Raw genomic sequence first — 57450 nt, 5'->3', positions numbered from 1 at the left:
AAGAAGGGCTTTCCACTGCCCCAGGCGCGAAAGGTTCTACTCAAGCGCTACGGTTTCCTGGCGGTGCTCGGAGCCCTCCACAGCACCTTCATCTTTGTCGGGGACATCATGTTCTACTACGGGATGTGCGGGATGCTTTTTGCCGCCTTGCTTACCGTCTCCAACAAAGTTCTGAAAAGATTTGCCTACGCCATCCTAACCATCTCGGTGGTGGGGTCAATCCTCTTGGCAGCCCTATCCGGCGGGTCTCTCGAAGAAATCCCACAATCCGGCTTGCTTGACCTAATTGAGCCTCACCCCGACACCTACGGTGGACTTGTGTTGGAGAATTTTTTGGCCACGCTTCTGGCGATTTTCGTCCTGCCACTAATGGCCTGGGATATTGTGCCGGTCATGCTCATTGGGTTCGTATGGGCACGCCAGGGCACCCTCACCAACCCCACCGAACACCGCCGGGAGCTCTACACCTGGCTAGTACTTGGCGCGATTATCGCGTTTGGGGTGGGAATCCCGTGGGGCCTTGGTGCCATCGGAGTACTTCCGGAAAACATCTATTTAGCGTTTGAAATCTTGAACCTCTACGCCGGAGTCCTGACCGGCCCCGCCATTTTGGCCTTCCTGACCCTGATATTGCATAAGACTCAGGAGCGGGTGAACGCGGGTGCGCGGGTGCCGCTAGCCCTGCGTATCCCGGCAGCTTTGGGCAAACGCTCCATGAGCGGTTACATCTTCCAATCGCTGGCCTTTGCCGTGGTGGCCTACCCGTTCATGCTGGGGCTGGACCTAGACGCCTTTGGAATGGCCGTGGTGGCCACCACAATTTGGGTCATCTCCCTGGCGCTGGCATGGGGATGGGAAATGGCCGGATGGCGCGGCCCCTTTGAAATCCTGCACCGCCGCTTGTCCTACGGCCCAGCGGGGACCCCACAGCTTACGAGCAACCCCCATGCCCCGGCCACGCAGAACAATGCCTCCCAGGCAATCCCGCCACAGCCAATGTAACGGCCAAAATCTCGCGAAACCTGCCACTTTCTAGATGCGGAAAGACCCGCTGCGTTATCCCGCGCCGGCCCTAAGCAACTAGCGGTGCGCGCTTGTACCGCGCTTCTACGCCCCAGTGGAAGACTTCTCCAACAGCCCCACACGGACCAACCCCGGAACGTCTTTCCTGTCGCTAGATGTAAACCCTAACGTGTCGCTCAAGATCCAAATGTAGAAAGTCTGCTGATCGCGTTCAAACCCGTCTTCAGGACATCAAATTACGATAGGGACGCCCCCTGTAATGCTACTGGTATCTTCGGGGCATGAGACTTTTAGTTCCTGACGTAGCCCGCGGCCTGGCGCTGCTGGGGATTGCCATGGCCAATGCCCCCACCGCCTGGTTTACCGATGATGTGGATGAGCGCGCAGACTTCTTTGGCGGAGCGCACAGCGGCCTTGATGACGCGACGGTACTAGCAACCGCCGTGACCACCCACGTGCGCGGCCTGCCTATGTTCTCCACGCTGCTGGGATTTGGCATCGGGCTCATAATGATGAGCCTGTGGAAGCGCCAGTACCCAGCGCAGCGCGCCCGCACAGTTGTAATGAAACGCTATGCATTCCTGGCGCTGTTTGGCGCTATACACTGCATATTCATCTTCCACGGTGACATCATGTTCCTCTACGGGATATGTGGCGTGGCCTTCGGGTTGTTATTTATGTTGAAAAACTCCACCTTGCTGGCGATTGCGTACACCGGGCTAGCAATCGGTTCAACAGGCGGGATCATTTTGTCCAGCTTTTCAAGCCTTGTCGAAGACTCCAGCCAACTTGTCTCCGCTGAAGGTCTGGGAGTGGACTCGCAAAATTACGGAATACTTGTCTTATACAACGGGGGATTTTTCCTACTCCAGCTACTAGCTCTGCCCCTGTTTGTATTCCAGCTCATGCCTTTGATGATCATCGGCTTTGTGTGGGCCAGGCGCGGCGTGCTGGCCAACCCGGATGAGCACCGGCGCGAGCTGGGTATCTGGGCCACCATCGCCGCGGTAGTTGCCGTGGGCGTGGGCGTCCCATGGGGGCTGGCAGCACTAGATGTCCTGCCGCCTACCGTGGAAGCCGTGACTCTCACGCTTAACCAATCACTTGGTTTGCTCACCGGCCCCGGAATCCTGGCCGGCCTGGCGTTGCTTTTAAACCGCCGTCAAAAGGCCGTGTGGGCCGGCGCGGCGGTGCCCATCTGGTTGGCCGTACCGGCAGCGCTGGGCAAGCGCTCCATGAGCGGCTACCTGTTCCAATCCTTCGCGTTCGCAGTGCTGGCCTACGGGTTCTTCCTGGGCCTGGACCTAGACGCCTTTGGAATGGCAGCCTACGCCTTTGGCGTGTGGCTGGCCTCCCTGGGACTGGCGTGGGCGCTAGAGGTGGCCGGCAAGCCGGGACCGTTCGAGTGGGTGCACAGGCGCCTGGCGTATGGCCGCACCGGCACACCGCAGCCTTAAGGCCACCGCGCACTTTGCAGGTGACCTGAAGTGCAAGAAAAAGGAGCGCGGGTTCGCGCTCCTTTTCCTTTTGGCTACTTGGCGGTGGCCTTCTTCGTCGCCTTCTTAGTCGCCTTCTTGGTCGCTTTCTTGGTCGCCTTCTTGGTCGCTTTCTTGGTCGCTTTCTTGGTCGCCTTCTTGGTGGCCTTCTTGGTCGCCTTCTTGGTCGCTTTCTTGGTGGCCTTCTTCGTCGCGCGCTTCTTCGGGGCGCTACCGCCGGCGGCCTCCTTGGCGCGGCGCTCGGAGAGCAACTCGTTAGCGCGGGCATCGGTAAGAGCAGCCGGATCATCACCACGGCGAAGCGAGGCGTTCGTGGTGCCGTCAGTGACATACGGGCCAAAACGGCCGTCCTTGACGGTCATCGGCTTGCCGGAGACGTCGTTATCACCCAGCTGCTTGAGCGGCGGCTGCGCAGCGGCACGGCCACGGCGCTTGGGCTCAGCGTAGATACGGCGGGCCTCATCAAGCGAGATGGTGAAAATCTGATCCTCATTAGCCAAAGAGCGGGAATCCGTACCCTTCTTCAAGTACGGGCCGTAACGACCATTTTGAGCGGTGATTACCGCGCCGTCGTCATCAGTGCCCACCTCACGCGGCAGGCTCAGTAACTTCAGCGCTTCCTCAAGAGTCACCGTGCCCGGTTCCATGGAGCTAAACAAAGACGCCGTCTTTGGGCGCAGCGATTCATCGATATACTCCGCCACCCGCTTTTCCTTCTGCTTAGCGGCGGTCTTAGTCTCCCAATTCTTAGCCCGCTTGCCCTCAGCGGCGCGCTGAGCGTCTTCCGCGGCGCGCTCTTTGGCCACCACTTCCTCCGCCTCAGACTCCGCACGGGCGCGCTCATCTTCGCGCACAACCTCCGTGACATAAGGGCCAAAGCGGCCATCCTTGGCCACCACCATACGGCCATTAGCCGGGTTCTCCCCCAGCTCACGACCGCCCTGCGGGGTAGCAAAGAGCTTCTCCGCCAAGGGTTTACCCAGCTCATCCGGGGTAATTGTCTCAGACAGGTTAGCGCGCTGGTACTCCGGGGAACCATCAGCGGTGGCACCCACCTGGCGCTCAATGTACGGGCCAAAGCGGCCCACGCGGACAAACACATCCCGGTCCTGGTCATCCGTGTAAAGCCTGATGGAGTTGACCTGGCGGGCATCAATAGCCTCCAAGTTGACGTCAATGAGGGATTTCAAGCCGCCGTGGCGGGCAATCGAGTTTGCCTTGTCCCCACGCGCGGATTCATCACCGAAGTAGAAAGCGTTGAGCCACTGCGTGCGGTCCTCATTGCCGGTGGCAATGGCGTCTAGCTCATCTTCCATCGAGGAAGTGAAGTCGTAATCCACCAGCTCGGTAAAGTTGTTTTCCAACAAGCCCACCACCGCAAAAGCCACCCAACTGGGTACCAACGCGTTGCCACGGGAGAGCACATAACCACGGTCCTGGATGGTCTTAATAATGGACGCGTACGTCGAAGGGCGGCCGATGCCCAGCTCCTCCATCTTCTTCACCAAGGAGGCCTCCGTATAGCGGGCAGGCGGGTTAGTAGCGTGGCCGTCTGCTGTGACCTCCGTGGCCTTTAGGCCATCGCCCTCCTGGACGTTAGGAAGGTGGTTTTCATCCTTTGGCGTGCCATCATTTTCCATGGCCTTTAAAAAGCCCGGGAAGGTAATCGTGCGGCCGGTGGCGGCAAACTCCACCTCCGGAGTGCCATTAGCGGTCACGGCCGTACCCGCCACCGTGACCTTAACGGAATTGCCCTTCGCGTCAGCCATCTGGGAGGCCACCGTACGCTTCCAGATCAACTCATAGAGCTTGAATTCCTCCGCGTCCAGACTGCCGGAAAGCTGGCCAGGGGTGGCAAAAGATTCACCCGCCGGACGGATGGCCTCGTGCGCTTCCTGGGAGTTTTTGACCTTGCGTTCGTAGACACGGGGGGAGCTGGCTACGTACTCAGATCCGAAGTTATTAGTCGCTGCACTACGGGCGGCATCGAGCCCCTGCTTGGACAGCGCCGTGGAGTCCGTACGCATATAGGTAATGTGGCCGTTTTCGTACAAACGCTGCGCAATACGCATGGTGCGCTCAGAGGTAAAGTGCAAACGCCGCCCGGCCTCTTGCTGCAAGGTGGAAGTCATAAAAGGTGGCTGCGGCTTGCGGGTATAAGGCTTGTGCTCCACATTTGCCACATACATCTGGGAGTCCTGCAGGCCCTCAGCCAAAGCCTTGGCCTCAGCTTCCCCCACCACCGTGACGTTTTTGCCCTTAAGCTCACCGGCGTCGTTGAAGTCCCGGCCGGCGGCCACGCGCTTGCCATCAACGGTGGCCAGGCGGGCATCAAAAGAACGGGGTGTATAAGAAGAACCGGCGTCCACAGTGGCCTGCAAATCCCAGTACTCAGCGGAAACAAAAGCCATACGCTCCCGCTCACGCTCCACAATCACGCGGGTAGCCACAGACTGCACGCGGCCAGCGGACAAGCGGGGCATAACCTTCTTCCACAGCACCGGGGAGACCTCATAGCCATAAAGGCGGTCCAAAATACGGCGGGTTTCCTGGGCGTCAATCAGGTTAACATCCAGCTCACGGGTATTTTCAGCGGCTTCCAAAATGGCGGCCTTGGTAATCTCATTGAACACCATGCGGCGGACCGGAACCTTGGGCTTGAGCACCTCCAGCAGGTGCCAGGCAATAGCCTCACCCTCACGGTCCGGGTCAGTTGCCAGGAAAAGCTGGTCACACTGCTTCAGCTTGGCTTTAAGATCAGCTACCTTCTTCTTCTTGTCCGGGCTCACCACATAAAGCGGCGTGAAGTCATCCTCCGGGTTCACACCCAAGCGCGCCCAAGACTCCTTCTTGAACTTAGCCGGGACATCAGCCGCACCACGAGGAAGGTCACGAATGTGACCCACTGACGCTTCAACAATGTAGTCGCTGCCCAAATACGGCTGAATTTTCTTAGCCTTGGTTGCGGACTCCACGATCACCAGGGTTTTGCCCTGTTTAGCTTCAGATGCCACTTTTGCCACTTCATTCCTTTACCGCAAGACGCGAATTTACTGCACATGGAACGCAGAAATTTTGCCACTTCCGCGCACTGTCTATTCCTTATAGAGTACTTTCAGACTACACAGTATCTAATAGGTCTACTGAACTCCCCCTAAAAGCAGCGGGAAAGAAACTGCTAAACCGGTGTAATGTACATTGATGGGCTACTTTAACACGCGTAACACCTAGCAGTTATTTCAGGAAGGAGTGACAGTGGTCGATAGCGTTGTGAGCGTTATTGAAACGGTCATGGGCACCACGTGGATCTATCCACTCATGGGCGCGTTAATTTTTTTCGACTGTTTCTTCCCCGTACTGCCCTCGGAGGTCCCCCTCAACTTGGTGGGCACGTGGTACGGGGTGCAGGGCTTCCCGGACCTGCGCACCATGTTCATCATCGCAGTAGTAGCCGCCGTCACCGGGGATAACCTCTGCTACCTGCTGTCCACCCGGCTCATCCACTTTGTCAACCGTGCGCAGCCGGGAACCTCCACCTTCCGCGCCCTCGGCTGGGTGCGCCGGAACATGAAACGCAACGCGGGGGCCGCCATAGTGATAGCCCGGTTTATCCCCTCCGCCCGGCTCATCATGACGGTGCTGCTGGGGGCCATGCGCTACCCGTGGCCGCTGTTTTTCTTCTTCGACACCGTAGGCGTTACCATCTGGGCCTTCCAGTCCCTGGCCATCGGCTGGCTAGGCGGCACGCTCTTTGGCGGAAACCCCGCCGTGGCCATAGCCGTGAGTATTCTGGCTGCCGTTGCTTTGGGGTACGGCCTTCAGCGCGGGATCAACGCCTTCCTCAACTGGCGCGATGTCCGGCGCGGGTTTGCCGCCACCCCTTAACCCCCTTAACAGCACCCTGGGCCGCACGCTTGCCCCGCGGCCTGCCGGGTTAGGGTTAAGGGGTTAAGGGGTTAAGGGAGCCCCACAGGGCCCAAAACGCAAAAATCGCGGCCACTGGATTTAACCAATGAGCCGCGAAAGATGAGAACTAGGCTAGGGTAACGCCCTGTGCCTGGGGGCCCTTAGAGCCTTCGCCGATTTCGAATTCGACCTTCTGATCCTCTTCCAAGGTGCGGAAGCCCTTGTCCTGGATTTCAGAGTAGTGAACGAAGACGTCCTCAGAGCCGTCGTCCGGAGTGATGAAGCCGTAGCCCTTTTCAGCGTTGAACCATTTAACGGTACCAAATGCCATTGTTATTTCCTTTGATTGAATCTTTGAATCAGCTGATGCCACAAGCACCCAATTGTTGGAAGCTTGCCGTGAAAAATCTTGTTGCGAGCGCTTGTGGCACGTACATGAGAACTTCAATCAGCTGGTACCCAGTGTGACAGGTTTTCCCGCCAAGCGATAGTCTAGGGGGTAATTCACCAAAGAAAACGGGGGTAGAGATGAGTGAGCCAACCGCGGCCAGGGGGCTGGGACAAGAGCTATCCGACCACCTTGTCACGCGTTTCCCGGAGTCCACCCTCACCCACCTGGAAACCTTGCCAGCCAAGGCCTCTGAGCACGCCCAATGGCCCGACTGGGTGCTGAAACCGGTGCGTGAAAAGCTGGAAAAAAGGGGCATCGGCAAGCTTTATTCGCACCAAACTGCGGTCGCTGAAGCGGCGTGGAACGGCCGCGATGTGGTGATCGCCACAGGGACCTCCTCCGGGAAGTCCTTGGGCTACCAACTACCCATTCTCACGCGCCTAGCGGCCCGCCCAGCGGCCTGCGCGCTATACCTCACGCCCACCAAAGCCCTGGGCTCAGACCAACTCCACGCCGTCATGGAACTCATCCGCGGGATCACGGAACTGCGCGATGTAGCCCCCGCCCCCTATGACGGAGACACCCCCACCGAATCCCGCGCCGGAATCCGGGAATCCTCCCGCTTTGTCTTCACCAACCCGGACATGCTGCACGTTTCCCTGCTTGGACAGCACCAACGCTGGACCCGAATGTTACGCAACCTGGAGTTCATAGTCATCGATGAATGCCACTCCTACCGGGGCGTTTTTGGCACCAACGTTGCACTGGTACTGCGCCGGCTGCTGCGCCTGTGCCAGCACTACGGCGCCAATCCCACGGTGATTTTAGCCTCAGCCACCATGACCGACCCCGCCATCCACGCCCACCGGCTAACCGGGCGCCAAGTCCTGGAAGTAACCCACGACGGCGCGCCCACCGGAGCGCGCACGGTAGCGCTGTGGGAACCCGGCTTCATGGAAGGCGTGGAAGGAATAAACGGCGCCCCGGTCCGCCGGCCCGCCACTACCGAAGCCGCAGACATCATGGCCACCCTGGTGGACCAAGGCGCACGCACCCTGACCTTTGTCCGGTCCCGGCGCGCCGCCGAAACCGTGGCCCTGCGCACCCAAAGAGTGCTCTCCGGGGCGCTGGCCCGGCCTGATTTTGCCAACCGGATTGCCAGCTACCGCGCCGGCTACTTGGCCGAGGACCGCCGCGAGCTAGAACGCCGCCTAGACAACGGGGATCTCCTGGGCGTTGCCACCACCTCCGCACTGGAACTAGGGATTGACGTGGGCGGGCTAGACGCCGTGGTCACCGCCGGATTCCCCGGAACCGTGGCCAGCTTCTGGCAGCAAGCCGGGCGCGCTGGCCGGCGCGGGCAAGGCTCGCTCGTGGTACTGGTGGCCCGGGATGAGCCCATGGACGCCTACCTGGTCCACCACCCGGAGGCCCTGCTGGGCAAACCCGTAGAGGCCAGCGTATTTAACCCCACCAACCCGTATATTTTGCGCGACCACATTCTCTGCGCGGCCCTGGAAAAACCCCTGACGCACGCAGAAGTCACCCAACTAGGCGCGGAAAAAGTAGTGGCGGCCCTGGCCGCAGAAGGCCTGCTCAAACACCGCGCGCGCGGCTGGTTCCCAGCGCCCACTACCCTGCCCCCGCACCGGCAGATGTCCCTGCGCAGCGGCAGCGGCCAGGAAGTCATGATTGTGGACGCCACGGACGGGCGCATGCTGGGCACGGTGGACTCCGCCCGCGCCGCCGCCCAGGTCCACCCCGGCGCGGTGTACCTGCACCAGGGGGAGTCCTTTATCATCGACTCCTTGGACTTCCAGGAGTTCCTGGCCCTGGCGCACCCCGAGGTGCCGGAGTATTCCACCGTTGCCCAATCCGTGACAGACATCCGTATCATCGAAGACCCAGACGGGCTAGAAAACTACTCCCCCGGCCTGTGGGTGGCCAACGTGGCCGTGGAGGTCACCGACCAAGTAGTGGGCTACCAAATCAAACTTGCCGATGGCACCCTAGCCGCCGATGTCCCCCTAGACATGCCGGCACAAACCCTGCACACCCGAGCGGTGGCCTACACCTTGGACCCCGCATTACTGAGCGAGATTGGCATACCGCCCGGCGATGTCCCGGGAACCCTCCACGCCGCTGAGCACGCCGCGATTGGGCTCCTACCGCTGCTGGCCACCTGCGATAGGTGGGACATTGGCGGGGTATCCACCGCACTGCACGCCGACACCCTGCTGCCTACTGTGTTTGTCTACGACGGCCACCCCGGCGGCGCCGGCTTTGCCGACGAAGGCTACCGGCGCTTTCCCGAGTGGATTGAGGCCACCTACCAGGCGGTGCGCTCCTGCCCGTGTGCGGACGGCTGCCCGTCATGCGTGCAGTCACCTAAGTGCGGCAACGGCAACAACCCGCTGAGCAAGGCCGGGGCCATCGCGCTGCTAGGCGCGCTGGTGACCATGACGGCCTAAGCCCCGGCGCACGCCACGCCACGCCAGCCAGCGCATTTTCCGCCGCCGAAGCCCCGCCCGCGCACCTACAGCGCACTGACCGCCCGCCAAAAGCCCCGCCAGCGCATTTTCCGCCCGCGCACCTACAGCGGCCCGGCACGCGCGGTCGCCGCGCGAGACTTGACCTGCACCGTGACCGTGACATCCATGCCCTCAAGCTGGCAGTCTGCCAGCTCCGCGCGGTTGAGCCGGGCGACCTCGGCGGCAACCTCGCAGGGCTTGGCCTCCCGGTAGAGGGCAAAAGCCCCGGCGGTAGCGGCCAGGTCAGCGGCATTGCGCGCCTGGTGGGAGGCCACCACCAGCGCTCCTGTGCCCAAAAGCCCCAGGACCACGCTGCTAAGCGCCGCGATGACCCCAGCCGTGACCACGGTGGCATGGCCCGCGTCATTCGCGACTGCGCCGCGAATCCTGCCAAGCCCGGGCAACCCGCGCCGCCGGCCGCGCTGACTAACTAGCCACTGGCCGCGCTGGCTTACTAACCGCCGGCCGCACTGACTAACTAGCCGCTGGCCGCGCTGGCTGCCGCGCCGCTGACCGCGTTGGCCACTGCGGCAACTGGAGTCAGTTGCCGGGCAGCTCATGACTCTTCCGGGAAGATAGCTTGCGCGGAGATCTCCCCCAGCGGCGCAGGAATGTGCGCGGTAACGGTGACTAGACCTCCCGCAGCCGTCTGGGAAACGCGGCCGCGCGGCGGGGAGTAATCCAGCCCAATGGCCGCAGCCCGCGCCGCAGCACCGGCCGTGTCCACCGCGGAGATATACGCCCCCAGCGTCACCAGCGCCGCCACCATGGCCATGAGCACCAGCACCAACGTAGACAAAGCCAACGCGGCTTCCACGCTGACGCTGCCGGAATCATCCCGGGCGAGCCCGCGCAGCCGGGCGCACACCGCCTTCCTAGCTAGGGACATTGTTCAAGGCGTCGGTGAGGATGGTTTCAAAGGCGGCCTCGACCCCGCCGCTGGACACCACCAAGTACAGCACTCCGGCAAGCGCAGCCGCTGCCACCGAACCCATGGCGTATTCAATGGTGGACATCCCTTCCTCGTTGCTAAGTCCGGCACGCAGCGCGCCCCAGGCGCGGTAGGCGTTGCGGTAGGTGTTGATGTGCAGCACGGTTATTTTCTGGTTGAGGTTGAACTTTTTCATGATGATTTCTCCTTGTTTTGGATTTGTTTGATTTGAATTGTTTTGGTTTGAAGATGGGTTGTAGGAATCTGATCAGAAGGTAAAGATGTCTGCCCCCAGGCTGACCACAATGGGAACCAGCCCCACGATGATGAAGGCCGGGAGGAAACACAGCGTGAGCGGCAGGGCAATAAAAACTCCGGCGCGCTCAGCGCGGGCAATGGCGGCACTTGCGGCTTTACCCCTTAAGGCTTTCGCCTGCCGGTGTGCACCTTGCGCAAGGGCCGCGCCCGATTGCTCGGACAAGACAATGAGGGTGGCAAACTCTGCTAGCTCGGGGATCTCACGCACCGGCTGCCAGGCCTGGGCAGCCGGGATACCCAGCTCCAGGAGGGACCCGGCGCGCGCCCAAGCAGGTTGCGTGCTCACCCGCCCCACGGCACTAGCCGCAGTCGCGGGACCTAAGCCGCAGGCCACGCACTGCGCAAAGAGATCCACCTCGAAGGCCAGCGCCGTAAGATCCGGGCTGGCCGGCCGGCGCCTGGCAAGCAGCCAGGGCAACCACCGGGCCACGCTGGCATACCTGTCAGCGCGGGAGCCGGAGGGCAGGCCGGAGCGGGGGCCACCAGTAAGCCCAGCACGCGGGCCGTCGCGGGGGTTAATACTGGTAGGCAGCGTGGTCACCACCAGCGCCGCTGCCAGCAAGACCGCCGTGGACACCGCCCCTGTCATGAGCTAGCCCCCGCCGCCCGCGCGATGATTGCCTGGGACCACACAAAGCCGCCCCCAGCCAGCGCGGTTCCGGCAACCAGCAGCCACCCGCCCACGCCACCGCCGGTGAGAAACGCCACCGGGTGAGCACCCATGGCAGAGCCCATGGCCAAGCCAAGCAGCGGCAGACAGCTCAACACCAGCGCAGTGGCGCGGGGGCCCTGGAGGCTGGCGGCGGTGGTGCGACTGTGGGCATCGGCGGTATCAAGGCGGGTCTGGACCTGCCCAACCAAAGGTGCCAAACTTATCCCGTGGTGGCGGGCAAGCCGCACCGTTGCAGCTAGCGAAGGCAAGCCGGCGCGACCAAAGGCCAGGTCAACTTCACCATCCGCGGCCGCCAAATGCGCCGCCGCGCGCAGATGCAGCCTTAACTCCTCAGACGCGTGCGTGGGAAGGCTGTCAGCCGCGTGGGCCAGTGCGGTGGGGAAAGTGGCCCCAGCGCGCAGCTCCGCAGTCAAAATCCCCAGGTAACCAGCCAAGATATTGTTCCTTTTCTGGGCCGCCCGGTGCGCCCTTTCCCGCTGCCAAACCTTGGCCGCACACAACCCCGCGATAGCGGCCGCCACCAAGACCGAAACCCGGCCAATCCGCAAAAACGCCAACGTGACCACAAAAACCACCGCGCACAGCGCCAGGAACAGGAAAGGGGAACTGGGCGTGCGGCGACGCAAGTGCCCGGTATCGCGGACTAGCAAAGCTGCCGCTGCCAACAGGAGGCTCAGGGTGTTAGTCATCAGGGTGTTAGTCATCAGCGTGTTAGTCATGCGACCAACTCCTGCAGCGCAGGCCACGCGGGGCCGGGGCCGCGGGCGGAATCCCACGCTACTTCCGCGGACACCGGGTTGCCGCTAAGAACCCCAATTTGGAAAAGCTCCCGCTGGCCATCCGCGCGGCGGCGGACCACCAACACCACCCGCACGGCCGCAGCTAACTGCGAGTGCACGCCCGCCCGGTCCAGCCCGCCAAGCCCAGCCAGTGCCTCCATCCGGGCGGGGACCTCCGCCAAAGAATTTGCGTGGAGGGTACCGGCCCCGCCCTCATGCCCGGTGTTCAGGGCAGCCAGTAGGTCCACCACCTCCGCGCCGCGGATCTCCCCCACCACTATCCGGTCCGGGCGCATACGCAACGCTTGGCGCAACAGGCACGCCATGGAAATCTCCCCGCTTCCCTCCGTATTCGCGCGCCGGGCGGTAAGCGCCACCGCATGCGGGTGATCCGGATTAAGCTCCGCAGTGTCTTCGATGATGATCATCCTTTCGCGCTGGTCCACCTGCGCTAAAAGCGCACTCAGCAGCGTGGTCTTGCCACTACCAGTGCCACCCACGATGAGGAAAGAAACCCGCTTGCCCACCAAGCGGCCCAGGATCCCGGCTATCTCCGCGGTCAACGTGCCGCCCCGGGTCAGTGCCTCCAAGCTGGTGTGCGCCTGGCGCAGGACGCGGATGCTCAGCAAGGTGGTGCGCGCGGCCGGTGGGGACAACACCGCGTGGATCCGCAGCCCGGTGTCGTCGGGGCGCTGCAGGCGGCCATCGGCAAAAGGCACGGCGTCATCCAAGCGGGTACCCGCCGCGATGGCCAGGCGCGTGGCCAGCCGGCGCACGGCCGCATCGGAGTCAAAAGTCAACGGGGACTTCTCCAACCCCTGCCCCCGGTCGAAGAAAACCTCCCGGGGCCCGTTGACCACCACGTCTGTCAGCCCCGGGGTGAGCAGTAGCGGCTCCAGGACCCCAAGGCCCGTGGTGTCCTGATGCAACACCCGCATGGCGGCCAATAAGTCCACATCGCTAATCACGCCGGCTTCCTTCCTAATCCGCTGCGCCAACGCCGCTGGTTGGCAAGCTAACTCCGGCTGCGCGGCTACCATCTGGTGCAGCTTGGCTGCCAACTCCGTGCGGTCCATTTACGCCCACCCCGCGTTGGCCAGGACCAGGTCACACGCCTGCTGCAGCCGGCGCGGCAGAGGCGGGTTAAGCCCAGCTTCTTCCACCAGGCGCGGAAGGCGCCTGAGAGTGGGGATTTCCGCCACCACGTCCGTGGAGACCACATCTTCAACCTCCGCTGTGCTCAGTGAGGACCAGCCGCGGTGGCGCAACACCAAGCTGTGGTTAATGCCCCGCGCGCGCAGCGTGGCCACCACCCCGGCGGCCGCAGCGGCCGCCCGCACCTCCGCGGCGGTGAGCACCACCACGTGGTCCGGGGAGAAGGGGGCCACGTCCATCCCGTCCACCACCACCGGATGGTGATAAGAAAGCGCCGTGGTGCACGCCGCCAGGGCGCTGGTGGGCAGTTCAAAGGGGTCATCGACGGTAGAGCGCGCGTGGCTTAGCACCGCTACCCCGCCGGCCGAAACCGGGAGCACCGCGTGGATATCCGCGCCGTCTACCTTGCCCGCACCAATGTTTAAGTCCGGCCAGCGCAGGCCCGGGGTCTGTTCCAGGCCCACCAACAGGTCTATACCGCCAGCGCCCGCCCGGGCATCCACCAGCGCGGCCGGCGCCAACGCGCATGATAACGATACCGCCAGTGTGCTGGCCCCCAGTCCACCCGCGGTCCCCGTCACGGCCAGGACCTGGGAGGCACTGGCTGCGGCCACGCCTGGGGTGTTGGTGGCAGCTAGCGCCTCTAGCAGCTGCGGTGATTGTGCGGGAACAAGGAAACACTCCTGGGCGTGGCACGCCAGCGCGGCCTCGTATTCAATGGGACCCGGGTCCGGGGTGAGGAAATACACCGGGGCCGCCGGTGCCTGCGCGCCCACGTGCGCGGCCGTGGAGGCATCGACAACAATGGCGCTAGCTTTGGGCGCATAGCGGGCTATATCGCGGGGATCCGCGCTGGTTTTAACCTCCAGCTGTTGGGCGGAGGTTGCCGCTGCGGCCGCGTGGGCGGCTTCGGTGAGAAGTAGTTGGTCTGTCAGTGCAATGAGTATGTAGGAATTCATATCCCGGATACTTCCCGCCCGCGTCAAGCCTGGCAAGCGCGTTCTCCCGGCCTGTGGATAACTTTCCGGCGGAGGCTCAAAAATCACCTTCTTGGCCGGATTTAGCCGTCCGCGGGGCCGTACCTGTGGATAACTTCGCCACATCCGCCACACGCGACACATAGCCTTTGGGCCACGCGGTCGCGGACAACCGAGAAATTGCGCGCTACAATTGGCTGCGATGACCAAAGAGGATCAAACAGGCTCCCCAACCCCGCCCCCGGCTCCGCGCGTGGCGGCATTTTTTGACCTAGACAAAACCATCATCGCCACCTCCTCCGCCTTCGCCTTTGGCAAGAAATTCATGAACTCCGGGCTCATCACCCCAGCGGAAGCACTGCAGATGTCAGTGAACAAAGCCTCATACATGATGGTGGGCCAAACCAGCGACCAAATGGACTCCACCCGGGACCAGCTCTCCGCCATGGTGGCCGGCTGGGACGAACAAGAGGTGGCTGACATCGTGTCGGAGACCATGCACCAGGTGGTCACGCCAGCGATTTACGCCGAGGCCCGCGAGCTCATCGACTTCCACAAGGCCGCCGGCCACATGGTGGTTATTATCTCCGCGTCCGCCTCCACCCTGGTACGCCCCATCGCGGAGGAGCTAGGCGTTGACGCGGTAGTTGCCACCGAACTAGAGGTCAAAGACGGCCGTTTCACCGGAGAAATCCTGTTTTTCTGCAAAGGCCCCGCCAAAGCACAGCGCATGACGGACATCGCGGAAAGACACGGGATTGACCTTGACCAGAGCTTCGCTTACTCCGACTCCGGAACGGACATCCCCATGCTGGAACTAGTGGGCAACCCCGTGGCAGTGAACGCCGATAGGTCCATGAAGAAACACGCCACCGAACACGGCTGGGAAACCCGCACCTTCAAAAACCCCGAACCCCTATTTAGTATCCCCAACGCCAAAGAGATTGGCCTGGGAGCCTCCGTGGTTGCTGGAGCGGCCGCCATCGTGGGAGCCGCGCTGTGGATTTCCAAAAGACCCGCCAGCTTCTGGGTGCGTTCTTCTTAACACATGCCCGCCTAGCTACGTCCATGCGCTGGCCGGGGCGCACTGGACCGCAGGCCGGGGGCTTTTACATCGCGCGGGCTATGCCCTCAGCCTCCACGCCGCCGGCCTCCCAGGCCCGAAACAACACCACCAGCAGATCTGTGGGCTGGCCGTTAGCGTAGCGGCGCAGCGCCTGCTGGTATTCCGAGGCATGGCGGTTGAGGTAAGTCTCCGGTACCGCCAGGCAGCGGGGGTCAAAACCCGTGTGGCTTGCTGTAGCGCGGGCAGCAACGCGAGCAACCAACTCGCTGCGCGGGCCAAAGACCTGAAACGCCGCTATCTCCGCGTGGACCAACACCGGCGCCAGGCGGTCATAAGTGGCTCCGGAATATCCGGTGACCAAACGGGCAATGGCGCGGGCGCGTTCGGCGTTGGCGCGGCCGGAGTGGGGACTTTCGGCGCGAGTGCTTTCGGTGTGGGCGCTTTCGGTGTGGGGGCTTTCGGAGTGGGGGCTTTCGGAGTGGGCGCGGCCGGCGCGAGTGCTTTCGGTGTGGGCTGCGGCCGGTGTGCCCGGCCCGCCGGCGGCCACGTCCACGCGGGCTAAAAAATTCAACGGCGCGCGGGCATAAGAGCGCACGGTGGTGGTGAGAAGCTCCGGGGCCAGAAGTGAGTACGCGGAAGTCTCAGCGCCGGCGGTTATACGGATGTCGGGGGCGGTCACGCGGGCGCCGCGCAGGAGGGACTCGGCTGAGATGACATCCGCCTGGCGCAGCGCGGCCGGGCAGCGGTGGGCACGATTGATGGACTCCACAGCCAGTTGCGCAGATTCAGCAACGCCGGGCAGGGCAAGAAACGGGGCAAACGGGTCATTATCGTGCATAATTAGCTAGGATAGTTAACGCGACTATATTAAGACTAAAACCAAATCTTTAAAGGAAGGTTCTCCGTGACTAAACCAGGGAACACCCCAGCACGCCGTTCAACCAGCCACCCGGTTGACGCAGACGGCCTCTACACCGACGGCTCTGACCATTTTGCGCCCCGCGCGAACAGCATTCCACTACGCGACGTAGACACCTCCGCTGCGGGTCAGGCGTCCATCGGCCGCCTGGTATCCAACGCCACGGAGCAAATGTCCGGCCTGGTGCGTAGTGAAATTGAGCTAGCCAAGACTGAGCTTGCCGCCTCGGCAAAGAAGGGCGGGATTGGCGCGGGCCTTATGGGCGCTGCCGGCACCGTTGCACTGTATAGCTCCTTCTTCTTTTTCTTCTTCCTCGCAGAACTGCTGGCAGAGTGGCTAGACCGCTGGGCAGCTTTCTTAATCGTCTTCCTCATCATGGTTGTCCTGGCAGCTATCCTAGGTTTGGTGGGCTTCAAGCAGATTAAGAAGGTTAAGGCTCCGGAAAAAACCATTGAGTCTACTAAGAAGATGAAAGACCTGGTACCGGGCAAGGCCACCCGCCAGGTGGAGTCCCGCAAGGGCCTGTTTACCTAAAATGGTCTCTCCCTCCGTGGTGGAGCTTCCTGGTCCTTGGGCGCACGAGTTCCTCCACACCCGCGGCGTGCGTTTGCACGCCGCCGTTACTGGCCCTGCAACGGGGCCTTTAATTTTGTGCATCCACGGGTCCGTGGGCGGTTGGTTTGACTACCGTGGCGTCCTAGAGCCCCTGGCTGCAGCCGGCTTCCGCGTGGCCGCCCTGGATCTGCGCGGCTACGGCATGTCGGACAAGCCGCCCATTGAACCGGGGCAGGATGTGCGCACGCTAATTGGGGATATCGCCGGCGCTATCCAGGCCTTGGGCTACGAACAGGCGGTGTTGGTGGGCAATGACACCGGTGCGGCGTTGGCGTGGGCCGTGGCAGCAGAGCGCCCAGCACGCGTTGCGGCGGTGGTGTCCATTTCCGGCGCGCACCCGGAGGACTTACGCCGCAGTATCATGGCGCGCCCGTGGGATTTTGTGTGGTTTATCCTCCGCGCGGCTGCCTCCCGGCTTCCCATGCCCCTTTTCAAGTACGTACCCCGGGAGTTCCTGGTGCGCAAAGACCTCAGCCTCAACACCGCCGGCCCCATGCCGGAGCTTTCCCAGCTGCGCGAGGTGGCCATCAACATTGGAAATACTCTCCGCGGCTCCGTCTGGAACCACCGGCTACTCACCGCCCTCATGCCGCGTGCTAGCGCGGGCAAGAAGGTGGCCGCCCCCGTGTTGTTTATCCATGCCAACCAGGGGCTGTGGGCTCCGGTATTCAGGCGCGCTAGCCGCCGCGCGCGGGTGATTTCCGCCCTGCATATAGCCGGTACCAAGAACCTCCCGCACGCAGAGGCCCCGGAGGAATTTGCCCGCGCAGTTATTGCGTGGCTCACACCCCCGGATACGGGTGCAGACCAGGGAACCGGGCATTAATCCTTTCTATATGAACCGGACCACACTGTAGAGTGGTGTGAGATCCCCGCCTCTAAGGTGGTATTCGTTTCATATCGGAAGGACTCACCATGCGTCTTAGTTCACCCGGTTCCGCAGTGAGCGTTGTTGTGTCGCGCATGTGGCTCTTGAAGCCGCTGCACACTTTGCCAGTGCTGCCGCTGCGCGCTTTGCCAGTGCTACCGCTGCGCACTCCACTGCGCGCTTTGCCGGGCTCCTGGACGCCCCCGGTGCCGGGGAGCGTGGGTACTTAATACCTTTCGAATACTAGAAAAGTGTCCTACACTTCTATAGTTAGCCTAAATAACCCAAACACACCGACTTAACTTAAAGGACCACCACATGTTGCGCTATATCGGGCGACGCGTGCTCCAGATGATCCCCGTGTTCTTCGGAGCCACGCTACTCATCTACGCCCTCGTCTTCCTTATGCCCGGTGACCCGGTAGAAGCCCTTGGCGGCGACCGCGGCCTCACCGAAGCGGCTCGCGCCAGAATTGCAGCCGAATACAACCTAGATAAGCCCTTCTTAATCCAGTACCTGCTCTACATCAAGGGCATCTTCATGCTGGACTTTGGCAACACCTTCTCCGGCGTACCCGTCACAGAAGTAATGGCCAACGCCTTCCCCGTCACCATCAAGCTGGCGTTCATGGCCGTGTGCTTTGAAGCCATCTTTGGCATCATCTTTGGCGTCATCTCCGGTATGCGCCGCGGCGGCATCTTCGACTCCACCATCCTGGTGGTCTCCCTGTTCGTTATCGCCGTGCCTTCCTTCGTTATCGGTTTCGTCTTCCAGTACCTGGTGGGGATTAAGTGGTCGCTGCTGCCGGTGACGGTGGGCGCGAACGCCTCCTTCAAGTCCCTGCTCATGCCCGCCATCGTGCTGGGCGCCATGTCCTTTGCTTACGTCATCCGGCTTACCCGCCAGTCTGTGAGCGAAAACCTGCGGGCGGACTACGTGCGCACCGCCAAGGCCAAGGGCCTAGCCGGGCGCCTGGTGACCATGCGCCACGTGCTGCGCAACTCGCTCATCCCGGTCATCACCTACATCGGCGCGGACCTGGGCGGGTTGATGACCGGCGCGATTGTCACCGAGGGCATCTTTGGAATCAACGGCGTGGGCGGCACCATGTACCAAGCCATCCTGCGCGGTGAACCCACCACCATCGTGTCCTTTACCACCGTGCTGGTGTTGATCTACATCATCTCCAACCTGCTCGTTGACCTTCTGTACGCCGTACTCGATCCAAGGATCCGCTATGACCGTTAATCCCGAAACCCCCGTTCGCCGCCCCGGCCAAGAACACTTCATCGCAGAAACGGATGAGACAGGGCTTGGCGCTGTCGATGCCGTCAAGGACGAGTCCGCGCCCTCATCACAGTGGGGTGAGGCCTGGAAATACTTGCGCCGCCGCCCGCTGTTTTGGATAGCCGGGGCCATGATTTTAGCCGCCATCGCGTTGGCGCTTTTCCCCAGCCTGTTTACCAACACCGACCCGCGCTTTTGTGAGCTTTCCAACTCACTCGGTGACCCCCAGCCCGGCCACCCCTTCGGCTTTAACCGCCAAGGCTGTGACGTCTACTCCCGCGTTATCTACGGGGCCCGCGCTTCCGTGTTCGTGGGCGTGTTATCAACCGCCATCGTGACCATTCTGGGCTCCATCATCGGCGGCCTGGCCGGCTACTTCGGCGGCTGGCTGGACGCAATTTTGTCCCGTATTACCGACGTATTCTTTGCCATCCCGCTGGTTCTGGCCGCCATCGTGGTCATGCAGCTATTCAAGGAGCACCGCACCATCTTGACGGTGGCCGTGGTGCTGGGCGCGTTCGGCTGGGTGAGCATCGCCCGTATTACGCGTGGCGCGGTGATGAGCGTGAAAAATGAGGAGTTTGTCCAGGCCGCCCGCTCCGTGGGCGCCGGACACTTCCGCATCCTGTTTAGCCACATCATGCCCAACGCCGCCGCCCCCATCATTTCCTACGCCACCGTGGCGCTGGGCACCTTCATCGTGGCGGAGGCCACGCTGTCCTTCCTGGGCATCGGCCTGCCGCCCACCGTGGTTTCCTGGGGCGGGGACATCTCCCAGGCGCAGGCTTCCCTGCGCACCGACCCGCAAATCCTGTTCTACCCCGCCGGCGCCCTGGCCCTGACGGTGCTGAGCTTCATCATGATGGGTGACGCCGTGCGCGACGCCCTCGATCCGAAAGCGAGGAACCGCTAATGGTTGACACCCCGTTGCTTGAAATGAAGGACGTCAAAATTGCCTTCGAGTCCACCACCGGCACCGTAGAGGCGGTCCGTGGCGTGAACATGAGCATCTACCCCGGCCAGTCCGTGGCCATTGTGGGTGAGTCCGGCTCCGGCAAGTCCACCACCGCCATGTCCATCCTGGGCCTTCTGCCCGGTACCGGCAAGGTCACAGGTGGGCAGATTCTCTTCGAAGGCGAAGACATCACTCACTATTCGGACAAGCAGTTCGAGGATATCCGCGGCTCCAAGATTGGCCTGGTGCCGCAGGATCCCATGTCCAACTTGAACCCGGTGTGGCGCATTGGCACCCAGATTGAGGAGTCGCTAAAGGCCAACAACGTGGTGCCGGGCTCCGAGCGCGCCGAGCGCGTCAACGAGCTGCTCGCGGAAGCCGGTCTTCCCGATGCCGCCCGGCGCGCCAAGCAGTTCCCGCACGAGTTCTCCGGTGGTATGCGCCAACGCGCGCTCATTGCCATGGGGTTGGCCGCGCGCCCCAAGCTGCTCATTGCGGATGAGCCCACCTCCGCGCTGGACGTGACCGTGCAAAAGACCATCCTGGACCACCTGGGGCACCTGACCCAGGAGCTGGGCAACGCGGTGCTATTTATTACCCACGACTTAGGCCTGGCGGCCGAGCGCGCCGAGCAGCTCATCGTCATGCACCGCGGCCGGATTGTGGAGTCCGGGCCCTCGCAGGAAATCCTGCGCGACCCGCAGCACCCCTACACCCAGCGCCTGGTCAAGGCTGCGCCTTCGCTGGCGTCCTCGCGTATCCAGGCCGCGCAGAAGGCGGGTCTGGAGTCCGCGGAGCTAAAGACCGGTGCCGCTATCCACGAGGTGGACTCCAAGCCGGTCATCTCCGTGCGCAACCTGACCAAGATCTTCGATATCCGCGGCCAGAAGGGCGAGAAGAAAAACCTCAAGGCTGTAGACGACGTCAGCTTCGATTTGCGCCGGGGTACCACCCTGGCGCTGGTGGGGGAGTCCGGCTCGGGCAAATCCACCGTGGCCAACATGGTGCTGCAGCTGCTTGAACCCACCTCCGGCACCATCACCTACGAGGGCCGGGACACCTCCCAGATGTCCAAGAAGGAACTCTTCGCGCTGCGCCGCAAGATGCAGGTGGTATTCCAGAACCCCTACGGTTCCCTGGATCCCATGTATTCCATCTACAAGTGCATCGAGGAGCCGCTGGTCCTGCACAAGGTGGGCAACCGCAAGTCCCGTGAGGACCGCGTGGCGGAGCTGCTAGACATGGTTTCCATGCCGCGTTCTGCCATGCGGCGCTTCCCCAACGAGCTCTCCGGCGGCCAGCGCCAGCGCATTGCCATCGCGCGCGCCCTGGCCTTGGGCCCGGAGGTGCTGGTGCTAGATGAGGCCGTGTCCGCACTGGACGTGCTGGTGCAAAACCAGATCATCAACCTGCTCGCGGACCTGCAAGGCGAGCTGGACTTGTCCTACCTGTTTATCACCCACGACCTAGCCGTGGTGCGGCAAACCGCGGATGACATCGTGGTCATGCAGACCGGCAAGATCGTGGAGCAAGGTACTTCCGATGAAGTCTTTAACAACCCCAAGCAGGACTACACCGCCAAGCTCATCGAGTCCGTTCCGGGCCTGCACCTGGAGATTGGCACTGGCTTAGAATAGCTTGACCTGGTCTTTCCCGGCCGCCCCCGCTTGAAGCGAGGCGCGGCCGGGATTTTTTTCACCCTGATTTTTAATCGACATCCCCGGGGGCACGCGCGGTAGCCTGACGTTGGCAAAAATTTTTCAACAACCAGGAGGGACCCCATGCCTTACCCCAAGTCAGCGACCGCCGTGGTGCTGGGCACCACGCTACTGAGCACCACGCTGGTAGCCTGCAGCACCACCGCAGAGGAAAGCACCACGGACAAACCCGCCGCTGAGCCTAACTACATCCTGGCCCAAAGCACTGAGCCCCAGAACCCGCTCATCCCTGCCTATACCGTAGAAACCGGCGGCGGCCGTCTGGTCAAAGCCATTTTTGCCGGCCTGGTTTACTACGACGCGCAAGGCAACGTCCACAACGAAGTAGCGGAGTCCATTGAGCCCAACGGTGATAACACGGTATTTACCATCAAGCTCAAGGACTGGAAGTTCTCCGATGGCTCGGAGGTTACCGCCCACTCCTTCGTTGATGCCTGGAACTACTCGGTATCCCACGATCTGCCGGGATCATTCTTCTTCGAACCCATCAAGGGCTTTGCAGACTCCGTGGAGTCTTTGGAGGGCCTAGAGGTCATTGATGACAAGACTTTCACCATCACTTTGGACCAGCCGCAGTCTGACTTCCCCGCCCGGCTGGGAGACTCCGCCTTCTATCCCCTGCCTGAAGCCGCCTTCGCGGACATCCAGGCGTACGGGGAAAAGCCCATCTCCAACGGCCCCTACCTGCTCAAGGAGTGGTCCCACAATAACAGCGCGCTGGTGGTGCCCAACCCGGACTACCACGGGGCACGCACCGTTAAGAACGACGGCGTGCTCTTTACCTTCTACCCCACCGCCGATGCCGCCTACGCAGATCTGCTGGCCAATAACCTCGACGTTCTAGACGCCATCCCAGATTCCGCCCTAGCGGTGTACCAGGATGATCTGGGCCAGCGCACGGTAAACCAGGCGGTGGCGGACTTCCGCTCCTTTACCATCCCCCAGAACCTGCCTCATTTTGGCGGGGAGGAAGGGCGCTTGCGGCGCCAGGCAATATCAATGGCTATTGACCGCAAGGAGATCATTGACACCATTTTCCAGGGCAACCTCACCCCCGCCCAAGATTTCACCACGCCGGTGCTGCCCGGATGGACCGGGGAGATCCCCGGCAATGAGGTCCTTAGCTTCCAGCCGGACAAAGCTAGGCAGTTGTGGGAGAAAGCCAATGACATCTCCCCCTGGGAGGGCACGTTTGAGCTGGCCTACGACTCCGCTGGCGGAAACCAGGCGTGGGTGGACGCCATTAGCAACCAGCTATCCAACAACCTAGGAATCGCGGCCGCCGGGGCACCGTACCCGGATTTCAAGTCCATGCGCGATAAAGTCTCTAGCCGCACCATTGACACGGCGTTTCGCACCAAATGGAAGGCTGACTACCCCTCCTTGGAGAACTTCCTAGTCCCGCTCTACGCCACCGGCGGCAACGCCAATGACGGGGATTACTCCAACCCGGAGTTTGACCAGTTGCTCAAGCAAGCAGCTAGCGCGCACTCCCCGCAAGAGGCCTACGCCATCTACAACCAGGCGCAGGAAATTCTCCTTGAGGATCTACCGGCCATTCCGCTGTGGTACAACAACCTGATTGCGGGCTACTCAGAAAACGTTTCTGACGTGGAATTTTCTTGGAACTCCACGCCGCTTTACCACCAGGTGACCAAAACCGGGGCCAGAAGCTAACGGGTGACGCACTCTCCGGTAGGCACCGGCTGCGTGAGCGTCCAATATTCGCCCACGTGCCCTAGGACCTCGTTGGCGGTCAGCGCGTAGCCGGTGTCCGTGTCATCCACGGAGGCACCAAAAATGACTCCTAGGACCTCCCCCTGCGCGTTGATCATGGGCCCGCCGGAGTTACCCTGCTGAATTTGCCCGCGCAGGGTGTAGGCGTCGCGCTCCACGCGGCCATCGGCGTAGATGTCTGGGCCGGCGATGATAAGGCGCTCCCGGATTCGCGCCGGGGTGGCGGTGAAAGGCCCGGACAGCGGGTACCCCATGACCACGGCCTCCTGGCCGGACTCGGCGGGCTCCACGGCCCACGGCAGGGGCGCTATCCCCAGCTTGGGCGAATGCAGCACCGCAATATCCACGTCCGGGTTGTAGTAGACCACCTCCGCCTCTTTGACGCCCAGCACGGTGTCCAGGGCCACCACGTTGGTGCCGGCCACCACGTGCGCGTTGGTAATCACGTAGTCCTCCCGGGCCACAAAACCGGAGCCCATCAACCGGCGCGAGCAAGCGTCCGCATCCCCTAACACGTGGACAACCGAAGGCCGCAGGCGCTCAATCAACGCCCGGTCCTGGACCTCAATCCGGGGTTGCTCAACCTCCACGGTCCCCTGGGTAATCCAGGGCGAAACCAGCGGCGGCAGGCCCGTCTCATTGAGCATGCCGGCAATCTCCGCCGGGACGTTATTAATCCCCTGGGGCATGTTGCGGTTCAACGCCCCCAAGACAGTGGATTCACGCACCCCTAACCCGGCTTTACCGGACAGCCCGCTGGCCAGCGGCAGGGACACCAGCCACGCCACTGCTAGCAGCGCCACTACCTGGAATACCCCGCCCACAAAGGAATCCCACGTTTGGTGGCTGCGGGCCTTCATCTTCTCCCGCAGCCGCGTGCCCAGCGCCGTACCGGCTAGCTGGCCCACACCCCCCAGAAGCATAAGCAGCCCTACCACCAGCAGGAAGCGCAAGGCCACGTGATCAGTCAGTTCCAGGACAAAAGGTGCCACGCCGGCGCCGATTACCAGGCCGGCCACTATTCCGACGAAACTAAGGAGGGAAGAAACCGCGCCCTGCCGCCAGCCGCTCAGCCACGCCAACAGGGCACCAATTACAATGATGCCGTCAACAATTAAGGCAGGGTTCACAGCAGTTTAGGGCTTTCTTTTTCTGGGCTCACAGCCGCTTTTCGTGGTTGCGCGACTGGGCTAATAGTCCAGATAAATCTAACACTTTGCCCTTCTCCCAGTCCTTTTCCCAACCGGCGTGGCTCAAAAGGTTGTCTATCAACCCGCCGGTGAGTCCCCAAATCAGGTAACCCTGGTGCCAAAATCCCGGGCCCGTGTACCCGCGAAACCCCACCGTCACGCGGTTAGCGGGAGCGCGCAGGTCCTCCACCGGCGCAGCGAACACGTCATCTAGTTCCGCCGGGCTGGCCACGTACAGCGGGTGCGGGGCGTCCCAGTAGGCCAGAACCGGCGCTACCCACCGTCCGGTGGCCATGGTGGGCCGGGGCTTCCACTGGTCAAAAACGGTCACGGTGCGGCGGTCCAGGCCGGTTTCTTCGTGGGCTTCGCGCAGGGCGGCATCGGCAGCCGTTTCGCCTGGCTCCAGGTGGCCGCCGGGGAAGGCAATCTGCCCGGAGTGCGAGCGCATGCTGGGCGAACGGTGGGTCAGCACCACCCGGCCGTCTGCAACCTCCGTACCCAACAGCAGCATGAGCACCGCCGAGCTGGGGCTGCCCTCCCGCGCGCCCACCCGCGGGAAGTCCAGCCACCGCGGGATCACAAGTACTCCTTGATGGCCTGTTCCAGTTCTTCTTCCGCGTCAAAGGCCTTAACTAACTGCCCCTGCACATGGCCATCCACCGCCACCACGGTAATGGGGATAACGCCGGGCAGCCCCAGCGTGCCCGCGAATGTGCCGTTACTATCCTGGTAGCTGGGCATGTCCACGCCCAAGTCCGCCAGCAGCGCCGCGCCCTTGGCCGCGCTGGCGTCCGCGTGTACGCCCACCAGCTGCCAGCCGTTGCGCGCGGCCACGGCCTCCAGGAGGGGTAGCTCCGCGCGGCACGGCTCACACCACCAGGCCCACACGTTGTAGATTTGCACCCGCTGCGCGGGCACCGTGCTGTCCCCACCCAGGCAGGACAGGTCCACCAACGCCCCGGCGGGGCAATCCGGGCGCTGGACAACATCCAGCACCGCGGTTGCCTCCGGGGCCGCCGGCACCACAGTGCCTTCCGGTTGCGCCTGCGGTGTGGGCGCCAAGGCGCGGCTGACCATCATCAAGGCCACCACGGCGATAACCACCATGGCCGCCACGGAGCCAATTACAGTTTTATTCACCGTCCATCACCGCGCTTTCGCATTTGTGATTCAACACGCACCGCCCGCAATGCGGTTTACGCGCGGTGCAACACCGGCGGCCGTGCACGATGACGCGGTGGGAAAAATCAGTCCATTCCTTCGCGGGCAACCCCGCGCACAACTGCTTTTCGATAGCCAGCGGTGTGCCACCCGTGGCAATCCCCAGGCGCTTGCTTACCCGAGTCACGTGAGTATCAACCGCCAAACCCGGATGCCCGAAGGCGTTACCGCGCACCACCAACGCGGTCTTGCGGCCCACACCTGGAAGGGACTCCAGCGCCTCCTGTGACTCCGGGACCTCTCCACCATGCCGCGCCACCAAGGCCTCCCCTATGCCCAGCAGGTACCCCGCCTTAGATTTCTGAAACCCCAGCGGACGCAGGATTTCTTCGAGGTCTTTGCGGGTGGCGGCAGCCATTGCCAAGGCGTCAGGATACCGGGCAAAAAGGGCCGGCGTTACCTGGTTGACGCGCTCATCTGTACACTGCGCGGAGAGCACCGTGGCCACCAGGAGCTCGAAAGGCGTGGAGAAGTTCAGCTCGCAGCGCGCCGCCGGGTAGTGCGCGGCCAACAGTTCGTTTACCTCGGCTGCGGAAAGTTCGGGCCAGTTGTGAGACATAGCCAACTAGCTTAGCGGGAAAGGTATGATAGATACCATGATCACCTTAGTAATCCTCACGCCCTTAGCCCTAGCTATCTTCGCGATGGTGATGGAAAAACTAGAGTCCTCGGCACTGTAGGCCTCGCGCATTAGTTGCACTAAAAAGCTAACCCTCCAGCCTAGGGGCTGTGATCAAATATGGGAATACCAAGTATAGTGATATATTCCACTGTAGTATGGGTTACATAAATACAAGTGCTGCGCACCCCTGCGTAGCCCACCACTGATGGAGGAGCAAAAAGTGGAAGACGTTCAAGACATTCTCTCTCGCGCCGGCATATTCCAGGGCGTAGACCCCGTTGCCGTACAAAATCTGATCGAACAGATGGAGACCGTTCGTTTCCCCCGGGGCACCACCATTTTTGAGGAGGGTGAGCCAGGCGACCGCCTCTACATCATCACCTCCGGAAAGATTAAACTAGCCCGCCACGCCCCAGACGGCCGTGAAAACCTACTCACGGTGATGGGACCATCGGACATGTTCGGTGAGCTTTCCATCTTCGACCCCGGCCCCCGCACCTCCTCCGCAGTCTGCGTGACTGAGGTCCAGGCGGCCACCATGAACTCAGAGATGCTGCGCCGCTGGGTTGGCGGCCACCCCGCCATCGCCCAACAGCTACTGCGCGTGCTGGCCCGGCGTCTGCGCCGCACCAACGCCAACCTGGCGGACCTCATCTTCACGGACGTCCCCGGCCGCGTGGCCAAGACCTTGCTGCAGCTGGCCAACCGCTTCGGTGCCCAGGAAGGCGGAGCCCTGCGCGTCAACCACGACCTCACCCAGGAAGAAATCGCCCAGCTGGTGGGCGCTTCCCGTGAGACGGTCAACAAGGCGCTGGCAACCTTCGCCCACCGCGGCTGGATCCGCCTAGAAGGCAAGTCCGTGCTCATCGTGGATACCGAACACCTGGCTCGCCGCGCCCGCTAAAGCGCGCCCCATGCCACGAAAAAGCCCCCTTCACGGGGGCTTTTTACTGCAGTTAACCAGGCTTTACTGTTCGTCCAAGTACTTCAAGGCAGTACGGGTGGACTGCTCCGCTGCGTGGCGCAGTACCGGATCCACGTCGTCGTACATCTCATCAACCAGGACCTTCAAGTCCACATCATCGCCCAAACGGGAACGGATTTCCTTGATCTGGTTCAAGCGGTGGTGCCGGCGGTCAATGTATTTCCGGGCCACTTGGGAGGTGTCATCCAAATCCGGACCATGCCCCGGCAATAGCGGAACATTGCGCCCGAGGGTTTCCAGCTTATCCAGTGCCACCAGGTAATCACCCAGGTCACCGTCCGTTTCGGATAGCATGACGGTATGGCGGCCCGCGATGGTGTCACCGGAGAGGATCCCCTCCAGCTTGGACCCCTTGGGGTCCCCGCTCCACAGGAAGAAACAGGTGGAGTCCGCGGTGTGACCAGGGGTGTAGACTACCTCCAAACGCGGGGTGATGTCCTCAACGGAAATTATCTCTCCGTCCTGCAGAGGCTCACCCCCGTTGCAATAGCGGGGGTCAAAGGCGCGGATGGGCGCGCCGGTGAGCTGGCGCAAGCGCTGCGCGCCGGACCCGTGATCATCGTGCCGGTGGGTGAGCAAAATCAACGCGACTTCGCCCGCCTTCGCGGTAACGATATTGAGGTGGCCTTCATCTTCCGGGCCGGGATCAACCACGATGGCGCGGTCATCTTCTGGGGCTCGGATGATCCACGTATTAGTGCCTTCCAGAGCGGTGTACGAAGGGTTATCGCACAAAACCACTCCTGCGGACTGGGTCACTGGTCGCAGCTGGCTATAAGCAGGATGTTCCATATCTCCCAGCCTAACCTATCGAGCGGAAAATTCCACGAAAAGTTCAATTTCTACGGGGGAATTTTTGGGCAAGACCGCCACTCCCACAGCAGAGCGCGCATGAACGCCGGCATCACCGAAAAGCTGGCCAATAAAATCCGATGCCCCGTTGACTACCGCCGGTTGCTCCACAAAGTCCGGAGCGGAGGCCACAAAACCCACCAGCTTCACCACACGGGTGACATTGTCTAGTCCAACCTGCGCATCCACCGCCGCGAGGGCGTTGAGTACGGCGGTCCGCGCCAGCTCAGCGCCCTGTTCTGGGGTAACTTCTGCACCCACCTTGCCGGTGGCTAGAAGCTCACCTTCCACGGTGGGCAGCTGCCCGGAAGTCCATACCTGGTTGCCCACGGTCACGGCCGGGACATAAGACGCCAGGGGCTTGGCCACCGCAGGCAGCTCGTAGCCCATATCCTGAAGGCGGTGACGCAAGCTCATTAGACCTCCCCGGCCGGACGCTTGAAGTAGGCCACAACGTTTTCCGGGTTAGGACCGGGGGTGATGGACACAAGCTCCCAGCCGTCTTCTCCCCAGGAGTCCAAAATTTGCTTGGTGGCGTGCGTCAATACAGGCACGGTTGCGTATTCCCATTTAGTCATAGGGACAATAATACGCAAAGCTAAAAATAAGGGGCCACTCGCTCCTGGCGAGTAGCCTCAAACTCTTCTTGCCCGTTCCTATATACCCACGAGCTCCCCGCCTTGCGCCAAGTAAGAGGCCCAGGAGGTGATGTGGGGATTTTTGCGCAGCAGGGCGCGGCGCTGGCGCTCAGTTAAGCCACCCCACACTCCAAACTCAACGCGGTTGTCCAGCGCGTCCGCGCGGCACTCATTAATAACGGGGCAGTGACGGCAGATAACAGCGGCTTTGCGCTGCTCCGCACCACGCACAAAGAGCGCGTCCGGGTCACCGGACCGGCACTTTGCCTGCGTTACCCATTCACCTCGCTCTGGCGTTTCCGCATGGGTTGTCATCGACGTTTTGGAAGTCTGCACGCTTACAGTCATGGGGGGGCGGAGCGCTCCTTCCGCTATTTGGGGAACATAACAAAAGTTAGTGTATTCACAGGGCATTTCAGTTGTCTAATACGTCACACTTTAGGGGGGAGTCTTTATTTCCCCAGCGCGCATAACAACGTAGTGTAAGGGAGGTGAGATATATAGAAGCCCTGGCAAAGATGTTCCTGGCCACCGTCCTGGTAGGCGTGCTGTGCGCGCTGGTCATCGCCCCCATTGCGGGGCTGGGCGGGATCGCAGTCGCAAAAACCAATGAGGCCATGCGCTCGGACATTGACAACATTGAGACAGATAACACCCCGGGGGTATCAGTCATCAAAGACGCTGCCGGCAATGAATTGGCCTATCTCTATGACCAACGCCGCCACCCGGTAAACGGGGAAGACATCTCCCAGTACGTCAAAGACGCCATTGTCTCCATCGAGGACCGCCGCTTTTATGAACATGACGGCGTGGACATCCAAGGCAACGCCCGCGCGGTGGTCACCAACCTGCTCAAAGGCGGTGTCTCCCAAGGCGCGTCCACCCTCAACCAGCAGTACGTGAAGAACTACCTCCTGCTAGTAGAAGCGGACAATGAACAAGACCGCCAGGCGGCTACGGAGCAGTCCGTGGCCAGGAAGCTGCGGGAAGTGCGCTTGGCCACCCGGATTGACCGCCGCCTATCCAAGGAAGACATCCTCACCAATTACCTCAACCTGGTGCCCTTTGGTAACCACGCCTACGGTATTGAGGCCGCCGCCCGGACTTACTTTGGCATTCCCGCCCGGAACCTGAACTTGTCCCAATCGGCCATGTTGGCCGGCATGGTGCAATCCTCGGAGTACCTCAACCCATACACCAACTATGACGTGGTTCGGGAGCGCCGCAACGTGGTCCTACAATCCATGGTGGCCAACGGCTACATCAGCCAGATTGAGGCGGATCAGGCCGCGGCCACCGAACTTGGGGTGCTGGAGAAGCCATCCTTGCTGAGCAACGGGTGCATCGCCGCCGGAGATCGCGGCTTCTTCTGTGACTACGTGGTGCAATACTTAGAAGGCAAGGGGCTCAGTGCCGCTGAGCTGACCCACGGCGGCTACACGGTCAACACCACGCTGGACCCCCAAGTCCAAGACGCGGCCAAAGCCGCAGTGGTGGCCCAGGTCAACCCCCAGCAGCCGGGCGTTGCCGAGGTCATGAGCGTCATCGAGCCACTTCCCGACGCCCGCCCGGTCCGCGCCATGGTCTCCTCCCGCACCTACGGACTGGACCTGGACAACTTTGAAACCATCCTCCCGCAGCCCTACTCCCTGGTGGGCCACGGTGCGGGCTCCGTATTCAAGGTGTTTACCGCCGCCGCCGCCATTGACGCGGGATACGGCATCAAAAATCAGATAGCCGTACCCGCCCGCTATGAGGCGGAGGGCCTAGGCCACGGCGGCGCCAAGGACTGCCCGCCCACCAAGTATTGCGTGGAAAACGCCGGTTCCTACCAGGCATCCATGACCCTGGCGGACACCCTAGCGCACTCGCCCAACACCGCGTTTATCGCACTGCTGGAGCAGGTGGGGGTCCCAGCCGTGGTAGATATGGCCGTCAAGCTGGGCCTACGCTCCTATGCGGAGAAGGGCACCTTTGACGGGACGGCCTCCATTGCCCAGTACGCCAAAGACTCCAGCATGGGCGCTTTCACGCTGGGCCCCACGGCGGTCAACCCGCTGGAGCTATCCAACGTGGGTGCCACCTTGGGTGCCGGGGGCCGCTGGTGCGAGCCCAACCCCATTGTCAACGTCACCGACAAACTAGGCAATAAGGTTTTCATTGATACCCCGCCGTGCGAGCAGGTCCTGGACTTGCAGGTAGCGGACGCGCTGTCCAACGCGCTGCAGGCAGACGTCATCACCGGCACAGCTGCCGATGCCGCCCGGGCAACAGGTTTCCACGCCCCCGTGGCCGCCAAAACCGGCACCACCGAAGAACACCAATCCGCGGCCTTCCTGGGGTACAACTCCACGCTGGCCGCCGCGCCCTACATCTACAACGACGGCACCACCACCACGCCAATCTGTACCGCACCGGTACGCCAGTGCGAATTCGGCGACATCTACGGCGGAATGGAACCGGCCCGGACCTACCTGAGCATGGCGGCGGGATCCGAGCTATTTAACCGCGGCAACACCCCACCGTATGCGCCTAAGTTTGACCAGGGCACATCCGGTTTTGCCTTCTTGGATGCCCTGCGCGGCAAATCCCAGGCCGTGGCCACCAAAACGCTTGAAGATGAAGGCTACAAGGTCAAGGTAAACAAGGTCCCCGCCCCCGGAGTGGGCTTTGGCCAGGTAGTACGCGCGCTGAAACCGGCCGGCAGGCTGAAAGAGGGCATGGAGATTACCGTGCAGGTTTCAGACGGTTCCGGTTACGTCGCGCCGGCCCCTAACCGGGTCAGGAACTCCACTCCCCCGGCGCAGGCCTTCGCGCCGCAGCCGCAGGCCCCCGCCCCGGCGGCTAACCCGGACGCGGAGCTAGAAAACGCCATAGCGGACCTGGCTAACCAGATCCGCCAGGATTTCGGGCTCTAGGCCAAACGGGCCCTGACAGCCTCAGAAAGTCGCTTGCCGTCCACGCGGCCGGCGGCTTTCGCGTTTGCGGCCTTCATAACGTTGCCCATGTCTTTCATGGTTGGTTCCCCCTCAACCTCCTGCGCCACAACCTCGTCGAGCAAGGTAGTCAGCTCTGCGTCGCTGAGCTGCTGGGGCTGGTAAGCCTCGAAGAAGGGTACGTCTACCAGCTCGGCCTCGGCCAGCTCCGGGCGGCCGTTGTCAGCGTAGAGCTGTGCGGACTCGCGGCGCTTCTTTATCTCCCGAGCCACCACCTTGAGCACGTCTTCATCGCTGAGCTCGTGGCGGGCACCGGAGGTCTCTTCTGCCAGGATGGCCGAAAGCAACGACCGGATGGCGGAAGTGCGCTCCTTGTCACGGGCTTTCATAGCGGTCTTCAGGTCTGCGCGAATTGTCTCTTTTAACATGTACTCCAAGATACGCCAGGTAGGCTTAGGAGGATGAAGAAGTTAGCATTTTTTGCCACCGCTGCGGCGGCCACTGCGGCAGCCTCCGGTGCCGCCGCCTTGGCGTGGGCCAACGCTGAAACCCGCAAGTTCCGGCTGCGCCAGGTCACCGTCCCTTTGCTGGCCCCCGGCACCCTCCGCGACCGGGATGAGTTCCGGATCCTCCACATTTCCGACCTGCACATGATCCCCGGCCAAGAAACCAAAATAGCCTGGGTACAAGCACTGGATTCGCTGGACCCGGACCTGGTCATCAACACAGGCGACAACCTCTCCGACACCCGTGCGGTCCCCAGCGTCCTGCAGGCACTAGGTCCGCTGCTCAACCGCCCGGGGCTCTTTTGCTTTGGCACCAATGATTACTGGGCCCCGCGCCTGCCCAACCCCTTCAATTACCTCTTGGGCAAGAAAAACACCCCGTCCTATGAGGATCTTCCCTGGGAAGGCATGCGCGCGGCCTTCGCGGAGCGCGGCTGGCTCAACGCCAATCAGGCCCGCCACGAATTCAAGGTGGGCAAAGTCCGCCTGGCCGCCGCCGGCGTGGATGACCCCCACCACAACCTGGATGATTACTCCGCCATTGCAGGACCGCCCAACCCGGACGCGGACCTTTCCCTCGCACTGCTGCACTCGCCCGAGCCCCGCGTTCTGGAAAAGTTTGCCCGGGATGGCTACGACATCTCCTTCTCCGGCCACACCCACGGCGGCCAGTTGTGCCTTCCCGGCCAAAAAGCCATTGTGACCAACTGTGGAATCAACCGGGGTCGCGCCCAGGGGCTGCACCAGTTTGGCCCGATGAAGATGCACGTGAGCAACGGCCTGGGCCAGTCGAAGTTTGTGCCCTTCCGGATTTTCTGCCGCCCGTCAGCCACCCTGCTCAAAATCACCGAGCGCTAGGCCCGCGGCGGCCATCCGCCACCGGTTGCCAGCTGTTTTGGGGCAAGCCCAGAAGTTGCGATAAAGTAGACCGGTACTTCCTTTTGGAGGTCCACGGGATATGGCGCAGCTTGGTAGCGCGCTTCGTTCGGGACGAAGAGGTCGCAGGTTCAAATCCTGTTATCCCGACCACCAGATAGATAGCACAGCCACCCCTCCGGTGCGGAACTAGGTTCCGCCGCCGGAGGGGTTTGCTGTGCCCTCAAGAATATTTTCTCGCCTAAACTGTGATTTGTTTCTCTCGGTAAGCTATTTTTGTTCTAACGCACATAACCGCGTGAACTCTCTCAAATACCGGAGGAACATCTCAATGAACTTTAGGAAAACAGGTGCGGCCCTGGCCGCGACCGCCACGCTGCTATCTCTGGCAGCGTGCGGCTCTGACACGGGCTCGGGCTCGGGCTCTGACTCCGCCAGCAACGCCGACGGCGGCACCGCTGGCGGCGGCAACTACGTCATAGGAAACGGCACGGAGCCGCAAAACCCACTGGTTCCCGCCAACACCAACGAGCGCGGCGGCGGAAAAATCATTGAATCGCTGTTCGCGGGCCTGGCCTACTACGACGCGGATGGGGAGCTCCACAACGAAATCGCGGAGTCCATCGAGCCAAACGAAGACAACACCGTCTTCACCGTGAAGCTGCGCGACACCAAGTTCTCCGACGGGTCACCGGTTACCTCCAGCTCTTTCGTGGACGCCTGGAACTACGCCGTGGCCAACGACATGAACACCGCCTTCTTCTTCGAGCCCATCAAGGGCTACGAGCCGGGCGCGGAGTCCATGGAGGGCCTGGAGGTCATCGATGACCACACCTTCACTATCACGCTCAGCCAGCCACAGGCTGATTTCCCCATGCGACTGGGTTACTCCACCTTCTCCCCGCTGCCTGACTACGCTTATGACGATATCGACGCCTACGGCGGAGAGCCAGTCTCCAACGGCCCCTACAAGCTCGCAGATTGGGTCCACAACCAGGAAATCACCTTGGTTCCCAACCCGGAGTATGACGGCCCACGCGAAGTCCACAATGACGGCCTGAAGATTGTCTTCTACGCTAACGATGACGCAGCCTACGCCGATTTGCTGGCCGGCAACCTGGACGTGCTGGACACCATCCCTGACTCCGCGCTGGCGGTGTTCCAAGATGACCTAGGGGACCGCGCAGTAACCAAGGCGGCCGCCGGTTTTGACGGCTTTGCCATTCCTTATTCCCTTGAACACTTCAGCGGTGAGGAGGGCACGCTGCGCCGCCACGCCATCTCCCACGCAGTTGACCGCAAGGCCATCTCTGATTCCATCTTCCAGGGAATGCGGGAGCCGGCGGTGGACTTCACCTCCTCGGTTCTGCCCGGGTACTCAGCGGACATCGAAAACAACGACGTCTTCGAGTACGACCCGGAAAAGGCCAAGGAATTGTGGGCCCAGGCTGATGAGATTTCGCCGTGGGACGGCGAGTTCATCATCGGCTACAACACCGACGGCGGCCACCAGGCGTGGGTGGAGGCAGCCACCAACCAGCTGCGCAACAACCTGGGAATCAAAGCAGAGGGCAACCCGTACCCGGATTTCAAGTCCTTCCGCGATGAAATCACCAATGAAACAATTGGCACGGCTTTCCGGGCCGGCTGGAAGGCTGACTACCCATCCCTGGACAACTTCCTAAGCCCGCTGTACGCCAGCGGTGCCTCCGCCAACGACACCGGGTACCACAACCCGGAATTTGACGCCCTGCTCAAGAAGGCAGCCTCTGCCTCTAGCCAGGAAGAATCCTTCAAGCTGTACAACCAGGCGCAGTCTGTGATGATGAAGGACATGCCAGCTATCCCAATGTGGTACAACAGCCTTGCTGGCGGCTACTCCGAGGCAGTGGACAACGTTGTCTTCTCCTGGAACGGCACCCCGCTGTACTACGCGGTGTCTAAGAAATAATTCCCCCGCAACTCTAGAACCCGGCGCCGGCCAAACGGTGCCGGGTTTTTGCGCGCCGGGTTTTTGCGCGCCCGGTTTTGCGCGCCGAAAAACGGGTAACGGCGCGAAAGCCCCTACAGCTTTCGCGCCGTCCCTATTCCCTATCACTCACTTGCAGCAAGCCAGAAAACTGGCGCTGCGCGCCCGCCCCCTAAGCGGGCTACGTGAGCGTTTACTATCGTAGCACTAGATTTAACCAGCAACTAAGCCACGGAAACCGGCGGGCTGGGCACCACCTGGACCGCGGGCCGGGGGCGGGCCAGGCCACTTAGGACAAGGCCTATAATGGCTACCGCGCCCAGTACGGCCAGGCACCCCCACAGGTACGCGCCGGTGGCCCCGTGCAGTCCGGCTACTGACCAGTTCAAAGGCAGTAGGTTTAACCCGAACCAGGTCGCGCCGGTGAAGGTTGTTTGGATGGATTCTCTCCACAGCCAGCCGACGGCCGCCATTTGGCCTAGGCCGGTTACCGCCGCGAGCACCAGGCCCAGCCCCGCGCCGAACACGCGTTGCGCAAGCCGGGTTCCAAACACGCCGCACAGTACCGTGCAGGCAAAAATGCCGGCGGTTATAGCCCACGCCTGCGGGGTTGTTGGCGCGTTGAATAGTGTTGTCCCTACCAGGCCCGCGCCAACCGCGCCGATACCCCCCAGGACCACCAGTAGCCACGCGCGGAAGCCGTGAGTTGCGGTCCATCCGCCGCCGATGGCCACCCCGGCAAGCAGCATCATCGACGCCAGCAGCACGGCGATAAGCCGGTTGTGAAGCTCGAGGAGCGCAGGCTGGTCGAGGGAAGCGGGCGCCGCGCCCGCCCAGGCGCTACGACCTGCGATGTCGTGGCCGTGGCCTGCGTTGGCGGCGCTGGCGTCGGCACTGCTGGCGTCGCCGCCAGTTGCGCCGCCCCCGGCACTGCTGTTGCCGCCACCGTTTACGCTGCCGCGGCCGGCGGCGCTTTCCGCCTGCAGGTACTTAGCCAGCGCGTCGTTTTTCTTCTTGGTGTTGTTGGCCAAGGTGTCTACCTTCTTGGCGCCGTCGTTGAGTTCCTTGGCCCCGGCCAGGGCCTCCTCCACGCCGGCGTTGAGCTCCGCCAGTCCGGCCGCCAGCTGCTTGGAACCTTCCGTGGCCTCGTACACGCCGTCGTGGTAGGCGTATCCCGATACGTCCAGCTGGTTGGCCAACTCACGGGATCCCTCTTTGAGCTTGGTGAGCTTGTCCGTTAATGCAGTGTCCAGCTCAAAGTTCTCTACCTGGTTGCGCAGCGAGCCCAGCGTGCGGCGGATGTCTTTGGCTTCGGCAGAATTATTGTCTTTCAAATCCGCGAGGGTGGAGTCGATGGAGGTCAGCAGCTGCCCACGAACTACGTTTATCCCCACGACGTTGTCCACGGCGGTGCCCACTCCGTCTGCTAGCTGGGTGGCCCCGTCGCCAAGCTGGCCGGTGCCGGCTTGGAGTTGGATCATTCCTTCGCGGAGCTTCTGGGCGCCCTCGGAGGCCCGCCGGGTGCCTTCGGCCAGCTCGGGCGCGCCTTTGGATAGCTTCTCGGTTCCATCTTTGAGTAGCTCAGTTCCGGAAACTAGGAAGCCGGCTTGCGCCTGCGCCTCCCCCGCCGCGCGGCGAATGTCCGCCGGGCTTTTCAGGGCGGGTTCCGCGGGTTCCTTCTTCGCAGCGTCCTTGTCGGTGCCTGTGCCCTTCTTGCCGGCACCAGCGCCTTTGCCGGGGCTCTGAGGCGCGGCGGCATCGGACACGGCGGCATCGGACGCGGTGGCATCGGACGCGGACGCGACCGCAGACGTGGCTGGGCCGGGCCGCCAATCATGGAGCCCGGCCACGGCAGCGCCAACTACCAACGGGATAAGCAACAACAGTGACAATAGGGCAATTCCCACGCGAGAGGTCATAGCCCTTAAATTATCTACCTGCGCCTATCCATGGTACTAGGCGCGCCGGTGTTACTTGGCAAACAATTCGCGCACGCGCTTTTCCAGCTTCTCGGAAACCTTGCCCCAGTACGCGTAAACGCGCTCCTCAGTCTCCGCGGACACGCCTTCCATAGCGCCGGCAATGTTGGCGGCCATGTGCTCACGCTCCTCGTCGTTGAGGACGTCGTTGTACAGGTTCTGGGCCTGCACGTAGTCATCATCCTCAGAGTGCTTGACGTACGGCGCACGGACCAGGTCCTGGCCGTGAGTCTTAGCTCCCTGGTAGACGTCGTCTGCCAGGTGGGTTTCCTCCCTGACGTTGACGTCCCCGTCCAAGTAGCCGCCACCCTTGGCATGCCGGTTAGGCGAGTAGACCGGGTCCTCCGGGTCGTTGAAGAAGTACTGCATGGGGCCTTCATGCTCGTAAGTGTTGACCTGGTTGACGGGCTGGTTGACGGGCAGCTGGTGATAGTTGGGGCCAATCCGGTGGCGCTGGGCGTCGGCATAAGCAAATGCACGCGCCTGCAGCATACGGTCTGGACTAAGGCCCACTCCCGGAACAATGTTGCCCGGGTCCAAAGCTACCTGTTCAATCTGCGCGAAGAAGTTACGCGGATTGCGGTTGAGTACAAAGTAACCCACCGGAATGAGTGGGTAGTCCTTCTGGGACCACACCTTGGTCAGGTCGAACGGGTTGAAGCGGTAATCCTCCGCCTCCGCCACCGGCATAATTTGGACCTTGACGTCCCAGACGGGAAAGTCGCCGTCCTCGATAGCGTTGAACAGGTCCTCGCGGTGGTAGTCGGCGTTCTTGCCGGCCATCTCTTCTGCTTCGGCGTCAGTGAAGGTGTCCCAGCCCTGGCGGGTCTTGAAGTGGTACTTCACCCAGAAGGCGTCCCCTTCAGCGTTGACCCACTGGAAGGTGTGGGAGCCAAAGCCGTCCTGGTGGCGGGTGGTCTTTGGCGTTCCACGGTCAGTCATCAGGTAGGCCACCTGGTGGGTGGTCTCCGGGTTGCGGGTCCAGAAATCCCACTGGATATCAGCGTCACGCAGGCCGTTTTGGCCCATGCGCTTCTGGGAGTGGATGAAGTCTGGGAATTTGATGGCGTCGCGGATGAAAAAGACCGGGGTGTTGTTGCCCACAATGTCATAGTTGCCGTCCTCGGTGAAAAAGCGCAGTGCAAAACCGTGAACGTCGCGCCAGGTGTCAGGGGAGCCCTTCTCACCGGCAACGGTGGAAAAGCGGCCCATCATGGGGGTGACGGTGCCGGGCTGGAAGAGCTTGGCCTTGGTGTAGCCGGACACGTCTTCGGTGATGTGCAGCTCGCCGAAGGCGCCGTGGCCCTTGGCGTGTGGGTTGCGCTCGGGGACGCGCTCGCGGTTGAAGTGGGCCAGCTTGGAAATCAGTTGCAGGTCATCAAGGACCACTGGCCCTTGCTGGCCCACGGTTACCGAGGTGTTTTCGCTGGCAATCGGTTGGCCGGAGGCGCGGGTGGTGTTGCCTTCACCTTTGGGGCGCTGGCCTTTGTCCAAAATCTTATCTGCCTGAGAATCAGTCATGGGTTGCTCCTTTTCTTAAGAACATGGGGGTGCAGTCCATGATACCCGGCAACTATCGAGTTTGCTTAACAATCTGGCTAAACTTATAGGCGAGCGCACTCCTGGTAGATTCTTATTTGTGAAACATCACTCCGAAGCAGAAGACGCGCGCGTAACCGAACTGGCGCTGCGCGCCGGCCGCGGCGACCGCGCGGCACTGACGGAGTTCATCCGCGCCACCCAAGACGACGTCTGGCGGCTGCTGGCCCACCTCGGCGGCCGCGAGATAGCAGATGACCTCACGCAAGAGACCTACCTGCGCGTGATGAGCGCCCTGCCGCGCTTTGCCGCCAGGTCCTCCGCCCGCACGTGGCTACTGTCCCTAGCCCGCCGCGCCTGGGTGGACAATATCCGCCACGACATGGCCAGACCACGCAAATCAGTCACCGAGTATGAGGACGCGGCGGCGCAGATGGCGGTATCGGAAAGCTCTGGCACCTGGTCCGACTGGATAGACGCCCGCACCCTAATCGATGCCCTCCCCGCTGACCGCCGCGAAGCCCTCATCCTCACCCAAGTCCTGGGCTACACCTACGAGGAAGCGGCCAAAATCTCCGGCGTGCGCGTGGGCACCATCCGCTCCCGCGTAGCACGCGCCCGCAAAGACCTCATTGACGGGAGCTCCGCCTAGTTCATTTCACACCGTGGACAAAACTCGCTTATGGTGGAGGGCTGTCACACGTGAATAAATCGAACGTCGAACCGCGACCGGCACCCTACCTAATGGCCGTCTGCGGCGCGGGTGAGAAAAGTGAGATTAATTCCACCACTATGTTGAAACGTGCTTTATCAATTTCCATGGCGTTTATTGGCGTCATCGTGGGCGCGGGTTTCGCGTCCGGCCAGGAGGCCATGCAGTACTTCGTGGCCTTTGGCAACTGGGGCCTGGCGGGCGTTATCATCGCGGGCCTGCTCATGGCCATCACTGGCGTGTCCATGCTGCAGCTGGGCTCGTATTTCCAGGCCTCTGAACACACCGCGGTCTACAGCAAAGTTGCCCGGCCGCTGACCTCCAAAATCCTGGATATTTCCACGATCATCACGCTCTTTGGCATCGGCTTTGTGATGTTTGCCGGCGGCGGGGCCACCATCAACCAGCAGTTCCCGTCCGTCCCGGTGTGGGTGGGCGCGGCCGTCATGCTGGTACTGGTGCTGCTCACGGGCCTGCTCAACGTCAACAAGGTCACTTCCGTCATTGGGGCTATTACCCCGTTCATCATCATCTTCATCGTGCTGGCGACCAGCGTCACCATCTTCCACGCGGTGTCCGCAGGCGTGGATTTCGGTGCGCTTAATTCCTACGCGGAAACCTCCGTGGATCCAGCGGTGGGCAGCTGGTGGCTGGCGGCGCTGAACTACACCGGGCTTAACGTCATGTGCGCGGTATCCATGTCCATCGTTATCGGCGGTAATTTCTTGGACAACCGCGCGGTGGGCCTGGGCGGCATGATTGGCGGGTTCTTCTACCTCGCACTGCTGGCCCTGTTGGTCTTCGCGCTGTACTTCGTGGCCGCAGACGTCAACGGCACCGCCCTGCCGGTGCTGGAGCTGATTAACCAAATCCACCCGGCATTTGGCTACGTGATGACTTTCATCATCTACGGCATGGTCTTCAACACCGCCGTGGGCATGTTCTACGCCATGGGCAAGCGCCTCACGCGCGGCAACCCGGGGCGCTTCTACCCCATTTTTGCCATCGTGTGCGTGGTGGGCTTTGCCCTTTCCTTCGTGGGCTTCAAGTCCCTGGTGGCTAACGTCTACCCAATCCTGGGCTACCTGGGGTTGTTGATGATTGCGGTGATGTCGGTGACGTGGCTGCGCAACCGCAGCACTTTGGTGGAAGAAGGCGACCGCCGGCTGCGCGCCCGCCGCCTGGTGCGGAAAAAAATTGATCCGCGTTTGCGCTTCAATAAAAGCAACGACCAGGAGCTGGCTCAGCTTGCCGATGCCTCCAATATGGACACCCAAGAATTCGTCGAGGTCATCTCCGAAGATATCTACGATGAGCTGGAAGAAGACAAAGAAATTGACTTCGACCGCACGGAGCAAGAACCCGGTGTGGTCTACGTTGAGCACACCGAGCCCGAGGCCGGAAACGGCGGCGCGGAGCAGCCAGGAAAACGCTAAATTACGCTTTTCCGCTTAGCTAATCCGGCTCAACCTCGCTAGGGTAGCCGTATACGCACGTGCACAAATCGAAACTCGACCCGGTGGCTGCAGCCTTGATACGACGCAGCCACCGGCGCGTGTGAGTTAGCGAGAATCACCCTCATGTTTAAACGCGCATTGGCTATTTCCATGGCGTTTGTAGGCGTAGTTGTCGGCGCAGGCTTTGCCTCCGGCCAGGAAGCCCTGGTCTACTTCGTGGCCTTTGGTAGCACGGGTATTTGGGCCATGGTCTTGTCGGCTGTGCTTATGCTCATCACCGGCATCGCCATCCTGCAGCTCGGTTCCTATTTCCGGGCCACCGACCACAACGCGGTCTACTCCGAAATTGCGGGACCCGTCTCCTACCGCATCCTCGACTGGGGCACCATCACCACACTATTTTGTATCGGCTTCATTATGTTCGCCGGTGGTGGTGCCAACATCAACCAGCAATTTCCTTCCATTCCCACCTGGGTAGGCGGGCTGGTCCTGCTTATCCTGGTCCTTATTGTGGGGCGACTAGACGTTGACAAAGTAACCAACGTCATCGGTGCCATCACCCCGTTTATCATCATTTTCATCGTGGGCGTGGCCATCTACACCATGCTCACCAGCGATATTGACTACAACGCCCTGGACACCTTCGCGCGCGGTCACGTTGACCCGGCCGTGCCCAACCCGTGGTTGGGTGCTGCCAACTACACCGGCATGAACGTCATGTGCGCGGTATCCATGGGTATCGTTATTGGTGGCAACTTCCTGGACAACAAGACCGTTGGCCTGGGCGGTATCATCGGCGGCATCATCTTCATCTTGCTGATGGCTCTGCTGGTAGGCGCCCTGTTTATCAATATTGAAACCGTCTACGACGCAGACATCCCCGTCCTGGCACTAGTCAACAGCATCAACCCGCTCTTTGGCTACGCCATGACCTTCATCATCTACGGCATGATTTTCAACACCGCCGTGGGCCAGCTCTACGCCCTGGCAAAGCGGATTACGCGCAAGAAGCCAGAGAACTTCTACAAGACCTACGTGGTCGCCTGCCTAGTGGGCTTCGTGCTTTCCTTCGCCGGCTTCAAGCAACTGGTCAGCTTTGTATTCCCCATCCTGGGCTACATTGGCCTGTTCATGATTGCCGTGGTGGTCTTCAACTGGGCCCGCAACCGCAAGCGCCTGAGCGAAGAGCAGACCGTACGCGACCGCGCCCGCACGCTGGTACAGCGCAAGCTCGACCCACGCGAGCGCTTCACCAAGAAAAACGAGCTCGAGCTAGCCAAGCTAGCTGCGGCTTCCAACATGGAAACCGAGGAGTTCGAAGAGGTAGTCTCTGAAGAAATCCACGAAGACCTGGAATCTGACGATGACATCGAATACGACCGTGAGGACCCCAGCCCCTCCGTGACCTACGTGGTCCACACCAAGCCCGTTGCCCAAGAAGGCGTCGCCGATACCGACGTTGACTTTGGGGCCAAGGCCTAAAAAAATATCCCGCCAGCAACCGTGCTGGCGGGATTTTTTTAAAGCGCGGGGCTAGACCAACAGCTCCGCAATCTGGATAGTATTAAGTGCTGCGCCCTTGCGCAGGTTATCCCCGGAAACCACCAGGACTAGGCCCTTGTTGCCGTCCACGGCTTGGTCTTGGCGGATACGGCCCACCAAGGACTCATCCACGCCGGCAGCTGCCAACGGGGTGGGAACGTCCACAACTTTCACGCCCGGCGCGCTAGCCAGAAGCTCACGGGCCTTATCCGGGGTGATGTCGCGCTCGAACTCCGCGTGAATGGTCAGCGTGTGCCCCGTGAACACCGGCACGCGCACGCAGGTGCCGGATACTTTAAGCTCCGGGACACCCAGGATCTTGCGGGATTCGTTGCGCAGCTTTTGCTCCTCATCCGTTTCCCCGGAGCCGTCATCAACCAGGTTGCCGGCAAAAGGCAGGGCGTTGAAAGCGATGGGTGCCACGTACGGGCCCAGCTCCTCCGTGTCTAGGACCGAGCCTTCGTGGGTAAGCTCCACGTTGCGGTCGCCTATTTCCGCTACTTGCTTGGCCAAGGTCTCCACGCCGGCCAGCCCGGAGCCGGAGACGGCCTGGTAGGAAGACACGTTGAGGCGCTTCAGGCCGGCGGCGTCGTGGAGGACCTTCAGCACCGGCATGGCGGCCATGGTGGTGCAGTTAGGGTTAGCGATAATCCCCTTGGGCGGGTTCTGGGCGTCTTCCGGGTTGACCTCGGAGACCACCAACGGTACGTCCGGGTCACTGCGGTACGCCGAGGAGTTATCCACCACGGTGGCCCCCGCCTGGGCAAACACGGGCGACCACTGGCGCGAGGTCCCGCCGCCGGCAGAAAACAGCGCGATATCCACGTCCGCCACGGACTCCGGTGTCACCAGGGAAAGGTCTTCTACCTCAATGTCTTGATCGCGGAAGCGCAAGGTGGTGCCGGCGGAACGCGCGGAGGCAAAGAACCGCACCTTGTCCGCAGGGAAATTGCGCTGCTCTAGAATTGCGCGCATCACTGCGCCTACCTGTCCGGTGGCGCCTACTACAGCTACAGTTGTCATATCTACTATTTTCTCCTAACGGCCGGTACCGGCATATACGGTGGCTTCTTCTTCGCCACCAAGTTCAAACTTCTGGTGCAAAGCCTTGGCGGCCTTGCCCATATCCGCCTCACGTACCAGCACGGAAATGCGGATTTCCGAGGTAGAGATGAGCTCAATGTTGACATCCGCGTCACGCAGCGCCTCCATGAATTCTGCCGTCACGCCCGGGTGGGACTTCATTCCGGCACCCACCAAGGAGACTTTTGCCACCTGATCGTCGTAAAGCACGTTGGACCAGCCGCCGGCGGCGCGCATCTTGGTCAGGATCTCCATGGCACGGGGGCCATCGGCACGCGGACAGGTGAACGTGATGTCAGTGGTGCCGTCCTCCAGGGAGGAGACGTTTTGCAACACCATGTCGATGTTGATTTCCGCATCCGCGATAGCCCGGAACACCGTGGCCGCCTCACCTGGGCGGTCCGGAATGCCCAGGACGGTCACCTTGGCCTCCGAGCTATCCGTTGCCACACCGGTCAATACTGCTTCTTCCACAGGAATATCCTCCATTGAACCGGCAATCAGCGTGCCGGGGTCGTTTGAATAAGAAGAACGCACCCGCAAGGGAACGTCAAAGGCGCGCGCATACTCCACGCTACGCAGCACCAAAATCTTGGAACCAACGGCGGCCAGTTCCAGCATTTCTTCGAAAGAAAGGCGCTCAAGTTTTTGCGCGTTAGGAACAATCCGGGGGTCCGCGGTGTAAACGCCGTCCACGTCAGAATAGATCTCACACACGTCAGCGTTGAGAGCTGCCGCCAGCGCCACCGCCGTGGTGTCCGAGCCGCCGCGGCCCAAGGTGGTCACGTCGCGCGTGTCCTTATTGACCCCCTGGAAACCCGCCACGATACAGATGTGGCCGGTTTCCAGGGCCTCGGTAATCCGGCCCGGGGTGACGTCCACAATCCGGGCGTTACCGTGGCGCTCCGTGGTCAACACGCCCGCCTGGGAGCCGGTAAAGGACTGCGCCTTAGCGCCCATGGACTCCACTGCCATGGCCACTAGCGCGTTGGAAATACGCTCACCGGCGGTCAGCAGCATATCCATCTCCCGCTTGGGCGGTACGGGGTTGACCTGCGCGGCCAAGTCCAGGAGTTCGTCGGTGGTATCTCCCATGGCGGAGCAAACCACCACCACGTCATTGCCCCGTTTCTTGGTAGCCACAATGCGCTCCGCCACCGCGCGGATCCGCTCCGCGCTTTCCAGGGATGAGCCACCATACTTCTGCACTATCAGGGCCACGTCTATTAAGCCACCTTTCCAATACCTGTTGCTTAGTAGTCAACTTCCTTACACACTACCGCTAAAGACTCCGCACAGACGTATTTTAGTTTCACAAGTCGCCCAACCTCCCAAGTCGTGGGAACTCCACACAGCAAGGCAAAACCACACGGCAAGGCAAAAAGGCTACCGTTATTAAAATGCTTGGAAATTTAGCCGCCATGGGTTTTGCCTTGGCGTCCGCGCTGGTGATTGCGTGGGGAACTGTAGTGCGGCATCGGATTGCAGCCACCGCCCGGGGGCGTGTCATGCGCACCTCCATGGCCAACCGCATGTGGTGGGTGGGCACAGGCGCCGCCGTGGTGGCCTACGCCCTGCAGTTGACGGCCTTGAGCTTTGGCACGCTCCTGATTGTCCAACCCATCCTGGTACTTTCCTTGATGTTCACGCTCCCGCTTTCCGCCTGGTACGCCCGCCGCCGCATGCCGCCCCGGGAGATATTTTGGTCCATCGCCCTGACCGTGGCCGTGGCCATCCTGGTCATCTACGGCCGCCCCACCGCCGGGGAAAGCCACCCGGAGTGGGCCCAGTGGTGGCCGGCGTTTAGCGCCGGTGCCGCCGCCCTAGCGGGACTGTGGTTTATAGCCAGGGCCCTCCCCCGGCAACGCGCCCTAGCGCTCGGTTGCGCGTGCGGCGTTATCTACGGCTACGTCGCGTTAACCGCCAAGGCGGTGGTGGACCTCTACAACGCCGCCGGGCTGGACGCCCTGCTCACCTACTGGGAGTTCTACGTCCTCATTCTGCTAGCCGGCGGTGGGACCGTGGTGCAGCAATATTCCTTCCACGCGGGGGAGTTGGCCCAGTCCCTGCCGGCTATGACCATCATGGAGCCCATCGTGGCCTTTGGCTTGGGCTATTGGGTGCTGGGGGAGAAATTCCAGGTGGAGGCCATACTGGGGTGGATGTTCATGGCGCTGGCGCTGGTGGTGATGGCGGTGTCCACGGTGGTCCTCTCCCACACCTCCACCCGTCCCACCAAATGAAACAACTTGTCACAGAGTGGGACTGTATGTAATCTTGGGCACATGAACTTTTCGCGGCGTCTCCTTCTAGTCCGCCGCGGCGGGACTCAGGCCTAACAACCGGCCGGCCCCCGTCGCGGAGCTTCGTCGCGCCGGCCAACTCCCCCACCGAAAGGCTTTTACCCCCATGTCCCCCAAAGACGCATTTATCTCCGCGCCCCGCGAAATCACCACCCCCAACGGCCCCGCCCGCGAAGGCCAGCCCACCTGGAACAAACAACGCGCCTCCACCATGCCCGTCAACCGCTACCTGTCTTTCGCCGAGGAAGTCGAAGACATCCAACTCCCGGACCGCACCTGGCCGGACAAGAAGGCCACCCACGCGCCGCAGTGGTGCGCGGTGGACCTGCGCGACGGAAACCAGGCCCTGATTGACCCCATGAGCCCGGCGCGCAAGCTGCGCATGTTCGAACTGCTGGTCAAGATGGGCTACAAAGAAATCGAGGTGGGCTTCCCGTCCGCCTCCCAGACTGACTTTGACTTTGTGCGCGACATCATCGAGGGCAACAAGATTCCCGATGACGTGACCATCCAGGTCCTAGTCCAGGCGCGCGAGCACCTCATCCGCCGCACGTTTGAGGCCTGCCAGGGTGCCAAAAACGTCATCATTCACTTCTACAACTCCACGTCCAAATTGCAGCGCCGCGTAGTCTTCCGCAAGGAACGCCCAGCCATCAAGCAATTAGCTGTCGATGCCGCCCACCTCATCAAATCAATCGCCGCCGAGCACCCAGACACCAACTGGCGCTACGAATACTCCCCGGAGTCCTTCACCGGCACGGAACTAGACTTCGCATTAGAGGTAGTAGACGCCGTCACCGAAATCATGGATCCCACCCCGGAGCGCCCCATGATTGTTAACCTGCCGTCCACGGTAGAAATGACCACGCCCAACGTCTACGCCGACTCCGTGGAATGGATGCACCGCAACTTAGCCCGGCGCGAGTCGCTGGTCCTCTCCTTACACCCGCACAACGACCGCGGTGAGGGCGTGGCGGCCGCGGAGCTGGGCTTCTTGGCCGGCGCGGACCGGATCGAAGGCTGCCTGTTTGGCAACGGTGAGCGCACCGGCAACGTTGACTTGGTGACGCTGGGGCTCAACCTGCTCACGCAGGGCATCGACCCGCAAATTGATTTCTCCGACCTGCCTGCGGTGCGTGAGACGGTGGAATACGTCAACCAACTGCGCGTCCCGGAGCGCCACCCCTACGGCGGCGACCTGGTCTTCACGGCCTTCTCCGGCTCCCACCAGGACGCCATCAACAAGGGCTTGGACGCCTTGGCCAACCAGGTGCGCCCCGGTGCAAACAACACCGAAGTCTCCTGGGAAGAGCTGCGCGATATCAAGTGGGAGGTTCCTTACCTGCCCATCGACCCCAAGGACGTGGGCCGGGATTACGAGGCCGTCATCCGCGTCAACTCCCAGTCCGGCAAGGGCGGGGTGGCCTACATCATGAAGACCGATCACGGCATCAACTTGCCGCGCACCATGCAGGGTGAATTCTCCGCCGTGGTGCAGGCCGTCACCGACGCCCAGGGCGGCGAGGTCGAGTCGAAGAACATGTGGGACATCTTTGCCGCCGAATACCTGGACCGCACCACCCCGCTGGAGCTGCACTCCGCGAAGCCTTCCCCTGAAGGCGAAGGCGTGGACATCACGGCTGAGGTGAGCTACCAGGGTGAGAAACACACCGTGCAAGGCCACGGCAACGGGCCCATCGCGGCCTACGCCAACGCGCTGGAGTCCTTGGGAATTGACTTCGAGGTCCTTGAGTACTTCCAGCAGGCGCGCTCCGCCGGCGACGACGCCGAGGCCGCCACCTACATGGGCGCCGACGTCAACGGCACGAAGGTCTGGGGTGCTGGCATAGCCGGGTCCACAACCATCGCCTCACTGCGGGCGATTACCTCTGCGGTTAACCGGGCGCTCGCCTAACCCGCGCGCCCAACCAAGCGCCTCGGGCCCGGGCCGGCTCCCCACCACGAGTGTGGGGCTAAGCCCAGCCTCACGACACCTTTCTTCCCGGCCTCATCCGCCGGGAGGGAAGCTGTTTCTGAGAATTTCCAAAGCACCAAAACCCCTTACACCCCCGCTTACTGCTATAACTACCCATCGCACATACATGGGGGTGTCCAATCTCTCCTAAAAAACATTAAGATTCCTTCGGCATTGGGTTAGAAACTATACAACTTTCCGTCTAGACTGTATCCATACCGAGATTTTTGCGCGAACAAAGGACCGCTACCATGAACACCTCTACCTACGTAGTACCAAACCAAGGGTTCGGTAGCACCCATGCCTTCAACGTCGAGGGAATCGACCCGGAAACCTTCTCATCCGTACTGGATGGGCTCCCGGAGGAATCCAACAACTTCAACGTGACCTTGGGTTATTCCGCAAAACAGGGCTTCACGGTATTCCACGACGGAACCTTCATTGGTACCGTGACCGACCCGGGAATGAAGGAATACACTGAGCTCGAATGGGTCCTTGACGCCGGTCTTTCCCCGGAGGTTACCGCAGAGGTTGAACTCGATGAGGATGGCTACCCGTCCTTTTCCATCCTCTTGCCTCCCCCGGGCATGTGCGTTCCCGCAAACAACCCCCCGGAGGTGCGCTGGGCCATCTTAGAGGGTAGTGAGCCTATGAAGGTTCAGTCCATCCCCACCTCGTTGGCCTCCTACCCCGCGACATCCCAGCATTTCCTGGTTACGCTCCGCGCTCGGCGCTTCTTTGGCCACCACTCCGTCTCCGCTTATGTGGACGACACCTTCGTAGGAAGCCTCCGCCACGACGACGCCGCCAAACTGGCGGACTCCATCATTTCCTATGACCAGTCCGGTATCTTGTCCGTGGCGCGCGGATATTTCACTTACAAAAATGGCATGCCGTCGCTGACCATCTACGCCGATGCCGCCGCTGACGCCCACCGCCCCTACGCCGTCGCGGCCGGCACTGCGGCCACCGTGGGCATGGTGCTTACCACCGCTGCCGCGGCTCGCGCACAAGCGGCTATTCCTATGGCTGGGTTCTTCAGCGGAACCGGCGGGGTCGCCGCAGGCGCGGCTGGGACTGCAGCTGCAGCTGGAACCGGAGCAGCAGCCACCGGCGCGGCCGCTGGAACCGCCGCCGCAACCGGAGCTGCAGCTGGAACCGCCGCCGCCTCCGGTGCCGGAGCAGCCGCCTCCAGCGCCGCAACCGGAGCAGCAACCGGTGCCGGAGCAGCAACCGGAGCAGCCGCAGGAACCGGAGCCGCAACCGGTGCCGGAGCAGCTGCCTCTAGTGCCGGAACCGGAGCAGCCGCAGCCACCGGAACCGGGGCGGCTGCGGGCTCGGGTGCCTCGACCGCCGGCACGGGCGCAGGCGCAGCAGGTACCGGAGCAGGCGCGGGAGCCGGAGCAGGCGCTGCTGGCGCAGGAGCCGCCGGGGTCGCAGCAAGTGCCGGCGTGGGTATCCAAGCAGTAGCCGCCACCGCAGCCACCTTGCTGGCCGTAGGCGGCGTAGGATACGGCGTCAACAATGCCTTCTTCGACGAATCCGAACCCACGCCCATGGTCGCCGCACCAAACTCCGAAACCTCCCAAGCGCCCAGCCCGGGCGCTCCCGACGCGAAATCCGCTGCGCCCAAAGACGCTGACAGCCCCGCCGCAGATTCCGAGCAATCGGAATCCGTAGCCGCCGATACAGACGTTGATAGCTCAGCTGATTCTTCCGAACCTACCCCTGCAGCCACTAACCAGGCTGCTGCCACCAGAGCCACTGCCCAGAACCGTGTCGTGCGCAATCGCGCGGTTGCGCCACAGGCGGCATCGGCGGCTCCGGGTGAACCCACCGTTGAAAACCCGGCATCCGAGACCTCTGAGCCTGCTGAACCTATGCTGGAACCTACCGAGCCTGCAGAGGCCACCACCCCCGCTGTTTCCACCATTCCCCAGGAGTCCACGGAAGCTACGCCAACGACTGCGGTAACCAAGCCGCCCATGCGGGTGGAGACTGCCTCCATGGAAAGCCCCACCCCTAAGCCATCGAAGACCACGATTACCATCACCTCGGCGCCCAAGCCTACGGACGAACCTGGCGATGGCGCCCCAATCGACACCCCGGCAGATTCCCCTACTGCCACCGAAAACCCAGCCGAACCAACGGCAAAGCCAACGCAGCCACAATCCGGAGAGCCTTCCACTCAGGATCCCGCTCCAACCTCGCAGCCGGATCAGGGCGATAACACATCTCCTGATGTGACTATCACTAAGGATCCAAAGCCCTCGGTGACGCCTTCCGCCGGCGCTCCCACCCCTGGACCGTCGGTTGTACCTGGAGTTACAGAGTCGCTCGAACCATGGCCCACGCGCGAAATCTCGGTGCCCACTTATGCACCGACGGCAGTACCAGCACCATCGGTGGAGTTCCACGTCCCCACCACCGCACCCGTAGCAACCCCCGCGCCATCGGTGGAGTTCCACGTCCCCACCACCGCACCCGTAGCAACCCCCGCACCATCGGTGGAGTTCCACATCCCCACCACCGCACCATCGGTGACCCCCGCACCATCGATCGAGTTCCACATCCCCACCACCGCACCATCGGTGACCCCCGCGCCATCGGTGGAGTTCCACATCCCCACCACCGCACCATCGGTGACCCCCGCACCATCGATCGAGTTCCACGTCCCCACCACCGCACCCTCGGTGACTCTTGAGGCGGGGTACCCCGAGGATGGACAGTGTATCTGGATCCTCGAAACCTCCTGCATCTGGGACCTGCATTTTGTCGAGTCGAACTCGAAGGAACTACTCAAACGCGCCGAAACTAGCCAGGAACCCAGCCCCAAAGCAGAAGCCAGCCAGGAACCACGCCCCAAGGCTGACGGTGACGGCGGCGCACGCACTCTGGAAGCAACCCTCGAGGTGCCCGCGCACAACTAGGGCCGGCGGTGAACTAAGGTAGTAACAATGACTTCCTCGCCAACTAATGCTTCTGATAAGAAGCAGGACAAACCACTGTCCCCCCAGGAGCTGGCACGTCTGGAGCAGGTAGAAAAGTTCCCCTTTATCGCCGTTACTATCCAGTCCACCGGCATCCACCCGTCCACGGGACGGTTGGTTACAGTCGACGCCCTGACCTACAACGCTGCGGGCGAAACCGGCCAGGAATTCCATGCGGTACTTAATCCGCCCATCGACCCGGGGCCGCGGCACCAGCACGGACTTTCGGAGGAAGAATTGGCCGCAGGGCAGCAATTCTCCCGGATTTTAAACCCCCTCGACCGCCTGATTGACGGCCGCACGTTGGTAGTCCATGACGCCACGTATGTTTGGGGTTTCCTAGTTTCTGAGGCCAGGCGTGCCATGATGGCGGCCGCCCGCGCCAACCGGTCCCGTAACCGCGGGAGGGGGCGCCGCCGCCGGCAGAAGGTGGGCCACATCCCGGCGCCGGTGGCTATTGTTGACACGCTTGCCACGGCGCGACGTCGCAACATTTCGCTTGCCGATGTCCGCCTGGCCGCCGTTGCCGCAGCCACCGGCCTTGACACCCCGGACTACCGCGCCAGTTCCCAACGCGCGGCACTACCAGAGGCGCAAACGTCCCGGGAGCAGACGCAGCTGCTGGTGGATCTGGAACGCCACCAATCCAACACCCCGGGTGTGGTGTGTACGTTGGATCCGAAGAACCTGCGCGGAGACCGCTTTGGTTTGCAGCGTTCCAACGTGCGAGTGGACGCTGCTAAGGCGCCGCGTACTTACTCCAACCCGGGGAAGTTCAAGGACACGTTGCGCAAAGGCATGGAATTTGTCATTGCTCCGGAAATTTCCATGGAACCGGATGAACTCATCGCCGCCGGTATGGCCGCGGGCTTGAACTACGTGGAGAAACTGACCCGGGAATCCTCGTTGATTGTGTGCAACCTGACTGACCGGGAGAACTTGCAGGGCAAGGCCATGCACGCGGACCGCAAGGACATTCCGCTGGTCAGCGATGAGAGGTTCCTAGAGCTTTTGGACAACGTGGCGCCGCCGCTGCCGGAGGCACCTAAGCCCGTGCCAGCGCCGGGCGCGTGGCCGTACCCACGCCGGCCCCGGCGCGCTGGGGATCCTGGTGGAGATCCGAACGCCCGCAAGCGCCGGCGCGGGTCCCGGGGCGGAAACCGCCGGCGGCGTGGCAAAGGCAACACCAACTAGTGCACAGGGGCTAAACTTAGGTTCATGAGTTTTAGTATCCTTAAGGCGCGCTCCGCCCTAGCTACTGTGGCTGCCAAGGCGGCTACTGCCGCGTCCCGGGCTTCCGGCCGGGGTGCTGGTGGCATGATTGGTGGCTTGGTTGCTGGGGCTATTGACCCCAAGATTATGGCATCTTTGGCCGGTGGCCGGCCGTCCGTGCTGGTGACAGGCACCAACGGCAAGTCCACCACCACCCGCATGTTGGCGGCCGCGTTGCGTACGCGCTACCCCGTTGCCACCAATGAGGGTGGGGACAACATGGACGCCGGGATCATTTCCGCGTTGCTGGCAGGCAAGGACGCCTCACATGTGGTGCTGGAGGTAGATGAGCTGCACGTGCCACACGTGGCGGACATGATTTCTCCCACCGCGCTGGTACTTCTGAACCTTTCGCGGGACCAGCTTGACCGCGTGGGGGAAATCAACAAGATTGAACGCGCCCTGCGCGCCTGCGTGGAGGCTCACCCGGACATGTTGGTCATTGCCAACTGCGACGACGTCCTGATGACCTCGGTTGCCTACGACGCCAAGAACGTGGTGTGGGTATCCGCCGGAGCCGGCTGGTTAGGCGACTCCGTTGCGTCCCCGCGCAGTAGTGGCCAGATTATCCACGAAGGGTCGCACTGGTACGACATCAAGCCAATGGGCGACGGCCGGACGTTTAGCCGCCCGGAGCCTGATTGGGTGGTCACGGAAGGGGGCATCGGCAGCCCTGGCGGGGACGCGGAGTTAAATCTGACGCTGCCGGGGCGTGCTAACCGCGGTAACGCCACCCAGGCTATCGCCGCCGCCGTAACCGCTTTCGACGTGCCCTTGGACGCAGCAATTGCCGCCACGGAAAAAGTAGATGACGTTGCCGGCAGGTACTCCACTATCACTTGGAATGGGCGGGAAATCCGCCTACTGCTGGCCAAGAACCCCGCCGGCTGGCAAGAAGCGCTATCCATGGTTGACCGCAGCGCTGACGGCCTGGTCATTGCTGTCAACGGCCAGGAAGCTGACGGCGTGGATATGTCCTGGTTGTGGGACGTGCGCTTTGAGGATTTCGAAGGCGTTGAGGTCAAGGCCGCTGGTGAGCGTGGCACGGACCTGGCCGTGCGCCTGGTCTACGCAGACATCTCCCACGAACTTATCCCCAGCCCGCTCAAAGCCATTGCCGCGTGCCCAGAGGGCCGTATTGAGGTCTTAGCCAACTACACCGCGTTCCGCGACCTGCGCCGCGCACTGCTCAAGGAGACAGCCAATGCTTAACATCGGACTCATTCTCCCAGACGTCCTGGGAACCTACGGTGATGACGGCAACGCCCTGGTGCTCCGTCAGCGCGCCCGCATGCGCGGCATAGACGCGGAGATCCACCGTTTCACGCTGGGGGAAGCCATCCCGGAGAACCTGGACGTCTACACCCTGGGCGGCGGTGAGGACACCGCGCAGATTTTGGCGGCAGAGCACCTCATCGCCGACGGCGGCCTGACCCGCGCGGCTAATGCCGGGCGCCCCATCTTTGCGGTCTGCGCCGGGCTCCAGGTTTTGGGCAGCTCTTTTAGGGCCGGCGGCCAAACCGTTGCCGGCGTGGGGCTGCTGGACATGGAAACCGGCACGCTGGGAAAGCGCGCTATCGGGGAGGTCGTGTCCGAACCCCAACTCGATGACGTCAACGAACCCCTAACCGGGTTTGAAAACCACATGGGTGCCACCATCCTGGGCGCGGACGCCTACCCGCTGGGCCGCCTGAGCAAAGGCGTGGGCAACGCTGACCGCCACGCTTCCGCGGACCTCGAAGATGGTGAGGCCCAAATCTTGGCTGAGGGCGCGGTCCAAGGGTCCATCGTTGCCACTTACATGCACGGTCCGGCGCTGGCCCGCAACCCGCAGTTGGCGGATTACCTCCTGGCACGCGCTATGGGCGTGGACCTAAAACAGCTCCAGCCGCTAAACATTCCCGCAGTCGCGCAATTGCGCAGAGAGCGCTTGGCTTAAAACACCACCCCCTGGCTCCAGGCGGGCACCCAGCGGGCTTTGCCCTTGACGCGTTCCACGCGCCCATGGTTGGGCCGGTGCGGGTTGTCATCGTTGCGCCCGTTGTGGAACGGGCACAGCGGAACCAGGTTACTGAGGTTGGTTTCTCCGCCTTCTGACCAGGCTTGCATGTGGTGCATTTCGCACTGCTCGGCGGGTTTGTTGCACGTGTCTACCACGCAGGTGGTGTTCACCACGGACGCGGCCAGCCGCTGCTTTCCCGAAGCACTCCGCTGCAACCGGTACGTATTAACCGGCCCGCCGAAGTTGCTCACTATTGTCACAAACCCCATCTCCGCGAGTTTCCTGCGCGCCAATTCCGCGCCGGTGATTACCGCGCCGTCGGTCATCCGCAGGAGCACGTCTTCACCCTGGTCCGCTTCAATGGCCTGGATGTCTTCTGCAGTGATGACCACGTGGGTATAAAGCGTGGGCTGCGGGGCACCTTGCTCTAGAATCTCGGCGAAGGCCGCTACCTTGTCTTTGGCTTTCGCCAGCTTGGTGGCAATGGCGGCCAACATGGAGGAATCCGCGCGGACGCTGAGCTTCCACAACCCGTCCTGGGGTTGCTCCATCTTCACCTCTGGCTCGGGCTTGGGTTTGGGTTTAAGGGTTTTCAGCAACCCCTGGGCCGCCTTCCTGATGGCGGCCAGTCCTCCGCTGACCCGGCATAGCTTCAGCCGCAGGCGCCAGGCCTTGGCCTCGTCTTTGAGTTTCCGGGCGTATTTATCAATTTCTACCAGCTCTACCCACGTCAACCCGTTGTCACGGGCTGACTGGATGGCTTGGCGCTGCCTGTCGCGCGAACGCGTTGGCGTGTTAAAGGCTTGTGCCGCCCGGAAAATTTCCCCAGCGTTCTTAGCAGGTATGCCCATGGCTTTAATCTGGCCCTGGGACTTCCCGGCGCAGGCGGCAAAAAGCTCCAGCCCCGGTTGCCTAAATGATTGTGCAAGTTGTTGTAATGGGTTCATACTTCGTGAGACTAAAGGTCCCCGCCCACTCGCGCCAGGGCCACATGCCCAGCCTGTGGATAACTTTGAAAATCTGCCCACCGGCGGCCCAAAACCGGCTATTTCGGGGAGTTATCCACAGGTTTTAGCCCTGAACCGTCAAACGCCCCGACAACGCGCGGGACAAAGTTAGCTCATCCACGAACTCCAGGTCCCCTCCCAAGGGCATTCCGGAGGCCAGCCGCGTGATTTTCAAGTCCGGGAAATCGCGGAGCAAACGTACCAAGTACGCCGCCGTGGCCTCACCTTCCGTGTTGGGGTCCATGGCCAAGATGACTTCGCGGATATCCGGGGCGGCATCGAAAAGTGGGTGCTCCGGCGTTGAGTCCGCCAGCTCCCGGTCCTCCAACACCCCGCCAATCCGCTGCAACAGCTGGGAAATGTTCAAATCCTTGGGACCCACGTTGCCCAGCGGGTCCAGGGCACCACCCAACACGTGATACCGGCCCGAGTACTCCCCCGTGCGCTCAATGACCTGGATGTCTTTGGGTTCTTCCACCACGCACACCGTTGCGGTATCACGCTGGGAGTTAATGCAAATACGGCACACGTCCTCACGGGAGATGTTGCAACAGATGCGGCAAAAACTCACGCCGTCACGCACCCCTCCCAACGCTTCCTGCAGCCGCGTGACGTCCTCCGGGTCCATGTGCAGGATGTGAAAAGCTATACGCTGCGCCGACTTGGGACCTACCCCCGGCAGGCGGGAGAGCTCATCAATCAGATCCTGCAGTGGGCCTTCAAACATTTTCTACTCCTTTAAACATGGCAAAACCGCGCCCCCGCTAGACACGGGCAAGCGCGGTTTAAAGGCTAGCTTACTGGCCGCCACCGAACACGTCGTTGAACGACGGGCCGTCATAATTTTGCTGGGACTGACCCATGCCCTGGGACAGGGGGCCAATCTTTTCCTGGGCCAGGCGGCCGGCTGCTGCGTGGGCTTCCTTGTAGGCACCCATGATGAGGTCTTTCAGGGTGTCAATATCTTCTGGGTCCACCACGCTCTTGTCAATCTGCAGGTCAACCAGCTCAGCGCCGCCGGTCATGACAATCTTGACCAAGCCGTTGCCTGCGGAGCCTTCCACGTGGGCTTTGAGGATTTCTTCCTGGGCGCGGGCAAGTTCTTCCTGTACGCGGGCCGCCTGAGCGATGAGCTCGTTCATATCAACGGCTTGCTGTTGCGGATCTGGGGTAGTCATAAATTTCTCCAATTCGAATATGTGAACTTCTCTTAGGTTATTGTACCGTCATCACGCCCGGCGCGCGCCGAGGTGCTCGGTCACCAGGTCAACCGCTACCTCCAAGCCATCCCGGTGGTCCCTTTCACCTGTTTCCAACGAAGCCTCCATCATCATCCGCTCTTCTTCGGCTTGGGGGTCCTCCGCCGGTGGTGGCGCGGGGTTGTCCTCGGGGGGCGGTGGGTACTCGTGGGCGGGCTCTGGCGGCAGTGGGACTCCGTCGCTGAAAGAATCCGTGGGCTGGGGCGTTGCTTCTGCGACTGACTTGATCCGGGATCGCCAATCTCCGCCCGGTTTGTCTCCTGGTGCGTTCCCGCTGCTGCGCTCGCCCGGGGTGGGCACGCCGGTGTGGGTTGGTTGGGGGCTCTGTTCCGCATTCGCCGCCGATACCGCCTCAATCTCACCGGAGTCAGATTCACCGTCGGGGGCCGGCTCTGCAGCGCCGCCGATAGCCCGCGGGGTGCCCCAGGAATCAGTGGCGGGTGTTTCAGCTTTGCGTGGACTCTCCGACTCCTTGTCGTCTTGGGCCTCGCGTGCGGGCTGGTTGGGGCTCCAAGCCCGCTGTGGGCTTTGTGCGGCGGGCAGTCCGGCGGCTTGGGGGTCGGTGCCCACCACGCATTCCACTTTGATTGGGTGGCCTAGGTGCTCTGATAATACGGCCACCACGTCTTTGTTGTTGCTATCTGCGTTGATTCGCTGGGCTAACGCGCCGGTCGTGTGGCCTAGGACTACGGTGTCTTCCCGGATTCCCAGAATCCGCGCCTCGGTGAGCATGATTTCAGCGACCTTGTTGCGTTGGCCGATGTCCGCCCGCAGCGCAGGCCACTCCTCCCGCAGGGCGTTGAGAACGTTGCCCTGCGGTTCCGTCTGCTTTTGGGCAGGGGCGCTGGACTGGTGTGCCTGCGCCGGGGCCTGCTCCTGAGCCGGCGCGGTCTGCGCCTGTGGCTGCGCCTGCGCCTGCTCCTGTGACTGCTGCCGCGGCTCCTGCTGCCAACCCTGCTGCTCTGGCTGCGCGTGCTCCTGAGCCGGCGCGGTCTGCTGCTGTGGCTGCGGCTGTGCCTGTTGGGCCGGCGGGGTTTGCCGCTGCGCCTGTGGCTGCGGCTGCGCCTGTTGGGCCGACGCGGTCTGCTGCTGTGGCTGCGGCTGTGACTGTGACTGTTGGGCCGGCGCGGTCTGCGGCGGGGTCTGCTGCTGTGGCTGCGGCTGCGCGTGCTGCTGCGCCTGCGGGGTCT

52 protein-coding genes and 1 tRNA gene (1 of these 53 only partly in view) are annotated in these 57450 nt (G+C 62.0%); 26 read left to right on the top strand and 27 right to left on the bottom strand.

The genetic code is table 11. The features are described 5' to 3' along the window. Both F4V58_RS00775 and F4V58_RS00770 read left to right on the top strand, forming a co-directional pair. Window positions 1-1002: the 3' portion of a DUF418 domain-containing protein gene (locus tag F4V58_RS00775; protein WP_075732521.1), read on the top strand. Its footprint begins 243 nt before the window's first position; only the last 1002 of its 1245 coding nucleotides appear in the window; its start codon lies beyond the left edge, outside the window; the stop codon is at window positions 1000-1002. Between the two features lie 302 nt (window positions 1003-1304). After that, window positions 1305-2480 carry a DUF418 domain-containing protein gene (locus tag F4V58_RS00770; protein ID WP_075732519.1) on the top strand — a complete coding sequence of 392 codons (1176 nt, stop codon included), beginning with the start codon at window positions 1305-1307 and terminating at the stop codon, window positions 2478-2480. Window positions 2481-2554: 74 nt separating this feature from the next. Here the strand turns inward: F4V58_RS00770 and topA are convergent, their stop codons facing one another. Beyond that, entirely contained in the window at window positions 2555-5533 is a 2979-nt protein-coding gene (gene topA / locus F4V58_RS00765; RefSeq protein ID WP_075736333.1) for a type I DNA topoisomerase, read from the bottom strand. A gap of 241 nt (window positions 5534-5774) precedes the next feature. Between topA and F4V58_RS00760 the strand changes: the two genes are divergently transcribed. Beyond that, window positions 5775-6404: a DedA family protein gene (locus F4V58_RS00760; protein ID WP_075732517.1), complete on the top strand. Its 630-nt coding sequence runs from the start codon at window positions 5775-5777 to the stop codon at window positions 6402-6404. 148 nt (window positions 6405-6552) lie between these two features. Here F4V58_RS00760 and F4V58_RS00755 read toward each other — a convergent pair whose 3' ends face one another. Beyond that, window positions 6553-6756, bottom strand: coding sequence for a cold-shock protein (locus tag F4V58_RS00755; RefSeq protein ID WP_075732515.1), 204 nt, complete (start codon window positions 6754-6756; stop codon window positions 6553-6555). 197 nt (window positions 6757-6953) lie between these two features. Between F4V58_RS00755 and F4V58_RS00750 the strand changes: the two genes are divergently transcribed. Continuing rightward, entirely contained in the window at window positions 6954-9287 is a 2334-nt protein-coding gene (locus F4V58_RS00750) for a DEAD/DEAH box helicase (protein ID WP_075732513.1), read from the top strand. A gap of 122 nt (window positions 9288-9409) precedes the next feature. Here F4V58_RS00750 and F4V58_RS00745 read toward each other — a convergent pair whose 3' ends face one another. The 7 genes from F4V58_RS00745 to ssd form a co-directional block, all read right to left on the bottom strand. Further along, complete coding sequence (locus tag F4V58_RS00745) at window positions 9410-9907, bottom strand: Rv3654c family TadE-like protein (RefSeq protein ID WP_084559623.1); 498 nt, start codon at window positions 9905-9907, stop codon at window positions 9410-9412. Beyond that, window positions 9904-10236 (bottom strand): hypothetical protein, encoded by a 333-nt coding sequence (locus F4V58_RS00740; protein ID WP_084559622.1) that lies wholly within the window; start codon window positions 10234-10236, stop codon window positions 9904-9906. The genes F4V58_RS00745 and F4V58_RS00740 overlap by 4 nt, the downstream gene beginning before the upstream one ends. Further along, window positions 10223-10474, bottom strand: coding sequence for a DUF4244 domain-containing protein (locus tag F4V58_RS12790; RefSeq protein ID WP_084559621.1), 252 nt, complete (start codon window positions 10472-10474; stop codon window positions 10223-10225). Before F4V58_RS12790 ends, F4V58_RS00740 begins: the two co-directional genes overlap by 14 nt. 72 nt (window positions 10475-10546) lie before the next feature. Beyond that, entirely contained in the window at window positions 10547-11185 is a 639-nt protein-coding gene (locus tag F4V58_RS00730) for a type II secretion system F family protein (protein WP_084559620.1), read from the bottom strand. After that, the gene (locus F4V58_RS00725) at window positions 11182-11988 is read right to left on the bottom strand and encodes a type II secretion system F family protein (protein ID WP_084559619.1); all 807 of its coding nucleotides are present in this window, start codon (window positions 11986-11988) and stop codon (window positions 11182-11184) included. The genes F4V58_RS00730 and F4V58_RS00725 overlap by 4 nt, the downstream gene beginning before the upstream one ends. Further along, window positions 11985-13124, bottom strand: coding sequence for a TadA family conjugal transfer-associated ATPase (locus F4V58_RS00720; RefSeq protein WP_075732511.1), 1140 nt, complete (start codon window positions 13122-13124; stop codon window positions 11985-11987). Before F4V58_RS00720 ends, F4V58_RS00725 begins: the two co-directional genes overlap by 4 nt. Further along, on the bottom strand, window positions 13125-14162 hold the full coding sequence (gene ssd, locus F4V58_RS00715; RefSeq protein ID WP_075732508.1) for a septum site-determining protein Ssd: 1038 nt from the start codon (window positions 14160-14162) through the stop codon (window positions 13125-13127). A 220-nt stretch (window positions 14163-14382) separates the two neighbouring features. On the opposite strand from ssd, the gene F4V58_RS00710 reads away from it, so the two are divergent. After that, window positions 14383-15225 (top strand): HAD family hydrolase, encoded by an 843-nt coding sequence (locus tag F4V58_RS00710; protein ID WP_075732506.1) that lies wholly within the window; start codon window positions 14383-14385, stop codon window positions 15223-15225. 64 nt (window positions 15226-15289) lie between these two features. Here F4V58_RS00710 and F4V58_RS12385 read toward each other — a convergent pair whose 3' ends face one another. After that, window positions 15290-16084 (bottom strand): hypothetical protein, encoded by a 795-nt coding sequence (locus tag F4V58_RS12385; protein WP_075732504.1) that lies wholly within the window; start codon window positions 16082-16084, stop codon window positions 15290-15292. Window positions 16085-16150: 66 nt separating this feature from the next. Here F4V58_RS12385 and F4V58_RS00700 point away from each other — a divergent pair, with 66 nt between their 5' ends. The 7 genes from F4V58_RS00700 to F4V58_RS00675 all read left to right on the top strand — a co-directional run bounded on the left by F4V58_RS00700 (window position 16151) and on the right by F4V58_RS00675 (window position 23285). Next, on the top strand, window positions 16151-16699 hold the full coding sequence (locus tag F4V58_RS00700; protein ID WP_075732502.1) for a phage holin family protein: 549 nt from the start codon (window positions 16151-16153) through the stop codon (window positions 16697-16699). A gap of 1 nt (window position 16700) precedes the next feature. Then, a complete protein-coding gene (locus F4V58_RS00695) occupies window positions 16701-17606 on the top strand; it encodes an alpha/beta fold hydrolase (protein WP_075732500.1) in 906 nt (301 codons plus the stop codon). A gap of 139 nt (window positions 17607-17745) precedes the next feature. Continuing rightward, window positions 17746-17895, top strand: a complete 150-nt coding sequence (locus tag F4V58_RS12380; RefSeq protein WP_157105745.1) for a hypothetical protein — start codon at window positions 17746-17748, stop codon at window positions 17893-17895. A 71-nt stretch (window positions 17896-17966) separates the two neighbouring features. Further along, window positions 17967-18896 carry an ABC transporter permease gene (locus F4V58_RS00690; RefSeq protein WP_075732498.1) on the top strand — a complete coding sequence of 310 codons (930 nt, stop codon included), beginning with the start codon at window positions 17967-17969 and terminating at the stop codon, window positions 18894-18896. Further along, a complete protein-coding gene (locus F4V58_RS00685; RefSeq protein ID WP_075732496.1) occupies window positions 18886-19848 on the top strand; it encodes an ABC transporter permease in 963 nt (320 codons plus the stop codon). Before F4V58_RS00690 ends, F4V58_RS00685 begins: the two co-directional genes overlap by 11 nt. Beyond that, complete coding sequence (locus tag F4V58_RS00680) at window positions 19848-21527, top strand: dipeptide ABC transporter ATP-binding protein (RefSeq protein WP_075732494.1); 1680 nt, start codon at window positions 19848-19850, stop codon at window positions 21525-21527. Before F4V58_RS00685 ends, F4V58_RS00680 begins: the two co-directional genes overlap by 1 nt. Before the next feature lie 144 nt (window positions 21528-21671). Continuing rightward, on the top strand, window positions 21672-23285 hold the full coding sequence (locus F4V58_RS00675) for a peptide ABC transporter substrate-binding protein (protein ID WP_075732492.1): 1614 nt from the start codon (window positions 21672-21674) through the stop codon (window positions 23283-23285). On the opposite strand, the gene F4V58_RS00670 is transcribed toward F4V58_RS00675, so the two are convergent. The 4 genes from F4V58_RS00670 to nth are packed head-to-tail and all read right to left on the bottom strand — an operon-like array spanning window position 23282 to window position 26315. Then, window positions 23282-24475 (bottom strand): MarP family serine protease, encoded by a 1194-nt coding sequence (locus F4V58_RS00670; protein ID WP_075732490.1) that lies wholly within the window; start codon window positions 24473-24475, stop codon window positions 23282-23284. The genes F4V58_RS00675 and F4V58_RS00670 overlap by 4 nt on opposite strands. Window positions 24476-24503: 28 nt before the next feature. Further along, the gene (locus F4V58_RS00665) at window positions 24504-25115 is read right to left on the bottom strand and encodes an NUDIX hydrolase (RefSeq protein WP_075732488.1); all 612 of its coding nucleotides are present in this window, start codon (window positions 25113-25115) and stop codon (window positions 24504-24506) included. Next, window positions 25112-25675, bottom strand: a complete 564-nt coding sequence (locus F4V58_RS00660) for a TlpA family protein disulfide reductase (protein WP_150385650.1) — start codon at window positions 25673-25675, stop codon at window positions 25112-25114. The genes F4V58_RS00665 and F4V58_RS00660 overlap by 4 nt, the downstream gene beginning before the upstream one ends. Continuing rightward, a complete protein-coding gene (nth, locus tag F4V58_RS00655) occupies window positions 25668-26315 on the bottom strand; it encodes an endonuclease III (RefSeq protein ID WP_075732486.1) in 648 nt (215 codons plus the stop codon). The genes F4V58_RS00660 and nth overlap by 8 nt, the downstream gene beginning before the upstream one ends. 283 nt (window positions 26316-26598) lie before the next feature. Between nth and glxR the strand changes: the two genes are divergently transcribed. After that, on the top strand, window positions 26599-27282 hold the full coding sequence (gene glxR, locus F4V58_RS00650; RefSeq protein ID WP_075736320.1) for a CRP-like cAMP-activated global transcriptional regulator GlxR: 684 nt from the start codon (window positions 26599-26601) through the stop codon (window positions 27280-27282). Window positions 27283-27345: 63 nt separating this feature from the next. Here glxR and F4V58_RS00645 read toward each other — a convergent pair whose 3' ends face one another. From F4V58_RS00645 to F4V58_RS00630, 4 genes are all read right to left on the bottom strand, one after another. Then, complete coding sequence (locus F4V58_RS00645) at window positions 27346-28155, bottom strand: MBL fold metallo-hydrolase (protein WP_075732484.1); 810 nt, start codon at window positions 28153-28155, stop codon at window positions 27346-27348. A 15-nt stretch (window positions 28156-28170) separates the two neighbouring features. After that, on the bottom strand, window positions 28171-28632 hold the full coding sequence (locus F4V58_RS00640; RefSeq protein ID WP_075732482.1) for a RidA family protein: 462 nt from the start codon (window positions 28630-28632) through the stop codon (window positions 28171-28173). Further along, window positions 28632-28793, bottom strand: a complete 162-nt coding sequence (gene sp36 / locus F4V58_RS00635; RefSeq protein ID WP_075736318.1) for a Sp36 family protein — start codon at window positions 28791-28793, stop codon at window positions 28632-28634. Before sp36 ends, F4V58_RS00640 begins: the two co-directional genes overlap by 1 nt. Before the next feature lie 78 nt (window positions 28794-28871). Further along, window positions 28872-29201: a WhiB family transcriptional regulator gene (locus F4V58_RS00630; protein WP_150385649.1), complete on the bottom strand. Its 330-nt coding sequence runs from the start codon at window positions 29199-29201 to the stop codon at window positions 28872-28874. 170 nt (window positions 29202-29371) lie between these two features. Here F4V58_RS00630 and F4V58_RS00625 point away from each other — a divergent pair, with 170 nt between their 5' ends. Further along, the gene (locus tag F4V58_RS00625; protein ID WP_084559617.1) at window positions 29372-31771 is read left to right on the top strand and encodes a transglycosylase domain-containing protein; all 2400 of its coding nucleotides are present in this window, start codon (window positions 29372-29374) and stop codon (window positions 31769-31771) included. Here F4V58_RS00625 and F4V58_RS00620 read toward each other — a convergent pair. Further along, window positions 31768-32217 carry a GatB/YqeY domain-containing protein gene (locus tag F4V58_RS00620; protein WP_075732479.1) on the bottom strand — a complete coding sequence of 150 codons (450 nt, stop codon included), beginning with the start codon at window positions 32215-32217 and terminating at the stop codon, window positions 31768-31770. The genes F4V58_RS00625 and F4V58_RS00620 overlap by 4 nt on opposite strands. Before the next feature lie 33 nt (window positions 32218-32250). Here F4V58_RS00620 and F4V58_RS00615 point away from each other — a divergent pair, with 33 nt between their 5' ends. From F4V58_RS00615 to F4V58_RS00605, 3 genes are all read left to right on the top strand, one after another. Next, entirely contained in the window at window positions 32251-33153 is a 903-nt protein-coding gene (locus F4V58_RS00615; protein WP_075732477.1) for a metallophosphoesterase, read from the top strand. 94 nt (window positions 33154-33247) lie between these two features. Beyond that, a tRNA-Pro gene (locus F4V58_RS00610) sits at window positions 33248-33324 on the top strand. A gap of 178 nt (window positions 33325-33502) precedes the next feature. After that, window positions 33503-35122: a peptide ABC transporter substrate-binding protein gene (locus tag F4V58_RS00605; protein WP_075732475.1), complete on the top strand. Its 1620-nt coding sequence runs from the start codon at window positions 33503-33505 to the stop codon at window positions 35120-35122. Window positions 35123-35364: 242 nt separating this feature from the next. Here F4V58_RS00605 and F4V58_RS12945 read toward each other — a convergent pair whose 3' ends face one another. Both F4V58_RS12945 and F4V58_RS00595 read right to left on the bottom strand, forming a co-directional pair. Continuing rightward, the gene (locus F4V58_RS12945; RefSeq protein WP_075732473.1) at window positions 35365-37059 is read right to left on the bottom strand and encodes a hypothetical protein; all 1695 of its coding nucleotides are present in this window, start codon (window positions 37057-37059) and stop codon (window positions 35365-35367) included. Window positions 37060-37110: 51 nt separating this feature from the next. Beyond that, entirely contained in the window at window positions 37111-38640 is a 1530-nt protein-coding gene (locus F4V58_RS00595; RefSeq protein ID WP_075732471.1) for a catalase, read from the bottom strand. 118 nt (window positions 38641-38758) lie between these two features. Between F4V58_RS00595 and F4V58_RS00590 the strand changes: the two genes are divergently transcribed. The 3 genes from F4V58_RS00590 to F4V58_RS00580 all read left to right on the top strand — a co-directional run bounded on the left by F4V58_RS00590 (window position 38759) and on the right by F4V58_RS00580 (window position 42309). Beyond that, window positions 38759-39310: an RNA polymerase sigma factor gene (locus F4V58_RS00590; RefSeq protein WP_075732469.1), complete on the top strand. Its 552-nt coding sequence runs from the start codon at window positions 38759-38761 to the stop codon at window positions 39308-39310. A gap of 140 nt (window positions 39311-39450) precedes the next feature. Further along, the gene (locus tag F4V58_RS00585) at window positions 39451-40806 is read left to right on the top strand and encodes a YkvI family membrane protein (protein WP_075736314.1); all 1356 of its coding nucleotides are present in this window, start codon (window positions 39451-39453) and stop codon (window positions 40804-40806) included. 144 nt (window positions 40807-40950) lie between these two features. Then, window positions 40951-42309 carry a YkvI family membrane protein gene (locus tag F4V58_RS00580; RefSeq protein WP_075732467.1) on the top strand — a complete coding sequence of 453 codons (1359 nt, stop codon included), beginning with the start codon at window positions 40951-40953 and terminating at the stop codon, window positions 42307-42309. 51 nt (window positions 42310-42360) lie between these two features. On the opposite strand, the gene F4V58_RS00575 is transcribed toward F4V58_RS00580, so the two are convergent. Both F4V58_RS00575 and F4V58_RS00570 read right to left on the bottom strand, forming a co-directional pair. Further along, window positions 42361-43392, bottom strand: coding sequence for an aspartate-semialdehyde dehydrogenase (locus tag F4V58_RS00575; protein WP_075732465.1), 1032 nt, complete (start codon window positions 43390-43392; stop codon window positions 42361-42363). Between the two features lie 15 nt (window positions 43393-43407). Continuing rightward, window positions 43408-44673, bottom strand: a complete 1266-nt coding sequence (locus F4V58_RS00570) for an aspartate kinase (RefSeq protein ID WP_075732463.1) — start codon at window positions 44671-44673, stop codon at window positions 43408-43410. Window positions 44674-44852: 179 nt separating this feature from the next. On the opposite strand from F4V58_RS00570, the gene F4V58_RS00565 reads away from it, so the two are divergent. The 6 genes from F4V58_RS00565 (at window position 44853) to F4V58_RS00540 (ending at window position 53931) form a co-directional block, all read left to right on the top strand. Next, on the top strand, window positions 44853-45695 hold the full coding sequence (locus F4V58_RS00565; protein WP_075732461.1) for a DMT family transporter: 843 nt from the start codon (window positions 44853-44855) through the stop codon (window positions 45693-45695). Window positions 45696-45861: 166 nt separating this feature from the next. Beyond that, window positions 45862-47670 carry a 2-isopropylmalate synthase gene (gene leuA, locus F4V58_RS00560; protein ID WP_075732459.1) on the top strand — a complete coding sequence of 603 codons (1809 nt, stop codon included), beginning with the start codon at window positions 45862-45864 and terminating at the stop codon, window positions 47668-47670. A 311-nt stretch (window positions 47671-47981) separates the two neighbouring features. After that, window positions 47982-50660, top strand: a complete 2679-nt coding sequence (locus F4V58_RS00555) for a hypothetical protein (RefSeq protein WP_075732457.1) — start codon at window positions 47982-47984, stop codon at window positions 50658-50660. 27 nt (window positions 50661-50687) lie between these two features. Further along, window positions 50688-51914 carry a hypothetical protein gene (locus F4V58_RS00550; protein ID WP_075732455.1) on the top strand — a complete coding sequence of 409 codons (1227 nt, stop codon included), beginning with the start codon at window positions 50688-50690 and terminating at the stop codon, window positions 51912-51914. Window positions 51915-51938: 24 nt separating this feature from the next. Further along, entirely contained in the window at window positions 51939-53204 is a 1266-nt protein-coding gene (locus F4V58_RS00545) for a Mur ligase family protein (protein WP_075732453.1), read from the top strand. Then, window positions 53197-53931: a type 1 glutamine amidotransferase gene (locus F4V58_RS00540; RefSeq protein WP_075732451.1), complete on the top strand. Its 735-nt coding sequence runs from the start codon at window positions 53197-53199 to the stop codon at window positions 53929-53931. The genes F4V58_RS00545 and F4V58_RS00540 overlap by 8 nt, the downstream gene beginning before the upstream one ends. On the opposite strand, the gene F4V58_RS00535 is transcribed toward F4V58_RS00540, so the two are convergent. From F4V58_RS00535 to F4V58_RS12375, 4 genes are all read right to left on the bottom strand, one after another. Next, window positions 53928-54941 (bottom strand): HNH endonuclease signature motif containing protein, encoded by a 1014-nt coding sequence (locus F4V58_RS00535; protein ID WP_075732449.1) that lies wholly within the window; start codon window positions 54939-54941, stop codon window positions 53928-53930. The genes F4V58_RS00540 and F4V58_RS00535 overlap by 4 nt on opposite strands. A gap of 124 nt (window positions 54942-55065) precedes the next feature. Continuing rightward, window positions 55066-55728: a recombination mediator RecR gene (locus F4V58_RS00530; protein ID WP_075732447.1), complete on the bottom strand. Its 663-nt coding sequence runs from the start codon at window positions 55726-55728 to the stop codon at window positions 55066-55068. A 70-nt stretch (window positions 55729-55798) separates the two neighbouring features. Next, complete coding sequence (locus F4V58_RS00525; RefSeq protein WP_075732445.1) at window positions 55799-56179, bottom strand: YbaB/EbfC family nucleoid-associated protein; 381 nt, start codon at window positions 56177-56179, stop codon at window positions 55799-55801. 51 nt (window positions 56180-56230) lie between these two features. Beyond that, the coding region (locus F4V58_RS12375; protein WP_487246627.1) for a DNA polymerase III subunit gamma/tau domain-containing protein at window positions 56231-57450 on the bottom strand (1220 nt) is incomplete at its 5' end.

Origin of the sequence: Corynebacterium phocae (assembly GCF_008693075.1) — a bacterium.
Taxonomy (GTDB): Bacteria; Actinomycetota; Actinomycetes; order Mycobacteriales; family Mycobacteriaceae; genus Corynebacterium; species Corynebacterium phocae.
This window is presented reverse-complemented; position numbering and strand designations above follow the sequence as displayed.

Bases quoted from the DNA above. Each gene is read 5' to 3' on its own strand.
- F4V58_RS00770 (WP_075732519.1), top strand. From the start codon at position 1,305: ATGAGACTTTTAGTTCCTGACGTAGCCCGCGGCCTGGCGCTGCTGGGG.
- F4V58_RS00755 (WP_075732515.1), bottom strand. From the start codon at position 6,756: ATGGCATTTGGTACCGTTAAATGGTTCAACGCTGAAAAGGGCTACGGC.
- F4V58_RS00750 (WP_075732513.1), top strand. From the start codon at position 6,954: ATGAGTGAGCCAACCGCGGCCAGGGGGCTGGGACAAGAGCTATCCGAC.
- F4V58_RS00745 (WP_084559623.1), bottom strand. From the start codon at position 9,907: ATGAGCTGCCCGGCAACTGACTCCAGTTGCCGCAGTGGCCAACGCGGT.
- F4V58_RS00740 (WP_084559622.1), bottom strand. From the start codon at position 10,236: ATGTCCCTAGCTAGGAAGGCGGTGTGCGCCCGGCTGCGCGGGCTCGCC.
- F4V58_RS12790 (WP_084559621.1), bottom strand. From the start codon at position 10,474: ATGAAAAAGTTCAACCTCAACCAGAAAATAACCGTGCTGCACATCAAC.
- F4V58_RS00730 (WP_084559620.1), bottom strand. From the start codon at position 11,185: ATGACAGGGGCGGTGTCCACGGCGGTCTTGCTGGCAGCGGCGCTGGTG.
- F4V58_RS00725 (WP_084559619.1), bottom strand. From the start codon at position 11,988: ATGACTAACACGCTGATGACTAACACCCTGATGACTAACACCCTGAGC.
- F4V58_RS00720 (WP_075732511.1), bottom strand. From the start codon at position 13,124: ATGGACCGCACGGAGTTGGCAGCCAAGCTGCACCAGATGGTAGCCGCG.
- ssd (WP_075732508.1), bottom strand. From the start codon at position 14,162: ATGAATTCCTACATACTCATTGCACTGACAGACCAACTACTTCTCACC.
- F4V58_RS00710 (WP_075732506.1), top strand. From the start codon at position 14,383: ATGACCAAAGAGGATCAAACAGGCTCCCCAACCCCGCCCCCGGCTCCG.
- F4V58_RS12385 (WP_075732504.1), bottom strand. From the start codon at position 16,084: ATGCACGATAATGACCCGTTTGCCCCGTTTCTTGCCCTGCCCGGCGTT.
- F4V58_RS00695 (WP_075732500.1), top strand. From the start codon at position 16,701: ATGGTCTCTCCCTCCGTGGTGGAGCTTCCTGGTCCTTGGGCGCACGAG.
- F4V58_RS00690 (WP_075732498.1), top strand. From the start codon at position 17,967: ATGTTGCGCTATATCGGGCGACGCGTGCTCCAGATGATCCCCGTGTTC.
- F4V58_RS00685 (WP_075732496.1), top strand. From the start codon at position 18,886: ATGACCGTTAATCCCGAAACCCCCGTTCGCCGCCCCGGCCAAGAACAC.
- F4V58_RS00680 (WP_075732494.1), top strand. From the start codon at position 19,848: ATGGTTGACACCCCGTTGCTTGAAATGAAGGACGTCAAAATTGCCTTC.
- F4V58_RS00675 (WP_075732492.1), top strand. From the start codon at position 21,672: ATGCCTTACCCCAAGTCAGCGACCGCCGTGGTGCTGGGCACCACGCTA.
- nth (WP_075732486.1), bottom strand. From the start codon at position 26,315: ATGTCTCACAACTGGCCCGAACTTTCCGCAGCCGAGGTAAACGAACTG.
- F4V58_RS00645 (WP_075732484.1), bottom strand. From the start codon at position 28,155: ATGGAACATCCTGCTTATAGCCAGCTGCGACCAGTGACCCAGTCCGCA.
- F4V58_RS00640 (WP_075732482.1), bottom strand. From the start codon at position 28,632: ATGAGCTTGCGTCACCGCCTTCAGGATATGGGCTACGAGCTGCCTGCG.
- sp36 (WP_075736318.1), bottom strand. From the start codon at position 28,793: ATGACTAAATGGGAATACGCAACCGTGCCTGTATTGACGCACGCCACC.
- F4V58_RS00630 (WP_150385649.1), bottom strand. From the start codon at position 29,201: ATGACTGTAAGCGTGCAGACTTCCAAAACGTCGATGACAACCCATGCG.
- F4V58_RS00625 (WP_084559617.1), top strand. From the start codon at position 29,372: ATGTTCCTGGCCACCGTCCTGGTAGGCGTGCTGTGCGCGCTGGTCATC.
- F4V58_RS00620 (WP_075732479.1), bottom strand. From the start codon at position 32,217: ATGTTAAAAGAGACAATTCGCGCAGACCTGAAGACCGCTATGAAAGCC.
- F4V58_RS00615 (WP_075732477.1), top strand. From the start codon at position 32,251: ATGAAGAAGTTAGCATTTTTTGCCACCGCTGCGGCGGCCACTGCGGCA.
- F4V58_RS00605 (WP_075732475.1), top strand. From the start codon at position 33,503: ATGAACTTTAGGAAAACAGGTGCGGCCCTGGCCGCGACCGCCACGCTG.
- F4V58_RS12945 (WP_075732473.1), bottom strand. From the start codon at position 37,059: ATGACCTCTCGCGTGGGAATTGCCCTATTGTCACTGTTGTTGCTTATC.
- F4V58_RS00595 (WP_075732471.1), bottom strand. From the start codon at position 38,640: ATGACTGATTCTCAGGCAGATAAGATTTTGGACAAAGGCCAGCGCCCC.
- F4V58_RS00585 (WP_075736314.1), top strand. From the start codon at position 39,451: ATGTTGAAACGTGCTTTATCAATTTCCATGGCGTTTATTGGCGTCATC.
- F4V58_RS00580 (WP_075732467.1), top strand. From the start codon at position 40,951: ATGTTTAAACGCGCATTGGCTATTTCCATGGCGTTTGTAGGCGTAGTT.
- F4V58_RS00575 (WP_075732465.1), bottom strand. From the start codon at position 43,392: ATGACAACTGTAGCTGTAGTAGGCGCCACCGGACAGGTAGGCGCAGTG.
- F4V58_RS00565 (WP_075732461.1), top strand. From the start codon at position 44,853: ATGCTTGGAAATTTAGCCGCCATGGGTTTTGCCTTGGCGTCCGCGCTG.
- leuA (WP_075732459.1), top strand. From the start codon at position 45,862: ATGTCCCCCAAAGACGCATTTATCTCCGCGCCCCGCGAAATCACCACC.
- F4V58_RS00555 (WP_075732457.1), top strand. From the start codon at position 47,982: ATGAACACCTCTACCTACGTAGTACCAAACCAAGGGTTCGGTAGCACC.
- F4V58_RS00550 (WP_075732455.1), top strand. From the start codon at position 50,688: ATGACTTCCTCGCCAACTAATGCTTCTGATAAGAAGCAGGACAAACCA.
- F4V58_RS00545 (WP_075732453.1), top strand. From the start codon at position 51,939: ATGAGTTTTAGTATCCTTAAGGCGCGCTCCGCCCTAGCTACTGTGGCT.
- F4V58_RS00540 (WP_075732451.1), top strand. From the start codon at position 53,197: ATGCTTAACATCGGACTCATTCTCCCAGACGTCCTGGGAACCTACGGT.
- F4V58_RS00535 (WP_075732449.1), bottom strand. From the start codon at position 54,941: ATGAACCCATTACAACAACTTGCACAATCATTTAGGCAACCGGGGCTG.
- F4V58_RS00530 (WP_075732447.1), bottom strand. From the start codon at position 55,728: ATGTTTGAAGGCCCACTGCAGGATCTGATTGATGAGCTCTCCCGCCTG.
- F4V58_RS00525 (WP_075732445.1), bottom strand. From the start codon at position 56,179: ATGACTACCCCAGATCCGCAACAGCAAGCCGTTGATATGAACGAGCTC.